The organism is Actimicrobium sp. GrIS 1.19 (genome assembly GCF_035984655.1).
In the GTDB taxonomy this organism is placed as follows: Bacteria; Pseudomonadota; Gammaproteobacteria; order Burkholderiales; family Burkholderiaceae_D; genus Actimicrobium.
Map to the genome: position 1 here is coordinate 1 of NZ_JAXCHT010000010.1, position 57,671 is coordinate 57,671.

Sequence of the window (57,671 nt, forward strand, 5' to 3'; positions counted from 1 at the left end):
GTGTCTGCAGCAACCGAAGTCACCGCAGTGCATTTCCATCAAGTGCCCACACTTATCGGCTGTTAATTGTTAAAGAACTTCTACCGCACTCCGTACCGGCTTCGATCAACTGCACCGACCGCCGCTACTTCATGCACCAGACAAAGCGTTTTGTTTGTCTGCAGCGGAGAGATGAGATTATGCTGCTTTGCTACCCAGTCGTCAACCCCTTTCGCTACCCAATTTCGCACCGTACCGCGTAACAAAACCAGACAACAAACCGACCAGCACCACAACCTCTTCTTGCCCGCCTTTCGACGGGAGCCGAACAATAGCAAGAGTATGGGGCGGATGGCAAGCAGTTTCGATCGATCGATCTCGGCACGCAAAATCTACATCTTCAGGAATATTTTGCACCTCGGTTTGACGAACATTCCCGCATCCAGGATTCCGGTTCAAGCCCGAAGAAATTCGTGTCCTTTTCCGCCAGCCAATTTCGCCCGTTCGAAGCCATGGATTGATGCGGTCGCCGCTCAATTGAGCGAGTTAGGTTGCTGCCAACCTGTTGGGAAAATGCACTCAGCGGCGCATCAACAATTGATGGCGTTTCGATCGCAATTTGAGCCATTGCTTCAGCCATGGAGCGGCAACTTCGTGGGTCGCTCGTACAGTTCTGGCGACGCCTTGAAAGCAATGCTTAGTCATGCGTCAAGAAACCGAGAAGCAAATTTTTCTGTCGCAGAAAGAAAGGACACATCACCTTTGAACTGCGCGTATTATTTAATCACGCTCAAGAAAGTCCTCCGACGCGCTCCTGAGAATTTTCTGCTTGTGGCCTAACCTCAAAGGAAATTTTGATGAAAATCTTTGACAACTACGCAGCTCGATACGAAAGAACACGGGAGGACGAGTTCTCCCTGCAACAGTACTTGGATTTATGCAAACGTGACCGCCTGACGTACGCCACTGCAGCGGAGCGCATGCTCGCGGCGATCGGCGACCCGGAGCTGGTTGACACACGAAACGACACCCGTCTGTCACGCATCTTCGCCAACAAGGTCATCAAAATCTATCCGGCATTTCGTGAGTTCTACGGCACTGAGGAAGTGATCGAACAGGTCGTGTCCTACTTTCGCCACGCAGCGCAAGGACTGGAAGAACGCAAACAAATCTTGTATCTGCTCGGTCCGGTTGGTGGCGGCAAATCGTCGATCGCGGAGAAGTTGAAATCGCTGATGGAGAAGGTGCCGTTCTATGCGATCAAGGGATCTCCCGTCAACGAATGCCCGCTTGGGCTGTTCAACGAAGACGAGGACGGGGCAATTCTCGAAGAAGAGTACGGCATACCCCGACGGTACCTTCGCACCATCCCAAGCCCATGGGCGGTCAAGCGCCTCGAAGAGATGAACGGAGACATCAATCAGTTCCGGGTCGTTCGCAGATATCCCTCCATTCTCAAGCAAATCGCGATTTCCAAGACTGAGCCCGGCGATGAGAATAATCAGGATATTTCATCACTTGTCGGGAAGGTGGACATCCGAAAACTGGAAGAATATGCGCAGGACGACCCGGACGCATATAGCTATTCGGGGGGATTGTGTCTGGCAAACCAGGGATTGATGGAATTCGTGGAGATGTTCAAGGCACCAATCAAGGTTCTTCATCCCCTCCTGACCGCAACCCAAGAAGGGAATTTCAAGGGCACCGAGGGCTTCGGTGCGATCCCCTTTGACGGCATAATCTTGGCGCATTCAAACGAGTCCGAATGGAAGACATTCAAGAACAACAAGAACAATGAAGCTTTTCTCGATCGAATTTATATCGTCAAGGTCCCGTACTGCCTTCGTGTAACAGACGAGACCAAGATCTACGAAAAATTGCTGCGAAACTCGTCGCTGGCGCAAGCCCCATGCGCTCCCGGAACGCTCAAAATGATGGCGCAGTTTGCGATCCTTTCGCGACTTGCGGAACCAGAAAATTCAAGTATTTTCAGCAAGATGTTGATTTACGATGGCGAGAACCTGAAGGACACCGATCCAAAGGCGAAATCCATGCACGAGTACACGGATTATGCTGGCGTCGATGAGGGCATGAACGGCCTGTCAACACGCTTTGCCTTCAAGATTCTTTCCAAGGTTTTCAATTTCGACACCACGGAAGTGGCTGCCAATCCAGTGCACCTATTGTATGTGCTTGAACAACAGGTTGAGCGCGAACAATTTCCGCCTGAAATTGAACAAAAATATTTTGCCTACATCAAAGAGCACCTGGCACAGCGTTATGTCGAGTTCATTGGCAAGGAAATACAAACGGCGTATCTCGAAAGCTACTCCGAGTACGGCCAGAATATTTTTGACCGGTATGTGACTTTTGCAGATTTCTGGATTCAGGATCAGGAATTCCGGGACCCGGACACGGGCGAAAGTTTTGACCGGAACTCGTTAAATCAGGAACTGGAAAAAATAGAGAAGCCGGCTGGGATATCAAACCCAAAAGATTTTCGGAACGAGATTGTTAATTTTGTACTGCGCGCCAGGGCGCAGAACAGCGGGAAAAATCCGGCATGGACCAGTTACGAGAAACTCCGTACGGTCATCGAAAAGAAAATGTTTTCGAATACGGAGGAACTGCTGCCTGTCATTTCCTTCAATGCGAAGGGCAGCGCTGATGACGCCAACAAGCATCAGGAGTTTGTCGCAAGAATGGTTGAAAAGGGATACACAGCGAAGCAGGTCCGGTTGCTGTGCGAGTGGTATTTGCGGGTACGAAAATCATCTTGACGTCTGCGCCTTGCATGTCGTCGGTGTCAGTAATAGCCGCCTTGAAATAAGATCATTTGCAGGAGTGCATTTTGGTTCATCTTATCGATAGACGTTTGCAGGGGAAGAATAAATCTGCGGTGAATCGCGAGCGCTTTCTTCGACGCTACAAAAGTCAGATCAAGGACGCGGTCACGCGGTCAATCAAGGGGCGCTCCATTACTGATATGGAGAGCGGTGAGAAAGTTTCGATTCCGGTCAAGGACGTAAATGAGCCAAATTTCGGCCACGCCCATGGGGGAGTATGGGAAACGGTACGCCCAGGAAATCGGGAATATTTAAAGGGTGATGAAGTCGAGCGTCCAGAAGGCGGCGCTGGCTCGGGGCAGGGAAAAGCCGGCAACAGCGATCAAACTGGCGAGGACGATTTCATGTTCGAGCTTACCAAAGAAGAATTCATGAATTACTTCTTTGAAGACCTTGAATTGCCTAACCTCGTAAAGACGCAACTCACCTCGACGAAGGACTTCAAATCTGCCCGTGCCGGATACAACATGTCGGGTACGCCTTCAAATATCCATGTCCTGCGTTCATTGCGTGGTGCATTGGGTCGGCGTATTGCAGTGGGTGGTGCGTCGCGCAAACTGTTGCGTGCCGCAGAGTCCGAGCTTGAGCAGCTGGAGGATGCGAGGCCTCGTAACGATTTACGCATCGCAGAGTTGAAACGGGAGATTCATCATTTGCGCACCCGGCTACTGGCGATTCCGTTTATTGATCCCTTCGACTTGCGCTATAGCAATCGAATAAAAGTTCCGAAACCCTCCAGCCAGGCTGTGATGTTCTGCATCATGGATGTATCTGGCTCGATGGATGAGCAGAAAAAGGACACCGCGAAGCGGTTCTTTATTCTCCTCTACCTATTCTTGACACGCGCTTATGAAAAAATCGACGTCGTATTCATTCGGCATCACATCACAGCAATGGAAGTGGACGAACACGATTTTTTTCATTCGCGGGAGTCAGGTGGAACGGTGGTGTCTTCGGCCCTGCATCTACTTACCAAGATCATGCGAGAGCGCTACGCCAGCACTGATTGGAACAGCTATGTCGCACAGGCTTCCGATGGCGACAATTGGGACAGCGACTCCATCAATTGCCGGCGACTCATGATCGAAACCGTCATGCCGGCGGTTCAGTACTATGCCTACGTTGAGATCACTGATGGCGCGCCTCAGAATCTTTGGCAGGAATATGCGCAAATTCCGGCCTACCATCGACACTTTGCGATGCAGAAAATAGCTTCTCCAACGGACATTTATCCAGTGTTTCGCGAGCTGTTTCGCAAACAGGTGAAGCGATGAACCGCAAAGCTGACGTTGCCCACGTGGCCCCCTACAAATTGCCCGAACAGTCAGAATGGACCTTCGAGTTAATTGATCGGATTCATGACGAAATTCGCAGGGTTGCGGGAAATTTCGGGCTTGACACCTATACCAACCAATTGGAGATCATCAGTGCAGAGCAGATGATGGACGCCTATGCGTCAGTTGGCATGCCCGTTTCATATCATCACTGGTCATTTGGAAAACATTTCCTCTCCACGGAAAAAGGCTATCGCCGAGGGCAGATGGGATTAGCCTACGAAATCGTCATCAATTCGGATCCATGCATTGCCTATTTGATGGAGGAAAACAGCTTGACCATGCAGGCTCTGGTCATCGCGCACGCCGCCTATGGCCACAATTCCTTCTTTAAGGGAAATTATCTGTTCCGTGCCTGGACAGACGCGGAGGCCATTGTTGATTACATGTTGTTTGCGCGAAATTACATTGCCGAATGTGAGCGTCGTCATGGCATCGAAGCTGTTGAATTGATTCTTGACTCATGTCATGCGCTGCAAAATTATGGCGTTGATCGCTATAAACGCCCGGCAAAACTGTCGCTTGAAAAAGAGTACGCGCGCCAAGAGGAGCGCGAGGCGTATTTGCAGTCGCAAGTAAACCACCTGTGGCGCACCCTTCCGCGACGCGAAGAGGAAGAGGCCGACAAATTGCCTGCCCGCTTCCCATCAGAACCGCAGGAGAATTTGCTCTATTTCATTGAAAAATACGCGCCTCTGCTGGAGCCTTGGGAGCGGGAAATCGTGCGAATCACAAGGAAGATCTCGCAGTATTTTCATCCGCAACGCCAGACGCAGGTAATGAACGAGGGTTGGGCGACCTTCTGGCACGACACGATACTGAACCAACTCTACGATGAGGGCGTGGTCGGGAATGGCTTCATGATGGAATTTCTTCAGAGCCATACGAATGTCATCTATCAACCATCAATTCACAGTCCCTACTTCAATGGCATAAACCCCTATGCCCTGGGTTTTGCAATGATGCGCGATATCCGGAGAATTTGTGAAAGCCCCACTGAGGAGGACCGACAATGGTTTCCCGACATCGCAGGCAGCGATTGGCGCATTGCGTTGGACTTCGCGATGCGCAACTTCAAGGATGAAAGCTTTATTGCCCAATACTTGTCACCAAAACTGATTCGTGACTTCCATTTCTTTGCGGTTCTGGACGATGACAAGGAAGACAAGTTGCAGATTTCAGCGATTCACGACGAAGCGGGATATCGCCATGTTCGGCAACGCCTTGCAAATCAATACAATCTCGGTGACAGGGAACCAAATATTCAGGTTTGGGCGGTTGACACCCATGGCGATCGCGCACTCACGCTTCGGCATGCGCAATTTCAGCGCCGCCCGCTCAATCAACAGGCTGATGAGGTGCTGAAACATGTGGCGCGGTTGTGGGGATTTGACGTACATCTGGAGACAGTCTCCCCGGATGGAAAGCTGATCAGCACATTGAATTGCAAGGCGGAAAAAAGGCACAGAAAAAACTAGAGAGCTTTCAACCCATTCGACCGGGGTGTTGAGACAGACTACTTTTTCAGCAAGCCGAGAATTTCAAAAAGCTCGGCCCGAATTTCAGAAAAACGCATGTCCACCAATCCGCTTTCGTCGATCCCTTCGGCGCCCGCATCGAGGCCAGTAATTCGGGAATCAAGCTTGTTGCGGGCGCCACTGATCGTAAAGCCTTGCTCATAAAGAAGCTCGCGAATACGCCGAATCAAAAGCACCTCGTGGTGCTGATAATACCGTCGGTTTCCCCGGCGCTTGACCGGCTTAAGCTGGGTAAATTCCTGCTCCCAATAACGCAGCACATGCGGTTTAACGCCACATAATTCGCTGACTTCGCCAATCGTGAAATAGCGCTTTGCGGGGATCAGTGGGAGTACGATCAGGTCGGACTTATTGGAGCGGTCGTTCATTGGATCGGATTAGGCAACGCTTACCAGTGATTCAGTGCTCGAATTTTCGACCATCCCTTTGAGCTTCTGACTGGCATGAAAGGTGACGACTCGTCGTGCGGTTATAGGGATCTCTTCGCCCGTCTTCGGGTTCCTGCCGGGGCGTTGCGGTTTGTCCCGCAATTGAAAATTTCCAAAACCAGAGAGCTTGACGGCTTCACCACGCTCGAGCGCATTCCGAATTTCATCAAAAAAGGTTTCGACCATATCCTTTGCTTCACGCTTGTTCAGACCGACCTGCTCGAACAACAGCTCAGCAAGTTCCGCCTTCGTCAGTGTAGGAAGCTCACCCTCGGCCTGTGTGCGAATCTGGGCCTCCAGCATTGCGCGGGTGAGATCAGCACTCAAGACAGACTGAAATTCTGCAGAGTTAACGTCGTTCATGATTTTGCTCCCGGCCTGCTCTATGTACGCAATCTTGCGCCATGCTTCTTATCGACGGCAGAGAGAAACGCAGACATGGCGGCGTCAACTCTTTCGTCCTGCAATGTACTTTGAGTATCTTGTAACGTGAATCGGAATGCAAGACTTTTCTGGCCGTATGGCAATCCTGCGCCGCGATATTCATCAAATAAAACAATGGCTTGCAACACATTGCATACTGGGTTAGCGCGTTTTTGCTCGTTGAATTCGTCAATCAAAGTCTGAGCGGAAATGGCCTGATCGACAACAACTGCCAGGTCGCGCGTCACTGCCGGAAACCTGGAAATCTCCACAAATTCCGGCAACGAACGCTCCTGCAGAATTGCCGTATCGATTTCAAAGACCACCGGAGGCAATGGCAATTCATAGCGTTGCTGCAAACGTGGATGCAGCTCGCCAATGAACCCAACGTTCACGCCTTTAACCACTATGGTCGCCGAGCGCCCGGGGTGCAATGCCGGGTGCTGAGCTGGAACAAATTGCAGTGCATTCGGGGCCATCAGTGCTTCAAGGTCTGCTTTGATATCGAAATAGTCGACAGGTCGAGCAGCCAAACCCCATTGCTCATCACACACCGGGCCATAGGCCAGTGCCGACAGGCGCTTCGGTTGCGCGTAGCCGGCCACGCTCAGGGGGCCATCCACCACGGCGGAATCGCGCAAATACACCGCACCAATCTCAAAGATTCGCACCCTGCTCACTTTACGATTGAGGTTATATTTAACATTGGCAACAAGACTGCCGATGAGCGTGGTCCGCATCACGCCAAGCTGGTTGGCAATCGGATTTCGCAGTTTAATTGGGGCGTCGTTGCCGGCAAAGTCGCGCTCCCAGGCTTCATCGACAAAACTGAAATTAATAACTTCCTGGTAATCCATGTCAGCAATTTGACGCCGCACGGTAAACAGCGACCGGCTGGCTTCCGGTGCGATTAGCATGGCACTGGCGGCAACGGGAGGCAACGCCGGAATGTTTTCGAAGCCAAACACGCGCGCCACTTCTTCGATCAAATCTTCTTCGATTTCCATGTCGAACCGGAAGGAAGGTGGGGTCACCGCAAACAGCCCTGGTGTGTGCGAATACTGGAAACCCAGCCGGGAAAATATATCGGCAATCTCGGCGTCAACGAAGGGAACCCCAATTACCTTGCTGGCGCGTTCGGTACGCAGTGTCACGGGGAGGCGCTTCGGCAAATCGAGTATTTGATCGGATACTGGTCCAACCTTCGTCTTGCCGGGTTGGCCACAAATTTCGATCAGTAACGCTGTGATACGTTCGATGCTCGACACCGTTGTGGCGAAGTCAACCCCGCGTTCAAACCGATGGCCCGCATCGGTTGAGAAATTGAATCGTCGCGAGCGACCCTGGATGGCACCTGGCCACCAGAAGGCAACCTCAAGATAAATGTCCTCGGTATCCAGCGATACCGACGTCGCATCCCCGCCCATGATGCCGGCGAGGGATTCCAGGGCATGGTCATCGGCGATTACGCCGACCCATTCGTCGACCGCGACAGTATTGCCATTCAGCAGTTTCAGAGACTCGCCGGGCCGCCCCCAGCGAACCTGCAATCCGCCGTGAATTTTGGCAAGATCAAACACATGACTTGGTTGGCCGAGCTCAAGCATGACGAAATTGGAAATGTCGACCAATGCCGAAATCGACCGTTGCCCACTGCGCTCAAGGCGTTGCTTCATCCAGTTGGGGGTTGGTGCGCGAGCATTCAGGCCGCGAATGACACGTCCGGAAAACCTGCCGCAGAGATCGGGAGCAGCAACCGTTACAGGCAATATCTCGTCGAGATCAACCGGCGCTTTTTCGTACGACGGCATGACCAGTGTCGTTCCGGTCAGCGCAGCGACTTCGCGCGCGACTCCCAGTACGGACAGACAATCCGCCTTGTTTGGCGTTAATTTGATTGTGAACTTCAGGTCATTGAGTTGAAGATAGTCACGAACATTCTGGCCGACCGGCGCATCCTGCGGCAAATCAAGCAGTCCGCCTTGCTCCTCGGAGAGTTTGAGCTCTTTCGCGGAACACAGCATGCCCTGCGACTCGACGCCCCGCAACTGTCCGACCTTTATTTCAAAGACCTTGCCATCGTCGCCCGGTGGCAGCACCGCGCCAACCATGGCGCAAGCGACTTTCATTCCTGCCCGCACATTGGGCGCGCCGCAAACGATATTCAGTGGTGTACCACTGCCGACATCCACCTTGCAGACATTGAGCCGATCGGCATTTGGATGGCGCGCAAGCTCGAGGACGGCGCCAACGACGACGTTGGAAAATGGAGGTGCAACCGGTTCGACACCCTCAACTTCAAGGCCCGACATGGTCAGCAAATGCGACAATTCATCCGAACTCATTGTCGGATCCACCATCGTACGAAGCCAGCTTTCAGAGAATTGCATGGAAATACCTTCAGGCGACACGCGTCGCATCAATCAGGCGGTATTTGGCAAATGACATGTCATTCGCTGTTCCCGCGGCAGGTTTATTAGTTGAATTGTTTGAGGAAACGTAAATCGCCCTCGTAAAACAGTCGGAGATCGCTAATGCCGTACCTCAGCATCGTGAGACGTTCAAGACCAGATCCGAACGCGAAACCAATAAACTGCTCTGGATCGAGGCCCATATTCCGTACCACATCCGGGTGAACTTGCCCTGCGCCCGACACTTCGAGCCAACGCCCTTTCAATGGACCGCTTCCAAAGGCAATATCAATCTCCGCTGAAGGCTCGGTAAAGGGGAAATAGGAGGGCCGAAAGCGCACCTGAAGGTTATCAGTCTCAAAAAAGGCTTTGACAAAATTGAGGTACACGCCTTTTAGGTCAGCAAAGCTGATGTCTTCGGCAATCCAGAGTCCTTCTACCTGATGAAACATCGGCGAATGGGTCGCATCGCTGTCGACGCGATAGGTACGCCCTGGCGCAATGACCTTGATCGGCGGTTTGTTCATGCGCGCGTACCGCACTTGCATTGGGCTCGTGTGCGTGCGCAGCAGCAACGGCTTGCCCTGGGTATCGTCACCATCGATATAAAACGTATCCTGCATTGAGCGCGCAGGATGGTTCTCCGGGCTGTTAAGCGCCGTAAAATTGGTCCAGTCGGTTTCGATTTCCGGACCGTCGGCAACATCAAAGCCAATCGACGAAAAAATTGCTTGGACGCGTTCCCATGTGCGCATGACCGGGTGAATGCCGCCCATGCCTCGCCCTCGTCCGGGCAAAGTAACATCGATCGACTCAGCGGCAAGCCTCGCCTGCAATTGCGCGTCGGAAAGGGCGTCGCGTCGCGAAGTCAGCGCGAATTCAATTTTTTCTTTTGCCGCATTGATGATTGCGCCCTGCACTTTGCGTTCATCTGGTGCGAGCTTGCCGAGGCTTTTCATTTGCTCGGTAATTTGGCCGGTTTTACCAAGATATTTTGCTTTCGCGTTTTCAAGTGCAGCCGCGTCGGGCGCTTCTTTGAAATCAGCTTCGGCTTGTACGACGAGTTGTTCGAGGGAGTTCATGCGCGGTTTCCCGTTGAGGAAAAAATGGACTGAAAATGACGGCAAAAATAAAACGGGGCACAGGTCTTAAACCTCTGCCCCGCCAGATGGGCCGCCGATAGGCGACCCGTACTCCAAATACGATTACGCGGCGAAGTTGGCTTTCACCTGATTGACAATGGCGGCAAATGCCGGCTTGTCCATCACTGCCATATCAGCCAGAACCTTGCGGTCCAGACCAATCGAAGCGCGCTTCAGACCGTTCATGAATACGCTATAGGTCATGCCATGCTCGCGGGACGCCGCGTTGATACGCGTAATCCACAGTGCACGGAAGACACGCTTTTTATTGCGGCGATCACGATATGCATACTGACCAGCACGCATAACTGCTTGCTTGGCGATCCGATAGACTTTACTGCGACGTCCGCGATAGCCTTTGGCTTGGTCGAGGACTTTCTTATGGCGGGCCCGTGCTGTGACCCCACGTTTTACTCTAGGCATAGTAACTCCTTAAATTTGAGTGTGAGGTTAAGCGAACGGCATCATCGCGCGCACCGAAACCATGTTTGTGGCATGGACTTCTTTGGCACCGCGCAATTGACGTTTGGTTTTCGTGGTTTTCTTGGTCAGAATGTGACGTTTAAACGCGGAACCGCGCTTAACAGTACCACCCGGACGGACGCGGAAGCGCTTTTTGGCGGCGCTTTTCGTTTTCATTTTAGGCATAGCAGCTCTGTCCTGTGGACAGCTCCATTTTTAACATGATTGCAGGTGGCAACATTTTCGTTACGCTTGGATGCCTGCTCTCACTTGTCATGCGTCGGAATCGAGTCCGACGCTATTGTGCAGATTTGCCATCGCAGGCAAATCGGTACGAATTCGATTACTTCTTCTTCTTTGGCGCCAGGATCATGATCATCTGACGCCCTTCCATCTTCGGCCACTGCTCAACCTGACCATATGGCTCAAGATCAAGCTTCAGGCGTTCGAGCATCCGTACACCGATATCCTGATGCGCCATCTCGCGGCCGCGGAAGCGCAGCGTGATCTTGGTTTTGTCACCATCATCAAGGAATTTGATCAGGTTACGAAGCTTGATGCCGTAGTCGCCATCATCGGTGCCAGGACGGAACTTCACTTCCTTGACCAGAATGATCTTTTGCTTCAACTTCGCTTCGTGGGCCTTCTTCTGCTCCTGGTACTTGAACTTGCCGTAGTCCATCAGGCGTGCGACCGGCGGTTGCGCAGTAGGCGCAATTTCAACCAGATCGACGTTTGCCTCTTCCGCCATGCGGAAGGCTTCGGCCAGAGTCACGATACCAAGTGCTTCGTTCTCTACCCCACTCAAACGCAACTCGGGCGCTGTAATTTCACCGTTGATGCGATGGGATTTGTCAGTAGCTATTGTAATTTCCTTTTAAAATCAAATGATTAAGCCGTGCTATCGCGACTCGGAATTCCGATCAGGCTTTGGTTTCCACCTCATTGACGAGGCGCTCAACCAGTGTGTCAACCGGCATTACACCGAGATCGACATTGCCCCGCGCACGCACGGCCACCGTACCTGCATCCCGCTCCTTGTCGCCAATGACGACGATGTATGGAACCTTCTGGACGGAATGCTCGCGTATTTTATAGGTTATTTTCTCGTTGCGCAAATCGAGCTGCACCCTAAACCCTTGTTTCTTCAGGTTTTGTGCGATTCCTTGCGCATAGTCGGCCTGACCTTCGGAGATGTTAAGAACCACCACCTGTACCGGTGCCAGCCATATTGGCAAGGCACCCGAATAGTTTTCGATCAACATGCCGATGAAGCGTTCGAACGAACCCAAAATAGCCCGATGCAACATTACCGGCACTTTCCTGCTGTTGTCCTCAGCGACGTATTCCGCGCCAAGGCGGATCGGCATCGAGAAATCAACCTGCATCGTGCCGCATTGCCACATCCGGCCGATCGCGTCGGTCAGCGTGTATTCAATTTTCGGACCATAGAATGCGCCCTCACCCGGTGAGATTTCGAAAGCGCAACCCGATCGCTTCAACGATTCGATCAGCGCAGTTTCCGCCTTGTCCCAAGCCTCGTCGGAACCGACGCGCTTGTCAGGGCGGGTCGCAACTTTGTAGGTGATGCTGGCGAATCCGAAGTCCGCATAGACCTTGTGAAGCAGAGCGGTGTAGGCGACGCACTCCTCGAGGATCTGATCTTCCGTGCAGAAGATGTGTCCGTCGTCCTGCGTAAATCCGCGTACCCGCATGATGCCGTGCAACGAGCCTGAGGGTTCGTTACGGTGACACTGCCCGAACTCGCCATAACGCAGCGGCAGGTCGCGGTAAGAGCGCATGTCGGAGCAGAAAATCTGGACATGCCCGGGGCAATTCATTGGCTTCAACGCATACGACCGGTTTTCCGAGTCGGTGGTGAACATGTTTTCCTTGTAGTTCTCCCAATGTCCCGATTTTTCCCACAGGCTGATGTCCAGAATTTGTGGCGCCTTGACTTCCTGGTAGCCATTATCCTGATAAACCCTGCGCATGTACTGCTCGACTTGCTGCCACACCGACCAGCCTTTCGGGTGCCAGAAAATCATGCCTGGCGCTTCTTCCTGAAAATGGAACAGGTCGAGCAAACGACCCAGCTTTCGGTGATCGCGCTTTTCTGCTTCCTCCAGCATGTGAAGATGCGCCTCCTGATCTTCCTTCCTCGCCCAGGCCGTTCCATAGATACGCTGCAGCATTTCATTTTTCGAATCACCGCGCCAATAGGCACCGGCCAGCTTCATCAGCTTGAACACTTTCAGCTTGCCGGTGGAAGGCACATGGGGACCGCGACAAAGGTCAGTGAATTTTCCTTCGGTGTACAACGACACCTCCTGATCAGCGGGAATCGAACCGATCAGCTCTGCCTTGTAAGCTTCGCCCAGCGACTGGAAATACGCGATTGCCTCATCGCGCCCCATCACCTGGCGGGTAACAGGCTCGTCCTTCTTCGCCAGCTCAACCATTTTCTTTTCAATGGCAACCAGATCTTCCGGTGTGAACGGGCGCTTGTAGGAGAAATCGTAATAGAAGCCGTTCTCGATGACCGGCCCGATCGTCACTTGCGCCTCCGGGAACAGTTCCTTGACGGCGTAGGCCAGAAGATGTGCTGTCGAATGGCGAATCACATCGAGACCTTCGGGATCTTTGTCGGTAATGATCGCCAGCTCTGCGTCGTGGTCAATTACGAAAGATGTGTCGACGACCTTGCCATCCACCTTTCCGGCCAGCGCTGCCTTGGCCAATCCGGCGCCTATACTGGCAGCGACCTGCGCAACCGTGACAGGTTGCTCGAATTGTCGCTGGGAACCATCAGGAAGGCGAATCGAAAGCATGTTTTACTCCATGACCTGCGCCGTGCCTGCCGCAGTCAGATTGAATGAAATTTTCAGGAAAATTCGGGCGAAAAAAAACGCGATCCAGTCGCGCTTTTTCGGTAGCTCATCAACGAAAAAGACCTGACTAGTTATGCGTCCAGTAGGTGGTCGTAGTTCGCGGTGTCATTTCCGAATTCCTTTTCTTGGTACTGGGGAAAGACGCCATCGCGTTATTAAGCGCCGCCGTCAGTTTGGCAAATCTTAGCACGAAAAATGCGCGCATCCGCATGCGTGCCCGCGCGAGGCGTGCAAAATCGGTTCACAACGTCGTCGCATGGCGACTGCCTTGCGACAGCGATTGCAGGCGATCATGTTCAAGCAGGATTTCCTGCCACGTGACCAGTCGCAACTGGCCGCTCGCGTCTTCCACCAGCGCCGACAGGCTTTCCACCCAGTCGCCATCGTTGCAATACAGCACGCCATCAATTTCCCGGATTTCGGGCTTGTGAATATGCCCGCAGATGACGCCGTCCAGCCCGCGCTTCTTGGCTTCTGCAGCCAAAGCGCCCTCGAACGACGAAATATAGCTGACCGCGTTCTTGACCTTCAGCTTGAGATACTGTGACAACGACCAATACGGGAGTCCGACGCGGGCGCGCCAGCTATTGAGCCATTGGTTGAACTTGAGAATCACCGTGTACATGCTGTCACCAAGGTACGCCAGCCACTTTGCGCAGGCAATGACGCCATCGAAACGGTCACCGTGCAGCACCAGCATGCGCTTGCCCAGTGCGGTGGTGTGGACCAGCTCGTCACGCACCTTGATGCCGCCAAAATCGACGTCGATGAACTGACGGATTGCCTCATCGTGATTGCCCGGGACGAAAATGACGTTGGTCCCCTTGCGCGCCTTCTTGAGAACGGTCTGGACGACATTGTTGTGAATTTGATCCCAGTACCAGCGACGCTTAAGCTGCCATCCGTCGATGATGTCTCCGACCAGGTACAGGGTGTCCGATTCCGTCGCACGCAGGAATTCAAGCAACCGTCCCGCCTGGCAGCCAGTCGTTCCAAGATGCACGTCCGAAATCCAGATCGTGCGGAAGCGAACGATATTGCGTTTGCCGCCGCCTTTGGGCTCGGAAAATTCACTATCAAGAAACTGGTCGCGCGGCTTCATGCCGGCCTCGATGCACCAAGGTAGTGTCGCGCGTAACGACTGTCGAGCTTCGCCAATGGCAACAGCATGAACAAATCGGCGCTATGAAAATCAGGATCCCAGGCCGGCTCACCGCACACCCAGGCGCCGCTGCGCAGATAGCCCTTCAGCAGCGGCGGGACCTGCGGTGTGTGGCCTTGTTCGCGATCATCGATCGGGAACGGCAGATGCGGCGTCACGCGATATTCTGTGGGCGCCAGGTTACTGGCCGAGAGGGAGTGAAACAGCGCGGCGGCATTGTGCCCGCCATCGGCAAGACTGATGCTGGCGCAACCGATCAGGTATTCGCACTGTTCTCTCTTCATGAATGCGGCCAGCCCGGTCCACAACAGCATGATCACGCCGCCACTGCGATAGTCGGGATGGATACAGGCGCGGCCGGCTTCGGCAATACGGGGGCGCAAATTATCGAGGCGGCTCAGGTCGAATTCCTGCTCCGAATAATATTGACCCATCTTGCGGGCAGCGTGGGGGCTCATCACCCGGTAAGTTCCGACCACATCCAGCGAGCGGGCGTCGCGAACAATCAGATGATCACAATAGGAATCGAATTCGTCGCGATCGAGCCCATCCGGATTTTCCAGCGCCGACAGTCCCATCGCTTCGATGAAGACCTTGTAGCGCAACCGTTGGACTTCTCGGACTTCTTCCGGCGTGGTGGCCAGACTCAGGGTCAATCTGGACATGCTGGGAGTGGCACCGGCTAACGTGTCGAGTAATCGCATTGCTCCTCCTCATTGTTAAGACGGGACGAGCGTAACTGCGGATTACTTCAAGAAAATGACAAAGCTGTGTCAATTCAATGACATTACAACACTTGATGCAGTTATCTATGCTCGCCATCAATAGGGCGTGCCATTTCCAAAAGGATAACACGCCCCCAAATCCGAAAACGAACCGGTCAGACTCCCGGCTTGTCGTTTCGTGGTCGGCCAGGTTTCAAGGGCGACAAGGCACCCACCGCGCTTTTCAATGCAACCAGATCCATTTTTTTGATCAGGGCCACACCGATACGCAACAATTCGCTTTTCTTGACCTCGAACCCGGCCTTCAGGCAGGCTTTCTTGACTTCGCCCAGCGCTGCATACTCAAGTTCCGGCATGGTGAAACTGTCCCGAACCAACTTGGCTTTCTTGGCTTTTTCCTTGACTTCGGTCGCCGGGCGCACTTTTGCAGCAACGCCGTTTGCGACAGCGGCCACTGCCGGCTTGGCTTTTGGCGCTGCTGCCTTGACGACCGTTTGCGGCTTGACGACGACCGGTGCCTTGCTCTTGACGGCGGGCGCGGTCTTGGCCGCAGCCCGGACCGGCGCCTTCGGTTTTGCAGTGACGCTCGCTGCGACCCGCTTGGCGGGTGCTTTTGCAACTGCCTTGGCGGGTGCTTTTGCAGCTGGCTTGGCAGGTGGTTTTTGTGTTGTTGTGGCAGCCATTCGGAGTTCCCTTTCAGTATTAGTATAAATAATATATATCTTTTAACGGATTTTCACAAGAATTCAGCCGGTCTGGCGGATCACCAGTTCGGTGCCGATCGCATCCCACCACTCACGCTCTTTTTCCAGCCAATAGGCCAAGGTCGGATGTTGTGTGATCAGGTCACGGCGCAGTTCAATGTCGATGCGGGCCTTTGTTTTCATGCGCAAGCGCAGTTGGCTTTGATCAACGCCAATCCGTCCATGCATCAACATTACCGCCAGCCGCAGCGCCAGCACGGCCTTGGCGAAGTCGGGGTCGACCAGCGCATCGTTGAGTTTGCGCAGATTCCCTTTTTGCGCAAGGATCAAGGTGCTCATGATCCGCTGCTCGCGTGTTGTAAACCCCGGCAGATCGGCATTCTCGATCATGTAGGCGGCATGTTTGTGATAGCCGCTGTGCGACACCGCCATGCCGACTTCATGCAGCAAGGCGCTCCAGTACAGCAGGCGGGTGTGGCCCTCGGCCGCCGGCTTGAGCTGAAGGTACAGTGCGCCGGCCGATTCAGCGACCTGGTTGGCGCGCCCCTGGTCGGCACGAAAGCGCTGCAGGAAGCCGCGCACGGATTGCTCGCGCCGATCCCGCTTGGTCGCACGCAGTTGCAGATCCCACAGCACGCCCATGCGCAATCCGGCCTCGATCGGTGTCAGCGCATCAACTCCCAGCTCCTGCATGACACCGATCAGAATCGCCAATCCGCCCACCATCACCGCCGCCCGCTCCGGCTTCATGCCGGTCAGGTCGATGCGATTGACCTGACCGGCAGCAATAAAGCGCTGCTTGAGCGCCTCCAGCCCGGAGACCGAAAGCAGGCCATCGCCCAGTGCATTGCGCGCAATGACTTCGGCGATAACCCGGATCGTGCCGGATGAACCGTACGCGACCTGCCAGAATTGCGGATGGTATGGCGGTGCGGCATCCTCGAACACGGAGCGTGCCGACAGGATCGCCGCTTCATAGGCGGGTGCATCAATACGCCCGTCCGGGAAAAAAGTCAGGCTTTGCTTGACCGTGCCGATGCCGAACGACTCGACCCGCTCGATTTCATGCCCCTGACCCAGAATCAGCTCGGTCGAACCGCCGCCGATGTCGATCACCAGGCGCCGCTCGTCGGGATTGGCCAGCACGCTGGCAACCCCCAGATAAATCAACCGGCCCTCTTCTTCGCCCGAGATGATTTCGATCGGGTAACGGATTGCCTTTTCGGCCAGCGGCAGAAATTGCGCCGCATTGTTCGCGATGCGCAGGGTGTTCGTTGCCACGACCCTGACCGCCGTCAGCGGGTAGGCGCTCAGTACCGCGGCAAACCGCATCAGGCAATCGAGTGCGGACTGCATCGCGGCATCTGTCAAATTGCCGTTCCGGTCGAGGCCGGCGCCGAGACGAATCGGCTCGCGCGCCGTTTTGACGATACGAAACTCACCCTCTTCATGTCGTCCGATATGCAGGCGAAAACTATTCGATCCCAGATCCACTGCAGCGAACATGCCAACCCTTCGTAAAATGTTTTGTTGAAAAGATCATGTACGTCCAGTCTACGGCATGTGAAAATCGATATAAACGATTTAGTCATTATTTTTTGGCAGGCGCGGATCATGGCGACAAGCACTTGCACGAAGGCCATGACGATAAAGTTCGTTTATTACGGGGTGATGACAGGCGGGCCGGCAAATGCCGGGCGGCAGCAATCAGGCGATCCGGATCTGTTCGAATTCGGCGGCCGGTACTGGTCGCGAGAAATAATATCCCTGCATTTCCTCGCAATTGGCGTGCTTCAGGAACGCCATCTGGCTCTGGTTTTCGACACCTTCGGCAGTCACATCCATTTCGAGCGATTTGGCCATCGCGATGATCGCCAGGGTCAGCGCCACGGAGTCGCGATCATGCGGGATGCCACGAATGAAGGAACGGTCAATCTTCAGCGTCGACAGCGGAAAGCGCTGCAGGTATGACAGCGAGGCGTAGCCGGTGCCAAAGTCGTCGAGCGAAAAACGCACGCCCATGCCGGTGAGCGCGGAAAAAATCGCGGTCAGTGCTTCGCTGTCGCCCAACAACAGGCTTTCGGTAATTTCCAGCTCCAGCGCCTCTGCCGGCAACCCGGTGCGACGCAAGGTCTCGCGCACTGCCTCGACCAGTTGGCGATCCTGGAATTGGCGTGGCGACAAATTGACCGCCATGCGCAGATTCGGGTGGAGTGACCGGCGCCAGATGACGGCCTGCAAGCAGGCCTGCTCCAGCACCCACTGCCCGATCGGCACGATCAGCCCGGTCTCTTCGGCAATCGGAATGAATTCGGTGGGACCGATCAGTCCGTCCTCCGGGCTGTTCCAGCGCAGCAGGGCTTCGGCGCCGACGATACGGCCGGATGCCAGCTCCACTTTGGGCTGATACACCAGCGAGAATTCTTCGCGTACCAGTGCATGGCGCAGATTCTTTTCAAGGTGATAGCGCCGCTGGGTGCGTATATTCAAGGCCGAGGTGAAGTACTGGACGTTGTGGCGACCCGCTTCCTTGGCCGAATACATGGCGGCGTCAGCTGCCCGCAGCAGCGTCTGGGCATCCGTGCCATCGTCGGGATAGACGCTCACGCCAATCGATACGCCCAGGTAGTATTCATAGCCCTGCAACCGAAAGGGTGCGGCGATCGCCTCCAGGATTCGTCCCGCCAGCACGCCCAGATAATCGAGCTCATCGATGACTTCCACCAGCACAACGAATTCATCGCCGCCCAGGCGCGCCAGCGTATCGGACTTGCGGGTGCAACCGACCAGGCGACCGGCCACGATCTGCAGCAAGGCATCACCGGCGTCATGCCCGATGGTGTCATTGACGTGTTTGAAGCGGTCCAGATCAAGGAACATCAAGGCAAGACGGTGGCCCCTGCTCTTGGCCTGATCAATCACCTGAAGCAGTCGCTCGCTCATGAAACGTCGATTGGGCAATCCGGTCAAGGGATCGTGGGTGGCCAGAAACAGCAAACGCTTTTGCGCCAGCTTCACCTCACTGATGTCGGCAAACGAGATCAGCACGGCGCTGGGCTCGAGCTCGCCGCCATAACGCATGGGCAGGACGTTCTCGCACACCCACACCAGCTCCCCATCCATCATTTCGATCGCGACCGTCAGATTCAGGATCGGCTCGCCGCTGCGAAACACTTTTTCGCTGGGTAGATCCGCACGTGGAATTTCGTTGCCGTCTTCGTCGAGGACGCGCTTGAAGTAGCGCCCGCGCTGCATGCCAACCGCACTGTTCGAGGCCAGTCGCAGTATCCGTTCCGCGCTGGCATTGCAGGTCACCACGTATCCGGTGCGCGATTGCACGATGATGCCTTCGTTCAGGCTATGTACGACGGCGCGGTAACGCTCCTCGCTCTCCTGCAGGCTGCGTTCGACCCGGTGATTCTGAATTGCCAGCCCAACCAGATGGACCATCTCGTTCATCAATGCGACATCGCCTGCAGGCGCCGAACGCGGTTCATCGTAATACACCCCGAAGGCGCCCAGCATCGCGCCGGTGGCGGCGGTAATTGGCGTCGACCAGCAGGCCCGCAAACCGTGTGGCACGGCCAGCTCACGATACCCTTCCCAGCGTGGATCGGTGGCGATGTCGGTCACCATGACCTGCTTGTTCCAGTAAATCGCCGTGCCGCACGAGCCCGCAGCCGGTCCGATCAACAAGCCATCGACCGCCCGCACGAACTCGCGCGGCAGCGTCGGCGCCGCCGCGCACTGAATCGACACGCCGTCGGCGCCAAGCAGCAACACGGAACAGCGCGCGCCGCCCTCGAAGGTGCGCTCGACGTTGCGGCACACCTCGTCAAGAATGACGCTCAGCGACTGGTTCAGCGCGATCATTTCGAGCACGCGCTTTTCATCCTGCAATGCAATCCTGGCCTTGAGCAGCTCCTGGGTTTGCAGCCGGTAGCGATGCTCGCTGCTGCGCAGCAGCGCGTCGACCGCTTTGCGCTCGGTAATGTCGCGTGCAATGACCTGAATCGCGATGCGTCCCTGGTATTGGCAGGGCGCCGAACACACCTCGACATCGATGATGGTGCCATCACAGCGCAGGTAGCGCTGCTCCACCGACGGCGACGATCCGCCCGTGGCCAGCATGACCAGAATCCGGCGGCGTGACTGCACCAGAAAATCCGGGTGCAGCATTTCCTCCAGTGAGCGCCCGATCAGCTGCTCGGCGTCGGTCGCGCGCAACTGCCGCACACCGGCAGGATTGACGAAGACCAGCCGGTCATCCTGCAGTACATAGATTGCATCGGGTGAAAGGCGCACCAGCGACTCGTACCGATCATCGCTGACCGGCGTCGCAAGTGCGTGTGGATCGTGAAAGGCCGTAGACATGCAAATGAGTCTATCGGCATTTTTGTTGGCGCGACATCGGAATATTCGGTAACAAGGAAACGCAACCAATAGTCTCATCCGGGTGCGTAAAAATCATCCCGCCGCCAGCCTCACGTACAATTCGACGGCACCATTCATTGGCGCCTGCCGGGCTTGCCGGACCATCGTGCAAGTCAACCATGCAACGGCGTTACCGAACTGACTTTTTTACCTTGGCAGATCTCAATGACCCAAACCAAAACCATTCTCGTTACCGGCGCCGCCGGATTCATCGGTTCCCATACGTGCGTCGAGCTGCTGGCGGCAGGCTACAACGTGGTCGGCATCGACAATTTTTGCAACAGTTCGCCGATCGCGCTGGAGCGCGTCGAGCAGATTGCGGGACGTGCCGTGACCTTGCGGCAAGGCGACATCCGCGACCGCTCCCTGCTGCGTTCCGTGTTCAGCCAGCATGCCATCGATGCCGTGATCCACTTTGCCGGCCTGAAAGCAGTCGGTGAATCGGTCGCGCAGCCATTGATGTATTTCGACAACAATGTGGGCGGCACCGTCGTCCTGCTCGAAGAAATGGCGACAGCCGGCGTGCATCACTTTGTCTTCAGCTCGTCGGCGACCGTGTATGGCGATCCGGAAACCGTGCCGATTCGCGAAGACGCCCGGCTCTGGACCACCAACCCGTACGGCGCCTCCAAATTGATGGTCGAACAGATTCTTGCCGACCTGGCCAAGGCCGAACCCAAATTTGCCATTGGCGTGCTGCGTTACTTCAATCCGGTCGGCGCTCACAGCAGCGGCTTGATCGGCGAGGATCCACGCGGGGTGCCCAACAATCTGATGCCATACGTGGCGCAGGTCGCCGTGGGCCGTCTCAAGCAGCTATCGGTATTCGGCAGCGACTACCCGACCGTCGACGGGACCGGCATGCGCGACTACATTCATGTGGTCGATCTGGCCATCGGGCATGTCGCGGCATTGCGCCGGCTGTTCGAGCAGCACCAGGGATTCACGGTGAACCTGGGCACCGGCCACGGTTACAGCGTGCTCGAAGTGGTGCGTGCGTTCGAACAAGCCAGTGGGCGCCCGGTACCGTATCAACTGGTCGCGCGGCGCCCGGGCGATATTGCGAAGTGCTTCGCTGACGCCAGCCTGGCGCAGCAGTTACTCGGCTGGACTGCACAACGCGACATGCAGCAGATGTGCGTCGATCACTGGCGCTGGCAGAGTAACAATCCGCAAGGATTCAACGACTGAGGCCGCCGCGTTGCGGGTAGCCCTGGGCCGTGATCCGCAACCAGACCTCTTCCTTCTCGGTGGCGCTGAGAATGGCCCACTGGGCGACTTCGGCGACGGTGCGGCCACAACCACGACAGACTGCGTCAAAGGTGGTGGAACAGACCGCGACACAGGGCGTATCGGGGCGAACTGGCAATTGCGGCATGGCGTTGCATCCGTTGGGAACAGCGCTCCATTATCCCCCAGCACGCGTAGTCGGCCCGGCGCCTGTGATCAATAGTGCGAGCGTGTATCGGAAAACTGGGTCAGCTTGTTGAAGTCAAGTTGCATTTCCAGCAACTGCTCGGCGCGCACCAGGCGCACCAGGCTATGCAGCGCCTCCCGATATTTGCTGCGATACCCTTCGCTGCTGCTCGCGTCCTGTACAACATCAACCATGATGTCGATGACTTCCGATGAGGTGAGTACTTTGGTGGTCATGAGATGCTCCGGATGAATCGGACCGGCTGGCGCCATCGCCTGCACGGTCCGGGTACACATTGGTCGCACCAGCACCGGCGATCGTTCCATGTCGAAATTGCAAAAATTCTGCAGGCATCGGACGGACTTCAGGGCGGCAGGAAAATGTTAATTTGCAACTATTACGATCTTGCCTTTTTGAAACTAAGGCCGTGCCATAATATTGTCCGATTGCCGGCCAGAGCGCGGCAGCGTGCGATTAAAAACCGACCCGACGACGCTGAGGACATGGATGAACATTGAGGATTTGAATTTTCTGGTGGTACAGGGCGACCTGTTTCAGCGCCACTGGTTGAGCATCCTGTTGAGCAATCTGGGGGCAAAGAACATCATTGACGCCCCCGACGGGCAGGCCGCGCTGGCCATGTTCCAGGACCGTTCGCAGAAAATCGACATCGGCTTCATCGACATGCACATGTCGAACATGGACGGCATGGAGCTGATCCGGCACATGGCCAAGGTCGACTGCGACACCGCCATCATCATTTCCGGCGCGGTCGATCCTGCGCTGATTTTCTCGGTTGAGACGCTATCCAAGGCCTACGGCATCGATTTGCTCGGTTTCGTGCAAAAACCGATTGCCGCAGAATCACTCGCAACGCTGATCGAGCGCTACGTACCGCGTTCGGTACGGCACGCCAGCGCCAATTCGATCCTGCCGAAATTCACCATCGACGACATTCTGGCCGCCATCGACAGCGATCAGATCGCGCCCTGGTTTCAGCCCAAGGTTGATCTCGTCAGCGGCCAGGTGCGCGGCGCCGAGGCATTCGCGCGCTGGAGCCATCCTGCCTATGGCCTGATCTTGCCGAACCATTTCATTCCGGTCCTGGAACAGCATGGCCAGCTCGACCGCCTGACCACCCGCATGATCGATAAGTCGGCCGCTGCCTGCCGGCGCTGGCACGACGCCGGGTTCCTGATTTCGGTGTCGATCAACCTCGGCTCGACGCTGCTCAGCGACCCGCGCATGGCAGACCAGATCGCCGAACAGGTTGCCGCGCACCGACTCGACGCTCCGTTCGTGATCTTCGAAATTACCGAGACCGCCGCCTGCGTGAGCACGCCGGTGTTTCTCGAAAATATGGTGCGCCTGCGCATGAAAGGCTTTGAACTGTCGGTCGACGACTACGGCACCGGCAATTCGAGCATGCAGCAACTGCTGCGCATTCCCTCTTCCGAACTCAAGATTGATCGCTCATTCGTCGCTGGCGCGGCCGAAAACACCGCGTTGAGCTTGGTGCTCAGTTCGTCACTGGCGCTGGCAGGCAAGCTTGACCGGGTCTCGGTCGCCGTCGGCATTGAAACCCGGCAGGACTGGGATTTGCTGAAAAAGATGGGTTGCACCTGCGGGCAAGGCTTCTATATCGCAAAACCGATGGAACCCGCCGCCCTGCCGGCGTGGATGCATGAATGGGCGCAGTTCTTCTAATCCCCAGGCAAGACCAAAACCAAAGCCCACAGCGGCGGATCATGGTATGTTCGTCGCATGAAAAAGCCAACCCTCCTCCCCTCCAAAAAGCCGCGTGAACAGCGCATTGCCCTGGTGCTACAAGGCGGTGGTGCGTTGGGTGCGTATCAGGCCGGCATCTATCAGGCGCTCGACGAACATGATCTGACGCCGGACTGGGTGGTCGGCACCTCGATCGGGGCGATCAACGCCGCACTCATCGCAGGCAACCATCGGCACAATCGCTTGACGCGCCTGCGTGAATTCTGGGATCGCGTGGCACATCAGGATGCCTTTGATCTGGCCCGCGTCCCGGACGAGGCACGCCGCCTCAACACCATGCTCGCGACCATGGATTCAATGACGCGCGGCGTGCCCGGATTTTTCAGTCCGCGCCCGTTCAGCCTGTTCCCGATGGGGCTGGCGGTGGAACCGGAATTTGCCAGCTTTTACGACACCAGTCCGCTGGCCGCCAGCCTGGCGGAGCTGATCGATTTCGACTACCTCAATTTGCACGAGCGCATGCGCCTGACCGTCAACGCCCTCAAGGTCACCAGCGGAGAACTGGTCAGCTTCGACAGCGCCCGGCAACGCATTGGCGTCGAGCACATCATGGCCAGCGGCGCACTGCCGCCCGGGTTCCCGCCGGTGCGCATCGATGGCGAGCTGTACTGGGATGGTGGCTTGTACTCCAACACGCCGCTCGACACCGTGCTGGACGATGAGCCGCGTACCGACACACTGTGCTTCATGGTGGATCTGTGGAGCGCCGACGGGCCGGAGCCGACCACGCTGGATCAGGTCCAGACGCGCCAGAAGGATGTGATGTTCGCATCGCGCTCGCAACAACACATCAACGAATACCTGAAGCTGCACAATCTGCGCCTGGCGCTGCATGCAATGCATGCGAAGATCCCCGCCGAATTGCAAACCAAGGCTGACATCAAGCACCTCGCGACACTCGGATGCGACAGCATCATGCACATCGTGCGTCTGCCCTATGCCGGACGGGACTGGCACATGGCGTCGAAGGACATCAATTTTTCCAAAGGCTCGATTGCATGGCGTTGGGAGCAGGGCTATAACGATGCGATGCGTGCCATCGGCTCGCGCGGCTGGCTCAACCAGGTGCCCGAGGGGGTCGGTGTGGTGGTCCATGAAGTGCCACCGCATGGCGGCGCACCGATGCGCAAGGTGGTAGCAAGCTGACTGCCGGCGCGATCAATCAAACAGGATGTTATAGAACAGCGACAAGGCGCTGCGCGCGCCGGCTTCTGCCTCCAGCGTCAGCTTGGGCGTCAGCGTGTAGCGCAGATGCAGCACGCTGTTGGCGCTCTCCAGGCCCTGTTCGTAGCTGACATACAGTCGCGCCGAAATCTGCTTGCCGACCGTGACGATGCGCTGCTGCAGGCTGTCGGTGCTTTTCCCGACACTGAAATTTTCCAGTCCGAAGGTCGACGACAGGCGCGACTGCACTCCCGCCGCAGCGCTTTGCGACAACAGCGTCGCCGCAGCCGCCTGCAACACGCCGGCCTCGCCCGTGCCGGCCGCGTCGAGTCCCTTGCCCAGCACCAGCCAGGATAATTTTTCCGCATCGCTGACCGTCGGTTCCGACACCAGCGTGATACGCGGCAGCAGCACGCTGCCACGCACGGCGACGCCGGCCTCGACTTCGCCGCCGCGCCGCATCGCCAGAATATCCAGCGACGGATTGGTCAGCGGTCCATTGAAGCGCATCACGCCCTGCTCGATCGCCAGCTTGCGTCCATAGGCGTTATACGTGCCCTGCTCGAACGCCAGCGTGCCCTGGGCGCGCAGTGCTTCGCGTCCGCTGCTGGTGATGTGCAGCTTGCCGGCCAGCCGGGCCTCGATGCCGCGTCCGGTGAGTGCCACGCCAGCCCCCAGATCAAGCGTCAGATCGAGCGCCGCGACCGTACGCCCGCCACCCTGTTGGGCGCGACCGACGATCACGACGTCGTCCGACAGCTGCGGTGCGTCGGCGCGTCCCAGATCGAAACTGCCTGAATCCGCGCGCACCGTGCCGGAGATGCTGGCGCGCTGCTCGCGCCAGGCGATGTCGCTCTGGCCACTGATGACCAGCTTGCGATCGCTGCGATCGAGCAGCGCGAAATGATCGGCCTTGATCGCAATCAGCGCCTCCGGCTGGCCGGCAGTCAGATTGATCGGCCCGCTGGCCTGCAAGCTGCCGCCGGCCTGTTCGAAACGCAGTTGTCGCACCATCAGGCGTTCGCCATCGAAGCTGCTGTCGAGCACACCGTTACGCAGATCGATGCCTTCATCGGCGAGGAAAACGCGCAGGCCGCTGCCGCCGAGTTTGCCGTTGAAACGCGGCGCCGCCACCGTCCCGCTCACCACAATCTCGCTTTGCAACTGGCCTGCCGTCACCAGCGCCGGCGCGATGATCGGCCCGACCCAATTCAGCGACGGAATGGCGATGCTGGCGTTGGCCGACAGGGCGGCATCCGGCGCCAGCGTCAAGCGCGCCTCGCCGCGTCCGGTGTTGCTGGCGGCGGTCATCGCAATGCGGCCAAGCTGTGCGCCATCGGCCTGCAGGCGCGCACGCAAACGGCCATCGACGGCGTCCACATCGACCTGCAATTGGGTCAGTCCGAGCGCCACGGGCGCGCTGCCGCGCACGCTCAAATCACCCTGTTCCCGCGCGACGTGCACGCTGCCGCTGAGTGCGTCGGCCAGCTTGAGATCCCAGGTCCCGCCCAGTTGCAGATCACCGCCGATGGCGGGCGCCGGCTTGACCAGCTTCAGCAGCGTGGCAGCGGCGACATGGGTCACCCGGCCGCGCGTGACGATGCCGTTGTCATCGCGCAGGAAGCGATCGATCGCCAGTGTCATGCCGTCGACCTGCAAGGCAAAATCATCCAGCGTCACGCGCTGTTGCGCCACCGACAGGGCGGCCGGTGCCTGCAGCTTGACGGCGTACTGGCCGACGCCGTCGACACTGTCGATGCGACCATCCCAGCGCAGCGCCGGACGCAACGCCACCAGTCCGCCGCTGGCGCCGATGCTCCAGCGCTGCGCCGCATCGTTGGAGCGCGCCGACAGCGTATGGCGTGCGGTGGTGCCGCTGGCGTTGAGGGTCAATGCGTTACTGCGAAATCCTGCCGCGTCCAGACCGGTGGCGGCAATTGCCACCTCCAGCGGCGCCTGCGCACGCGGCGATAACGCGACATGCGCGGTCACGCCGGCCAGCGCCGCGTTGGCACTCTTCATGCCGCTGGCAGTCATGTCGAGCAGCGCGCTGTCGATCGAAAATGGCTGGCGCGGATCAATCTGCACCCGCGCGCTACCCTGCATCGCGGCGATCCCGAGCGCGCCAGGCAAGCGTACCTGGTTGCCGCTCCAGGTCAGGTTCAGTTCGGGCGCTGCGAACTTGCCGCGCAGCGTGCCGCTAGCGGTCAGCGCACCGCCGAATCCGGGACCGAGTTGCGCCAGCGCCGGCGCATCCAGCGCGAACTGCAGCGTCGATTGGCCCTGCGCCAGAGCGCCCTGCATGGTCAGCCGATTGTCTGCGGCAATCAGCAGCAGTTTCGGGATCGTGATCGCGTCGGCGCGCAACAGCACATTGCCTTCACCGCCCAGGGGCCGACCCGCCAGCAAGCTGTCGTGCAAGTGAAATGCCATGGCGGCGGTCAGCTGTGGCACGCGCGCGCCGGCAAGGGTGAAATCGCCGCTCAACGCCAGCGCCGGCAGCTGCGCAAAATTGCCGAGATCCTGCAAGCGCAACTGCTGCATCGTTCCAGCAAGCGCAAACGCCTGCGTGCCGTCCAGCGCGATTTTCCCGGCGGCGTTGACCCGTCCGGCCGCCACGCGCAGTTCTGCGCGTTCAACGGCCACCGCGTTATCGGCCAGACTGGCATCGGCGCGCAATGACAGATTGTTGCGCCCGCCTGCATCGCGCAGCGCAACACTGAACTGCTGCTTGCCGTCGGCCTGGCCAATCCCGACCTGGCCCATCAGGCGCGTCGGAATGGCGCGCCGGTCGAGGCGCTGCAGATTCACCGCATTGACATTCAGGGCCAGCGTCAACGCGCCGTTGTCGAATTGGCCGTTGCCTTCGATGCCACCGGCAGATTGGCTGTTCGACCCGAGCGCGACGGCAATATGCGGGAACACAAAGCGTCCGCCGGTTTGCGCAAAATCGAGCGCCAGATCGGTGAACGGGACACGTTGCTGATCAATGGTATCGGCCACAGCGTTGTGCGCCGTCAGCTGCCCCTTGCCATGTTCATCGGCACGCAAGGCGATGTTCAGCGTAGTCGTTGGCAAACCCTCCTGAAGCAGTGCCAGGTCCAGTCCGCGTGCCGACAGATTGGCGTTGCCCAATGGTTCGGGCGAAAACGGCCGCAGTTGCAGCGCACCGGTGACGCGCGCAGCATTGACGGTCAGATCAATATTGGCCAGCAGTTCCGCCAGCGATCCGCTCAGCGCCACGCGGGCGTTGGCGCCCAGCGCCTGCTGTGCCACCTGCGCCTTGGCGATGCTGATGATTTCTGCCTGGACGGCATAGGGCTTGATCGCCGACAGCGTGGCCTGACCGCTGAAATCGCCGCTGGCCGAGGCGCCGTGGGCGTTCAGGCGATCGAGTTGCAGCAAATAGCGGGCACCGTCGAATTCCAGCCGGAAGCCGAAGGCACCCAGCGTCACCAGGCTGAGCGGTCCCTTGCGAATGTCACCGCCCTGCACCAGCACCTGATCGATCTGCAAGTCCAGCGGCAAGGCAATGCGCTCGGGTAGCAACAACGGCTCGGGCTGCTGCTTGATTTTGCTGGTGACCTGCAAGTCGCCCAGGCGCAGCGAAGTCACATGCAAGCGTCCACCGAGCAGCGCCTGCGGTCGCCAGTCGATGCGCAGGTCGCGCAACACCACGGTCTGGTTGGTGCTGTCGGCCGTCAGCCGGGCGATCCGCAGCGGTCCGACCAGCGCTCCCGCCACGCCCTCGATCTTCAGTCCCGGCACCTGCACGATGCGCGTGAGCAGAAGGCGGGCACCGGCTTCGGTGCCGAGCAGTGCCGCGCCCAGCGCGACCAGCAATACCAGCAGCGCCGCCAGTATCCAGAGTCCGATCAGGCTGCGTGGCGTGTGTGATTCAGAAACCATAGCCGACCGAAAAGTGCAGGCGCGGTTTGCGCGTCTCATGGGCGAATGCCAGATCCAGATTGACGGCGCCGATCGGACTGCGCCAGCGCGCTCCGACGCCGGTACCCATCACGGCCTTGAATGCGCGCCACGAGTCGGCCGCATTGCCGGCATCGTTGAACACTGCCGCACCCCACTGCGGCGCGAATTGATAAACCAGCTCGGCGCTGGCCACCGCCAGCACGCGTCCGCCCACCACGGCGCCGCTGTCGGCCACGCCGAGGCTGTTGTAGCCGTAGCCGCGCACGCTCTGATCCCCACCGGTGCGAAACAGCAGGTCGCCCGGCACGCTGGTGCGGCTGGCGCCGAACACCTGCCCGACCTGGGCGCGCAGCAGCGCGTGCCAGTTCGGGCCGAGCGGTTGCAACCAGGTGATGCGACTCACCAGCCGCAGCAGTGATTGCTCGGTCAGCAGGCCGCGCACACCGACACCAACTTCGACCGCGGCAACGTAGCCACGATGGGGATCAAGCAGATTGTCAACGCGCCGCCGTGTCAACGTGGTGTTGGCGATCAGCGCGTGACGACCGTTGACGTCGGCGTCGGCAATGCGCTGGCGCTCGATCAGGTACGACAGCGCGAAACTCAGCTCATTGTTGCGGTCCGGGCCCGTCAGGCGCGCGTCAGTACGGAATTTGTCACTGGTTTCACTGGCGATGTCGGTGCGCTCGAAACGGCCACCGAAGCTGGGCACCCAGCCGTTGGCCAGCGCCGCCGTGGTGACCTCGCCGTCGATCAGACGGGTTTCGCGATCGATGCGCAATTCGGACTCCAGCCGCCAGTCGCGACCAAGAAAATTCCGGTCGAGGAACTTGGTTTGCAGGCGCGCCCCGGTATCGGTCGAGAATCCGCCACCGAGCGACAGGCGACGGCGTTCGTACTCGGTCACATCGACCCGCACCGGCACCGCATCCGGTTTCGACGGGTCCACGTCGATGGTGGCAAACACCGACCTGAAGTAGCCGCTGCCCTGCAACTGCGCCTGCAATTCATTGAGGCGATCCTGTGAAAACGGCTCGCCTTCGCGGATGGGATTGAGGACGTCGATACGACTGCGCGGATAGCGCTTGAGGCCTTCCAGCTGCAGTTTGCCAAAGGTGAAGGCGGGGCCGGAATCGACATCGATGACCAGGGTCGCACTGCGACGCTCCGGATCAATCCGCGCTTCGCTTTGTGGCAAGGTGGCGGCCGGGTAATCGCGGCTGAGCAGGTTCTTGAGCAGCGCATCCTTGATGTCGGTCCAATCGGCTTGACGAAAGACTTTGCCGGTGGCCCGTTCCGCTTGCTGGCGCAGGTCGGCCATGCGCCCGGCTTCGTCGCGCCGTGTAATCGCGCCGCGAAAACGCAGGTCGACCGAGCTGACCAGCGTCGGCGGTCCCGGATCGACCTCAAAACGCGCCACGCGCCGCGCGCCGCCCGGCACCAGCTCAGACTTGATCACCGGTGAAAAGTACCCTTCGGTGGCCAGCAACTCGGTAATTTGTCGGGGTGTGCTGCCAATCAGCCGCTGCAACTCGTCATCGCTCACAGATGCGTCGTTGGCATGGCGCCGGATATCGATGAAATCGTCGATCAGTGCCGACAGCTTGCCAGCGCCGTTGACCTCCACGGCGAAGTTGTTCGCCCCCGGCGCCTGCGCCGCTGCCATCTGCATGCCCGATAGCAGCAGCACCAATGCGACGCATTGCATTCGAAGACAGGACAAGGAAAGGGGCGGAAAAATCATTGCCGCCATTGTAGTGGGTAACGGCGCCAAAATTGTTGATGAACTCCCACCCGGTTCCGGTGCCCAACCATCGCTTCCATCACCAAAGAGGAATCGCATGAGCAAATCAAGCCGGACTGAACGCAACATTGATCGTCTTCCGCCCATCGTCACGCCCGAGGTGGAAATCGACCACGATGCCGTCGCCCGCGCCGAGCATCACCTTGACCAGGCCCTTGGCAACAGTTTTCCCGCCAGCGACCCGGTGGCAGACTTGCCCAAGGAGGAGCCCGCCGACACTGAAACCGCCACGCAGGATGCGCTGGAACATCGACTCGACGAGGCGGTCGCGATGACCTTTCCCGCCAGCGATCCCATCGCCATCTCCGTCGACCCGGCGCCTGTCACACCGCCATGACGCCAGCGCTCGGGGGTTATGTACGCTACAGAACCGAGCCACGCCGGCAGATCGATTAAGTTAAGACCGCTCGTCGCGCACTAGCCGGCCAGTGCGCCCCGGATGCCTGATCCGACCATGGCCCGCGCCTTTTTCAATCCATCCAATCATGCTCAAGAGTTTTAAAAAACTGTGGCTGCGTGGCGTGAAGCAACTGGGAAACGTCCAGAAGACCACCACGCGCAAGCTGATCAAGAATTTGCTGGCCCCGCCCAAACCGGCCAGAGTCGCACGCAAGCCGGTCGCGGCAAAAGCCGCCGCCTTGCCGGCCTGGAGCCGGGCAACGTTAAGCACGCCCGGCAAGCGCATGGAGTACTGGCTGTACCGGCCGTCCGTGCTGATCGAACAGGGCACCCCGCTGGTGGTCATGCTGCATGGCTGCGATCAGACTGCCCTTGAGTTTGCCCACGGCACGCGCATGAATCAATTGGCCGAACAAAAAGGCTTCGGGGTGCTCTACCCGCAACAATCAGCGCGGGCGCAGCGCAATCGCTGCTGGCCCTGGTATCGCAAGGAAATCCAGCAGGGCGAAGGGGAAGTCAAGTCGATCGCGGCCATCATTGCACAGGTATTGGCACAACATCCGTTCGACCCGAGCCGGGTCTACCTCGGTGGCATGTCGGCGGGCGCCGCGATGGCGCAGATCGTCGCGTTGCGTCACCCGCAAATGATTGCAGCCGTCGGGCTGCACTCCGGACCGGTGTTTGGCGCCGCAACCAGCAGCGTCGGCGGCTACGGCGTAATGCAGCTGGGCAGTCTGGCGATGGCAGCCACTGCAATGCGCCAGTTCACCGAGGCGAGCGGCGAGCGCTTTCCGCCGATGCCGGCGATTCTGATCCAGGGGCAGCACGATGCCGTGGTGCGACCCGTCAATTTGCATCAGCTTGAACAACAATTCTGCGAACTCAACGGCTTGACCAGCGCGAACCGCCAGCCTGCCACCTTCCGTCCGGCCGGTCGCAGCGCGCATGCCGCGCATGCATTCGATACGCGCGATTACCGGGTTGGCCGAAAAGTGATGCTGCGGGTGTGCGAAATTTCGCGCCTGAGCCATGCCTGGAGCGGTGGCGATCCGGGCTACCGCTTCAATGAACGCAAGGGCCCGGACGCCAGCCGCATGATGTGTGCGTTCTTTCAGCACCATCGACGTCTGCCGATTGCGCCCACGCCATGAATGCGCAGTGCCGCGACCGATGCAAACCGATCACGCCGCCGTCAGGCGCAGCAAGGTAATTTCCGACGGCGCGCCGAAGCGTTTTGGCGGCCCCCAGTACCCGGTGCCACGGCTGGTGTACACCCATAGCTGCTGCAAGCGGTGCAGGCCAGCGACGAATGGTTGCTGCAGCCGCACGAAAAAATTCCACGGCAAGAACTGGCCGCCATGGGTATGACCCGACAATTGCAGATCGAAGCCGGCCGCGGCGGCGGCCGTTGCGCTGCGTGGCTGATGCGCCAGCAGGATGCGCACCCCGGCCTCTGCCGGTGCGCCGGCGATCGCGCGCTGCGGGTCGCTGGACTGCAGCGGATCGAAATGCCCGGCGCTGAAATCGGTCACGCCACCCACCAGCGCTTGTGCCGCACCGTGTGCCAGCATCACGTGCTCGTTCATCAACACGGTTACACCCAAGCGCCGCAGCTCGCTGACCCAGGCCGCGGCGCCGGAATAGTATTCATGATTGCCGGTGACGAAAAAACTGCCATGGCGCGAACGCAGTTGCGCCAGCGAGGCAACCTGGCCGGCCAGCTCCGCCACGCTGCCATCGACCAGATCGCCGGTGATGGCCACCATATCGGCAGCCTGTGCATTGACGGCCGCAACGATACGTTCCAGATACGCACCGCGGATCGTCGGGCCGACGTGGATATCGCTGATCTGCGCGATCAGAAAACCCTGCAGCGCCGGCGGCAACCCGGCAATCGGAACATCGACGCGGACCACCGTGGCGGTCCGGCGCGCACCGACAAAACCCAGCACCGTCATCGCCAGACTCGTCATCCAGACTGCCAGCGCGCTGTAATCGCGCAGTGCAGCGCTGTCGGTGAGCCCGGTTCGCACTGCATTGACGGCAACGACAGCCAACAGCAACACATCGCGCGCAAGCGTCAGTACCAGCAGCGATGAAAACAATCCCATCGCCAGCCAGCCCAGCAGGATCAGCGGGTGGGCGGCGCCGCGCGGCCGGGCCGGACGAAAACGCGTGGCCAGCCCGATTCCCATCGGCATCAGCCAGGCCGACGCCAGCAGCGCCGCCAGCAGCGTCACCATGGCCACCGGCCAGCCCGCCAGGGACGGCAACAAACGTGCGCCGACATACAGATGCAGCAACAGGGAAATGACAGACAACATGGCGATCCGATACTGGCTCAATGGCGCGCAGACTGCGCAAGCATCGCAGATGAGGCAGTACGGCAACGATTCAAGGAGCGTCGCGCGACTTTCCACCAAAACCAGCGCAAGTCGAATCCAGCCTTGACTCTGCGCCTGAAGCCCTTATACTTCCATCCATGCAGATGGTTTGCAGATGGTACAGAGATGGCAAATTGCTATCCAGCGAGACTAAACCAAAAGGACAACCCCATGCGCGCAGTAACCCCGCCACCCCGATCCACATCCCGCATTGCCGAGAGCGAAAAGATCACGATCAATCTGGGAATGATCGATCTGGGCCAGATTGATTTGCTGGTTCAGGAGGGGTTTTATTCCAATCGCACCGACCTGATCCGCACCGCCATTCGCAACCAGTTGGCCACCCATGCGGACGTAATGCGCCAGACCGTGGCGCGCAAAAGCCTGGTGCTCGGACTGCATCACTATTCCCGCAGTGACCTGGAGGCGGCCCAGGCGGCCGGGCAAAAACTGCAAATTCAGATACTGGGACTGGCAAGCATTGCCAGCGATGTCAGCGCCGAGCTGGCGTTGGCGTCGATCGAATCCATCGTCGTGCTGGGTGCCTTGCATGCCAGCGACGACGTCAAGCGGGCCTTGGCCGACCGCATCCAATAACGCAGCACCCTGGAAAGGACTACCCCATGAAATTCAACGACGACATGCTTGATGTGATGCGAAAGGCGACCAGCCTTTTGCAGTCCGGCAAACAACGTGACGCCAACAATGCGATCACCCGTCTGTTGCAACGTGTTTTACCCGGCGGCTTGCCGCAAGCGCCGGAAAACCCGGCGATGAAAGACATCAATCCACCGCCTGCCGATCGCCCACAGCATCGCGACGCGGCACCCGCCGCGACAGCGTCGCCCGCCGCAGTGGTTCCTGATTTCGTGGCCGACATGCTCGAGACCTTTGGCATCCGCAATCCGCTCGAAGAAGCCGTCCGGCGCGACGACGTCTCGCCGATCGTGCCCGGGCAATTCCTGTCCGATTCACTGACCAACGCGGCCGGCACGCGCAAATACAAGCTCAATGTCCCTGCCGCCTGGACGGGCAAGGCGTTGCCACTGGTGGTGATGCTGCATGGCTGCACCCAGGATCCGGATGATTTTGCCGCCGGCACCGAAATGAATGCACAGGCCGAGCTGACGCCCTGCCTGGTGCTGTACCCGGCGCAGTCCCAGGCGGCCAACAGCTCACGCTGCTGGAACTGGTTCAATTCGATCGACCAGCAACGCGAACAGGGCGAGCCGTCGATCATTGCCGACATGACCCGCACGGTGATCGCCAAATACAACATCGATCCGCAACGGGTGTATGTCGCCGGACTTTCCGCGGGTGGTGCGATGGCGGCGATCATGGGCAATTCCTACCCTGATCTGTATGCCGCCGTCGGCATTCACTCCGGCCTGCCGGCTGGCGCCGCCACGGACCTGGCGAGCGCATTGCAGGCCATGCGCGCCGGCATGAAGGAACGCCGTTCGGCCACCGGCTCGGGCACGATGCCGATCATTGTCTTTCATGGCGACAGCGACAAGACGGTCCACCCGCGCAATGGCGAGCAACTGATCGCGCAGCATGTCGGCGCCGACAGCGTTGCCCTGATCGAAAGCGGGAATGTGCCAGGCGGCCACCACTACACGCGCACGCTGCATCACAATCGGCACGGTGACCCGGTGGCGGAACAATGGCTGATCCACGGCGCCGGACACGCGTGGTCGGGCGGCAGCAACAAGGGTTCCTACACCGATGATCGCGGTCCGCAGGCGACCCGCGAGATGATGCGGTTCTTTGCGACCCGAAAAAGCTAAGCTCAGTGCAGCTTGATGCGCGGCACCGTCTTGCCGCGCAGCCACTGCGCCATCGTATCTAGCACCGTGCGCAGGAACCCGTGCAGGGTCACCAGATGCGCGCGATACAGGCTGACATACAGCAAACGTGCCAGCAATCCTTCGATCAGCAGGGTACGACCAGTCAGCCGGCCCATCAGATTGCCAATGGTATTGAAGCGTCCCAGCGACACCAGCGAGCCCTGATCCCGGAACCGGAACGCGGGCAAGGCCTTGCCATCGATCCTGCGGCCGATTGCATCGAACAGGAAATTGGCTTGCTGGTGCGCCGCCTGGGCGCGCGGCGGCACGGTCGCGTTATGTTCGGGCCACGGGCAACTGGCGCAATCGCCAAGCGCAAAAATGTTGTCGTCGATTTCGGTTTGCAGCGTTTGCCGCACCGGCACCTGGCCGATCTTATTGACGGGCAGTCCGATCTCGCCGAGCACCGGCGCGACCTTGATGCCGGCGGCCCAGACAATCAGATCGGCACGCAGATTCTTGCCGCTGGCCGTCAGGACGGCGTGCGGTTCGATGCGGGTGACACGCTCATCGGTGAGCACCAGGATATTGAGTTCGTCGAGCAATTTGGCGGTGCCGAGCGCAACCCGTTCCGGCAACGGCGCCAGAATGCGCGGTCCGGCTTCGACGATCGTCAGCCTGACATCATTCTGGCCATCCAGCCGATGCAAACCGTAGGCGCCGAACACCTTGGCCGTATTGCGCAGTTCGGCCGACAGCTCAACCCCGGTGGCGCCGGCGCCGATGATGACGACGTCCACCCGCGCACGTTCGCCGGGGGCCTTGTCAAGGCGGGTCTGGGCGCGCATGCAGGCGGAAATGAGACGCCGGCGGAAGCGTTCCGCCTGGCTGACGGCGTCCAGCGACATGGCATGCTGTTCGGCGCCCGGCACGCCAAAAAAATTGGTCATGCTGCCGATTGCCAGCACCAGTGTGTCGTAGGCCAGGGCGCGTGGCGGCAACACCTCTTCGCCGTCTTCGTCGACCACGGCCTTGATGCTGACCTGCCGGGCGCTGCGGTCCAGCCCGCACAGTTCGCCTTGCTGGAACTCGAAATGATGCCAGCGCGCCTGCGCCACATAGTCGGTCGAATGGGTATTGGCATCCATGCTGCCGGCAGCGACTTCATGCAGCAGCGGCGTCCATAAATGCGACGGAGCGCGATCAACCAGCACGATGCTGGCGCGACCGCGGCGACCGAACCGGTCGCCCAGCCGGGTGGCCAGCTCAAGCCCGCCGGCGCCGCCGCCAACGATGACGATGCGTGGGCAGGCCGACTGGCCGGCGCGCGCCGCGCCATTGAAAAAAGCAGGATCGGGGAGTGGTTCGGGCGGCGCGGCGGCCGCTTCACGCAAATGCGGTGCAACAGTCATGACTCAACCTGACTCGATGGCATAGGGACCACCCATGATGCCACAGCCTCCATGACTGTATCGAATGGCGTTGCGCGGTCGCGTCGCTTGCTGGATTAAATTGGCGCCTGCGGCACGCCATGCGTCTGTTCGGCCAGGACTTCCGGCTCGTCCAGCGCGATCGCGTCGGGATGATCCAGGGTCTGGGTCAGGCGGGCCATGTCGACGTCGCCGGTCCATTTGGCGACCACCACGGTGGCCACGCCGTTGCCGATCAGATTGGTCAGCGCCCGCGCTTCGGACATGAACCGGTCAATCCCCAGAATCAGCGCCAGCCCGGCCACCGGGATGCCACCGACGGCCGAGAGCGTCGCCGCCAGCACGATGAAACCGCTGCCGGTAATTCCGGCTGCGCCCTTCGACGTCAGCAACAGCACCGCCAGCAACGTAATCTGCTGCGTCAGTGACATCGGCGTGTTGGTCGCCTGCGCAATGAACACCGCGGCCATCGTGAGATAGATGGCAGTCCCGTCCAGATTGAACGAGTACCCGGTAGGAATCACCAGCCCGACCACCGATTTCTTGACGCCCAGATTTTCCATCTTGACCATGATGCGCGGCAGGACCGATTCGGACGACGAGGTGCCGAGCACGATGAACAGTTCTTCCTTGATGTACTTGACGAATTTCCAGATGCTGAAACCGTGCGCCCGCGCAATCGTACCAAGAACAACGAAGATGAAGATCAGGCAGGTGCCGTAAAACGTACCCATCAGCTTGCCCAGCGACAGCAGTGACCCGACCCCATATTTTCCGATGGTGAATGACATCGCGCCAAACGCACCGATCGGCGCCAGCTTCATAATGATGCCAACGATGCCAAACAGCACGTGCGAGATTTTTTCGATGCCGTCAAACACCAGCGTGCCACGTCCACCAAAGCGGTGCAGTGCAAAGCCAAACAGCATCGAGAACAGCAGCACCTGCAGGATCTCGCCCTTGGCAAACGCATCGACCACGCTGACCGGGATGATGTTCATCAGAAATTCAACGGTGGTCTGCATTTTGCCGGGCCCGGTGTAGGCGGCAATGCTCTTGGCATCGAGGGTGCTCGGATCGATGTTCATGCCGGCGCCCGGCTGCAGCACGTTGACCAGAACCAGGCCGACAAACAAAGCCAGCGTACTGACAATTTCAAAATACAGTAGCGCCAGCCCGCCCGTCTTGCCGACCTTTTTCATGTCTTCCATGCCGGCGATGCCAATGACCACCGTACAGAAAATGATCGGCGCGATGATCATCTTGATGAGCCTGATGAAGCCATCTCCAAGGGGCTTCATGGCTGCGCCGGCCTCGGGATAGAAGTGCCCAAGCAACACCCCCAGCACAATGGCGCACAGCACTTGCAGATACAGCGATTTGTAGAACGGTGGGCGCGTCATGGGGGCTCCAGTTGACATTGTCGTAACTGGCCACAGTCTGTGCCGTCCGGGCACGCTGCGCAATTGCGGTTTACCACATGCCCACGACCAATCACGGAAGCGGCGGATGCACCCTGCGCAACGTCAGCGTGCGCGTGGCAATGAAGATCTCGCGCATGAAGAAGAACAGGCTGCCTATCAATGACAGCATCGCCAGCACGAACAGGCTGCCGATGAAACCACCCAGATTGAGATCAAAGGCATCGCCAATGAACAGCGCAGCAATCACCAGGCAGACCAGCAGTGCGCACAGGGTACTGAGTGTGATGGCGCGATTGATCAAATGGCCGCGCCGATACAGTACGTTGATTTCTTCGCTGTCAAACGGATCGGCCCGGCCGGCTTTGTGAATCCGGTCTTCCAGCACCCGTGCGCGATCGATGATGCGCGCCAGCCGGTTGGTCAGCACCATCAGATTGGTGCCGACACCGGTGAGCAGAAATACCGGAGCGATCGCGAGCTGGATGATATGGCTGATGTCGCCGAGCTGAATTTGCATGGGGGTGTTCAATCAGTGAATTGAATGGTTTCAACGAAAATCCGGCGCCGTCGAAAAACGTCTGCAAAGTCTAACAGTACCGCTCCGGGGCGCCAAACGCGACGTCTGCCGAGTACGGTATAGTTCTCCCTCCAGCCGGCCTGCCCGGCACGGCCCAGTCAATCTCTTGCAACCCCTTACCGTCAGGGTTGCCACATCCACGCAAATAAAGGAACGCCCATGTTACTCAAAGACAAAGTTGCGGTAATCACCGGTTCGGCCAGTGGCATCGGCAAGGAAATCGCCTTCGAATACGCCAAGGAAGGCGCCCGCGTAGTGATCGCCGATCTGCAACTGGAAGCAGCACAGGCAACCGCTGCCGAGATCGTCAAGGCCGGCGGGCAAGCCATGGGCGTGGCCATGGATGTCACCAGCGAAGAGCAGGTCGACAAGGGTGTCGCAGACGTGGTCGCGGCCTGGGGTGGCGTCGATATCCTCATCAGCAACGCCGGCATCCAGATCATCAGCCCGATTGTCGACCTGTCGCTCGACAAGTGGAAAAAAATGCTGGCGATCCATCTCGATGGCGCGTTTCTGACCACCCGCGCCTGCATGCGCGCGATGATCGGCGGTGGCAAGGGCGGCTCGGTAATCTTCATGGGCTCGGTGCATTCGCACGAAGCGTCGCCGCTGAAAGCGCCGTATGTCGCTGCCAAGCATGGCCTGATCGGTCTGGCCAAGGTGGTCGCCAAGGAAGGCGTGAAGCACAATATCCGCTCCAATGTCATTTGCCCGGGCTTCGTACGCACGCCGCTGGTCGACAAGCAGATTCCCGAGCAGGCCAAGGAACTGGGTATCAGCGAGGCCGATGTCATCAAGACCGTCATGCTCAAGGACACCGTCGATGGCGAATTCACGACGACTGAAGATGTCGCGCGAACGGCAGTGTTCCTTGCCTCGTTCCCGACCAACGCACTGACCGGTCAATCGGTCGTGGTCAGTCATGGCTGGTTCATGCAGTAAGCGTAATGTGCGCCGCGCCGGTTGCACGCCGGCGTGGCATTACCCGATTATCGCAAGATGCTGCACGTATATCTTCCGATATTTTGCGTCCGCTCAATACATGGGCATGCACCTGCATCAAAGGGCGCAGCAACGCATCCTGCAAATCAACACCTTTGATACTATCTTCGCGATCTTTCCGAACGCCAGTCTGATTGCCTGATATGGCGAACTGGCAGTCATGCGTTGCCCGCCGACATGCTGTGCATCGGCCCGGCGCACACCACTCCGACCACTCATTTCTGACAAATGCGACCGGTATCCGCTTCTCGACATCAGCGTGAAAACGTTGCCAGCCCGACGCTTGTTCATCGGCTTGCGACCGGCGCGGCCTGGTTGCTGATGGCATCGGGCATCGCCGTCACCGTGCATTTTCTGCTGCGCGTACCCTCCATTGAACTCAATCCGCTCGCTCTCCTGCGGGGCAGCACTGCGGCGCGGCCAGCGGCAATTGACTTGCTGCTGGTCCTCGGCTGCCCCATTGCCAGTCTCCTGTTGTACCTGTGCAGTTGGCATGCCAAACGCCACCGCAATGCCGCCGGACGCGCGGCGCAGAACAATGGGCGCGCGCTCAAGTACAGCGAGGCACGCTTCGCGGCGCTGGTGCATCTCGCCACCGATGCCATTGTCGTGGTCGATCGCAGGCAGCGCATCCTCGACTTCAACCCTGGCGCAGAACGCCTGTTTCGCACCAGCGCCGCAACGGCGATCGGCATGCGGCTATCGCATTTCCTGCCGCAACGCCTGCATCGCGCCCGCCGCACGCTACTCAAAGCCCGTTGCCACACCCCCATCGACCTGTTCCGCATTGATCGCCACCAGGGTGGTTTTGCCGTACGCAGCAACGGTGAACGCTTCCCGTTTTCCGCAACCGCATTCAGGAGCGGCAACCGCGACACCGTGACCTACACCATCCTGTTTACCGAGCTCAACGGTGATGACGAACCCTCCGCGTTGGCGACAACACCGGACGGCGCAAGCAGCGCCGGTAGAAGCCGTTGCGGCCAACCACCAGGGCAACGCTGGCAACCGGTTCACTCCGTGCTGGGCGAGGCGAGGCGCCAACTGCACAGCCGCATCATGCGCCTGGACCGGGCCCGCGAAGAGCAACAAAAACGTCTGGCGCGTGAAATGCATGACGACTTCGGGCAACTCCTCACCGCCATGAAAATGGATGTGATCTCGCTGCAAACCCGGCTCGAGCAAGTCGATGCAAATCTGGCCCGCCAGCTCGACGGCATCGATGGCCTGATCAATGCAATGGTCGTCTCGGTGCGGCGCATCATGACCGATCTGCCTCCCCAGATCATCGCGCAGCACGGCTTGTTCAAGGCCCTGGAGCTGCTCGCCGACGGTCATTCCCGGCGCCATCAGGTTGCGGTCAACCTGCATCTGCCCGCCACACCGACCGAGCTGCCCGATGAAATCGCCACGCCGGTGTACCGGATGGCGCAGGAGGCACTCAACAATATCGCCAAGCACGCTGTAGCCGCCACGGTTGAGCTGCAACTGCGCTTGCAGGACGATGCGTTGCATTTGTCGATTGCCGACGATGGTCAGGGCATCGCCGTCGACGCCGCTGACAATCCGGGCTGTTCCGGTCTGGTTGGCATGCGCGAACGGGTTAGTGCCCTGCAGGGTGCGATGCAGATCCGCAGCGCACCCGGCAACGGCACGACGATTCAAATCTCGATCCCGATCCGGGCAACGCCGGCTGACCACCCAACGACAGCGCCCAGCGACTCCGTTTGACTCATGGAGGAAAAAGTCGCGCCAACACAACGCCCGCATCGCATCACCAGCGGGCCTTGTGGAATATCAACAAACGCAAAACCCTCTCGGTTATGTTTCGTGACCGGACCATCAATTTCATCGATCCCGCGTGCGCATTTGTGCCCGACGAACGGCCCGTGCCTGCAGCTTGCTGAACGGGTACGGCAACGCCTTCACCTCACATTCGAAAGCCAACGGCAATGCGCTACTACCCGCAAGACCAGCCCACCAGCGTCCCGGAATTCGTCTGCGCGGCAAGTCGTTTTCCGGCGGAACGGGTGGGGCCCTGGCTATCGGCGATCCTGCAGTCGTCGATGGACGGCGTCATCGTCATGGACGCGTCGCAGCGCGCCGTACTGGTCAATGCCGAGGCCGCGCGCCTGTTCGGTCACAGCGCGGCTGACCTGCTTGGGCAGCCGGTGGAACGCCTGCTGCCGGCGCGCCTGCGCGCCGAGCATCAGGCCGCGCTCGGGCGCCTGATGGTCCCGCGCCTGGCAGGCCGCCGCTTGCAGATCCGCTTTGACTCGACACGAATGCGTCAAAGCGGAGAGGAATTCCCGTTCGAAGCGTCGATATCCCGTGTCACGGTGCGCGGCGAAAAATTTTTTGCCATCATCCTGCGCGAGCTGTTCCTGCAACCCGCAAGCCACCACAAACTGCACACCGCCCATTCCGAATTCCGTCGTCGCGCCGCCTGTTCGCAGCGCGCCCATGAGGACGAGAAGCGGCGCTTCGCGCGGGTACTGTACGACGACCTGGGCCAGAGTCTGAGCGTGCTCAAGCTTGACATGGACTGGCTGCGCAACCAGCTGCAACCGGAACAAAACACAGCCGTGCGTTGCATCGCCCAGATGCAGGATGCACTCGACCGCATCATCGCCAGAACCAGGAGCATTGCCTCCACCCTCCGGCCACCCCTGCTGGATGATTTCGGCCTGGTCGCTGCAGTGCAATGGGTGGCCGATGAGTTTCAAAAAAAAACCGGTATTCGCTGCTGCTTCAAGAACCAGACACGCGGGGTCAATTTTGGCGACCTGACCGAGTCGGCGATTTTTCGCCTGGTCCAGGAGAGTCTCCTGAATGTCGAGCGTCATGCCGGCGCGTCTTGCGTCAGGATATTCCTGTGGCAACATGAAAAATCACTCGATGTCCTGATTCAGGACGACGGCGTTGGCATTGCCCACGGCAGCATCAGCAAGCCCGGATGTTATGGCCTGATCGCGATGCAGGAGCGTGTCTATGCGCTCGGCGGCTCGATCGGCATGACCAACATCGACGCACAAGGCATGGCAATCCATGCCTCGCTTCCGATCGACAGCCCGTAGCCCCTTACCCTTGCGACCCATGATCAGACTGGTAATTGCCGATGACCACACCATCATGCGTGAAGGACTCAAACGCATACTCGAAGGTAGTGACGATATTGAAGTGGTGGGAGAGGCCGTCGACGGTTTCGAAGTCCTCGCGCTGGTCCGCAAGGGTGGGTTCGACATGCTGATGCTCGACCTGTCGATGCCGGGGCGCAGCGGCGTCGAACTGATTCGGCAGATCAAGCACGAGTCGCCCCGGCTGCCGATTCTGATTCTGACCATGCACGAAGAGGAACAATATGCCATCCGTGCCATTCGCGCCGGCGCGCGCGGTTACCTGACCAAGGAAAGCGCCGGCACGCAGCTTTTGAGCGCGATTCGCAAGGTTGCCTCCGGCCGGCCCTACATCAGTACCAGTGTCGCCGAACAACTGGCGATGGATGCGATGCCCAACAATGAAGACTCGCCGCATAAAAAACTGTCGGACCGCGAATTCGAGGTGTTCGGCCTGCTGGTCAACGGAAAGACAATCACCGAAATCGCCGATCTGCTGCACCTGAGTGCGAAAACTGTCAGCACCCACAAGACCCGAATTCTGTTCAAGATGCACATGAATTCGCTGGCCGAACTGGTCCAGTACGCCGTCGCCCACAAACTGGTGGCGCCGTTCAGGATCTAGCACGGTCGGGCGCAAAACACCCCTTTGCAGGCGCGCGCCAGACGGCCACGACGCGTAGGAATTTTCCTAGTCAGCGACACCAACACCTACGTTTCTATTCAGCGCACACCGATAGCATTCGGCTTCGCCGCTTGCCATAATTTCAACTTGTAACAGACATTTACCAAATGTAGACCTTCCGGTTCACGCGGTAAAAGCGCCTTGGATATTTCGTTGCGACGCTCTTGAAGCAGTTGCAACCCAGTTGACACCCGTTTATTGGAAACAGAAAGAAACCGTGCCACGCCCACAGGGCATACAAGCCCTGGCGACAACGCGAAATACGTCAATGATGCCGTGCCCCTGTGTCAGCCCGGCCGTCGGTAAGTTTGGCGATATCAGGCTGACCCAGCGTCTCTCGCCGCCGCGCCGGAAAAAACCTCAGACAGGCATTCGCCCGTCTGCACACCGTGGCTTGTGATTTCCAGGAAATCACCAGGTTGCTTCGCGGACCTGTGTCACACCACGCCGACAGCACCACCTGTCGCACGAATGAAGTTCGCCTTAATTTGGAATAGGAGCTGGTTATGTTGTCCACGCAAATATCGACAGTCCGACCCGAACGACCCTCTTTTTCAGTACCGTCTTCACCAATTGAAACAGGATGGCAGCGACAGGGAAAACTTTGGTCCAACGTCAAGGAACTCTGCGAAGTCCTGCGCATGTCGCCAGCCTCGGCCTCGCTGATTGCTGATGAAGAGCTTCTGTTTCAACACGTACAATTCAAGACGGGGCAGCGGATACACACCATTGGGCAACCTTTCGACGCGCTGTATATCGTCCATTCCGGGTTCCTGAAAACCGTGCTGATCGACGAATTCGGCAACGAACAGGTACTCAGTTTCCCAATGAAAGGCGATCTCTTCGGCGTCGACGGTATTCATTCTCGCCGCTACGCTTCCGAGGCAGTGGCATTGTCGAATTGCGACCTGATCCTGCTGCCGTTCAAGAAACTGTCCGCCCTCGGCCGTATCCACATTGATTTCGAGCACGCAATCTACAGTGTGATGAGCCGCGAACTGGTACGTGAACAGTCAATGATCAGCATGCTTGGCGCACTCAGTGCCGAGGCGCGTGTCGCGCGCTTTCTCGTGTCACTGTCGGACCGGTATGCCGAAATGGGCTATTCCAGCAAACTGTTCAACCTGCGCATGACCCGACACGAAATTGGCAGCTACCTCGGATTAACACTTGAAACTGTCAGTCGCACACTATCGGCATTCAATGAGATCGGTTTGATCACCGTCGACCAACGTTCGATTGGCATCAAGGATCCGGAGGCGCTGAAAACACTCCGCAGGCTTCCTCCTTCAAGCGCCCGTGCCAAGCAGGTTGCCTCGCGCAAGGCAAAACAGTCAAACGACGTGAGGGCCGACGAACCAATGGCAGCGTCCCTCGCTTAAGGCACACGCTCCATCACCAGACGTCGCGTCGCCTGCCCGATGGATTGGGCCGGCGCCGTGAATTGCGGGCAATACGCTTTCACGTGGCTGCGCAGAACCCTGCGCAGGCGCGCATGCAGACCAGATCGCGACGTTTGCAGGCCAAGCGCCGCGCCATCTTCCGGACATAAACAGGCCGACAAGCGTCGGCGCCAATCCCCGTTCAACCTGCATTTTTGGACATCCATTCCTGTCGATGTGCGGCCTGTCGCACAGGCATGGCGAGTCAATGCCGTGATGTCTACAGTGTGATCATCGCAACGCACCTTTCAAAGGACGCCAAATGAACACGCTCACCACCCTGATTTTCGCCACGTTCGGCCTGTTGGCCGCCAACGCTGCTCTGGCAGCAGACCCTGCGCCAATAGCGCCGGTAGCGACGGAGCGGGTCATTGTGCTGCAACCCGTCATCGTCGTCGGCAAACGCCTCAGTCCGGTCGAAAAAACGCTGCTCGCCCGCAACGAGCGCATGGAGCACAAACCCGTTGCCGCTGGAAAAACCGGTGGTAAAGGTTAGGAACGGCCAGGCCTGCCTGACCGGGCGGCGGGTACGGAGCAGTACGCCATCAAACGCGTTTGCTCCGATGGCCGAAGCCGTTTCCTCGATATCGCTGGTGGTTGCCCCGCAACAGCGATTTTCAACGCCGCTTACACGTTAAACTATCCCCGATTCATCGAAGCATTACCCATACAAGCGAACCCATGACTTCCAATTTTCGTCCGACGGCCATCCAGTTCCTGACCACGCTGCCCGAGTCACTCAAGCGCGCGTTTGACGCAACCGCAACCTGGGTCACGCAACTTTCGTGGTGGAAGTTCTTCCTGTTCGCGATACTGATGCTGGCAGCCGGCGGCATCACGCAATCGATGCTGTTCTCGTCGTCGCACACCCGGGTTGTCTCCGACGACAGTGGCAGCCGGCACGCGCGCAACAAGTCGCGAGCGCTCGGCGACAACGATACCGAAGTCCAGATTGACCAGAGCGGCATTCACATACGGAAAAACAAATCCGGCAGCGTGCCCGCTCCGGACGAGGCAGATCCCGCGACGCCGACGCCGCCAACGCCGCCGGTGCCGGCGCCACCGCACCCGGTTACTCAGGGACCGACCGCGACGTTGAAAAATGACGAGGTGCACATCACCCTGCCACCGGGCGTGGGAAAGGAAGTGCAGGATGCGATCAGCGAAGCCGTCGACGACGCCGCCGCACAGAAGGTGGAAACCTACCGCGAAAAATCATCGGAATGGTTCATGAATTTCGTCCTGCTGCTGGTGCTCGGCTTGTTTGGCACCAAGGCGCTGGTGGGTGGCAAGAAGCGCGCCGAGGCCGAAGCCGCGGCGGCCAACACGATTGCCGAACGGGAGGCAATGCAGCGCCAGGTCACCGAGGCAAAAATGCAGATGATGCAGGCGCAGGTCGAGCCGCACTTTCTGTTCAACACGCTGGCCTCGGTGGAATACCTGATCGAAACCGATCCGCCACGCGCGTCGAGGATGCAGCGCAGCCTGATCCAGTATTTGCGCGCTGTGCTGCCGCAAATGCGCGAAAACGCACCAATCACCAACCTGGGTCGCGAAGTCGACATGGTGCGGGCCTATCTCGACCTGCTCAAGATGCGCATGGAAGAACGCCTGATCGTCGATTGCCGGATTCCCGATGGCCTGCGCAGCGCCGCCTTTCCGCCGATGATGTTGCAATCGCTGGTCGAGAATGCCATCAAGCACGGCCTTGAGTGCAAGCCGGAAGGCGGCAGCCTGACCTTGTCTGCCGAAATCGCCGACAACAAGCTGCGCGTCACCGTCGCCGACACCGGCATGGGCTTTGGTGCGGTGCCCAGCGACGGCACCGGACTCGGCTTGCAAAATATTCGCGAACGGCTCAAGCTGCTGCACGGTGGCGCTGGTGAGCTGATCATCGCCCCCAACAAGCCCAGCGGCGTGCTGGCAACCATTGAAGTCCCTTATCAACTTGCCCGCTAACCTGAAAAGACCCGCTGATGCCCACTGCGATCCTGGCCGACGATGAACGACTGATGCGTGACCAGCTGCGCCTGCGGCTGCAAGAGGCCTGGCCCGAACTGGACATCATCGGCGAGGCAAAAAATGGCGAGGAAGCCATTGCCCTGGTGCAGGCGCACCGGCCCGACTTCACGTTTCTCGATATTCGCATGCCGGGCAAGAATGGTCTTGATGCCGCACAAGCCATTGGCAACAGCAGCCATATTGTCTTTATTACCGCCTACGACCAGTACGCGGTCGAGGCCTTCGAGCGCGGCGCAGTCGATTACCTGCTCAAGCCGGCCGAGACGGAACGCCTGCGCTTGACGGTCGAACGCCTGAAAGCCCGCATCAGCACCCCGCCGCCGGAACTCGGCGGTATGCTGGCGCAACTTGCCAAGCAGATGGGACTGGCCGTAAAGCCAGCCTGGCTGCAATGGATCCAGGCCTCGATCGGCCAGGAGCTGCGTCTGATTCCGGTCGAAGAAATCCTGTTCTTTCAGTCCGATGAAAAGTACACCCGGGTGCAAACCGCGCGCTATGAAGCACTGATTCGCAAGCCGGTACGCGATCTTGCCGTCGAACTCGATCCGGAACTGTTCTGGCAAATCCATCGTTCGACGCTGGTCAATGTGCATGCGATCGACGGGGTTGCGCGCGACCTGCGTGGTCGCCATCTGGTACTGATCAAAGGGCAACCGGATAAACTGGAAGTCAGCCGCAGTTTTGTGCATCTGTTCAAGCAAATGTGATGGTAAGGTGCCAATGACTGCGCGGCTCAACGACGCAGAAACGTTCCGACCACACGCACGAGACCAACAGGCATGCGCTTTCCGTTTATTTCCAACCTCAAGACCCGCGTCGCGCTGACCGTCAGCATTCTCATCCTGCTCACCACGGTGCTGGCAGCGACGATGACGCTGGTGCTGGTCGGACCGCACATCACTGCATTGCCGACCGGCGAACTTTCCGGTCTCGCGCTGGCGACGCTGGTCGCGGCGCTGCTCCTGGCGGGCCTGTTCGGCACGCTGGCCTGGCGAACGATTCACCATCAGATCGCCCCGCTCCAGCTGCTGCTGCAACGCATGCAACGCGACAGTACGGGTGCCGCCGCGCAGTCCCAGGGTGGCGACGAAATCGGCAACCTGTCGCGCGCCTTCGACGTGTTGCTGCAGGAGCGCATGTCGGCCGACCATCGTTATCAATCCAGCCAGGCGCGGCTGCGACTGATTGCCGACAACATCCCGGCGCTGGTTGCGTATGTCGATGCAGGAGAGCAAGTCGTCTTTGCCAATCGCCGCTATGAACAAGCCTACGGGGTCGCCCCCGAACATCTTGGCAAGCTCAATGTGAAGGCGCTGCTGGGCGACGATGTCTACGCCCAAAGTGCGCCCTATATCGCAGAAGCGCTGGGGGGCCAGGCCACCAATTTCGAACGGCTCGTCACGCACGGCGGCCAGGTGCGCTGGGAACGCGTGAGTTACGTGCCGGAGCGGGCTGACGACGGCAGCGTCGCCGGATTTATTTCCCTGGCCGAAGACATCACTGAACTCAAGCGCGCCCAGCACACGTTCGCCCGCAGCGAAATGCGGCTGCGCATGATCACCGACAACATGCCGGCGCTGATCGCGTATATCGACACCGAGCAGCGCTACCGTTTCTGCAACGACTATTACGAGACCATCCTCCACCTGCCGTCCGACCAGGTGCTCGGCCAGACAGTGCGACACGTCATGGGCGAAGCCGCGTATGCGGAGGCGGCCGGTTACATCGAACTGGTGCTGCGTGGCGAACGGGTCAGTTTTGAGCAACAGACCAGCGGACCGGCCGGACGGTATTTTCTGCACGATTATTTGCCCGATCTGGATGCCGGCGGCGCCGTCACCGGATTTTATTCAATGGTGCAGGACATCACCAAACTCAAGCAGGTGGAAAACCAGCTGCGCATCCTGGCCCGCTTCGACAATCTGACCGGCCTGCCCAACCGCAACCAGTTCGATGAAAAACTCGCCGCCGCGATGGCGCGCAGCCGCCGCAGCAAGCAGGTGATGGCGCTGATGTTCCTCGACATCGATCACTTCAAGAGCATCAACGACACCCTGGGTCATCAGGGCGGTGATGAAGTGCTGCGCGAATTTGGCCGCCGTCTGCTGGCATCGGTGCGCAAGACCGACACGGTGTCGCGGCTGGCCGGTGACGAATTCGTGATCATTCTTGAGGGGCTGCACCTGCCCGAGGAGAGCGCCACCGTCGCCGCCAAGATCATCGACGCGATGGCGACGGACTTCGACATCCTCGGCATCCGGCGCAAGGTCAGCACCAGCATCGGCATCGCGCTGGGTCACGACAACGAAAACGACGGTGCCGCGCTGCTGCGGCGCGCCGATGAAGCGCTGTACGAAGCCAAGGCGGCGGGTCGCAACATGTTCCGCACTGCGCCCGGCTCGCACACCGTCAGCTGATGCGAGCGCCACGATGACAGCACCAACATTGTGGGACATCAGTCCGGCCCTGTCGGCCGATACGCCGGTCTGGCCGGGTGACACCGACTTCCAGGCTGCGACGACGTGGGAGATTGCCGACGGCTGCCCGGTCAAGGTCAGCCGCATTACGCTGTCGACCCACACCGGCGCCCACCGCGACGCCCCGTCGCATTACGATGCCGCTGGCGCTGCGATCGACGCGGTGGCGCTGGATGTATATCTCGGACCATGCCGGGTGATCAGCTGCCTCGGCGTAACCGTGGTGCAGCCGCAGCATGTGCGGCATGCGCTCGACGGCGTGCCGGCAAGGGTACTGCTGCACACCTATGCAACGGCGCCGCAGCAGCACTGGGATGCCGCGTTTCCGAGCGTCGCCAGCGACACCATCAATCTGCTTGCTGCCCATGGCGTGCAACTGATCGGCATCGATTCACCGTCGCTCGATCCGCAGGAATCCAAGACCCTCGACGCGCACCACGCGGTGCGCACACACCGGATGGCCATCCTCGAAGGCATCGTCCTCGACGATGTGCCCGATGGCGACTATGAACTGATTGCGCTGCCGCTGAAACTGACCGGCCTCGATGCCAGCCCGGTGCGCGCGATCCTCCGAAAATGACCGAAACCATGATGCCAAGAAGTGCCGCCGCAGCACTCGACCAGAGCGACCCGCTGGCCGCGTTGCGCGATGAATTTGCCTTGCCTGACGGCGTGATCTACCTCGATGGCAACTCGCTCGGCGCACGCCCGCAGGCCGCTGCCGCGCGCGCGGCGCAGGTCATTGCGCAGGAATGGGGCGACGGTCTGGTGCGCAGCTGGAACAAGGCCGGCTGGTTCGAGATGCCCACCCGCCTCGGCGACCTGCTGGCGCCGCTGATTGGGGCGGGCGCCGACGAGGTGGTGGTGACCGATACCACCTCGATGAATTTGTTCAAGGCGCTGGCAGGTGCATTGCACATCCAGGCACAGCGTCCGGCCAGCGCTGCGCGCCGCATCATTGTCAGCGAGCGCAGCAATTTTCCAACCGACCTGTATATCGCCGAAGGGCTGGCCAGCTGGCTGGATCGCGGCTATCAATTGCGCCTGATCGACAGCCCCGACCAGCTCGACGCCGCCATCGATTCCGATACCGCCGTCGTCATGCTTACCCATGTCAACTACCGCAGCGGCAGTCTGCATGACATGGCGACCATCAATCGGATCGCACACCAGCGCGGCGCCCTGACCGTGTGGGATCTGGCGCATTCGGTGGGCGCCTTGCCGATCCACCTGCAACGTGACGACTGCGACTTTGCCGTCGGCTGCACCTACAAATATCTTAATGGCGGGCCCGGCGCGCCAGCCTTCATCTGGCTCGCGCCGCGCCATCAGGCCGACTTCGCGCAGCCGCTGACAGGCTGGTGGGGACATGCGGCGCCGTTTGCAATGGCGCCCGGCTTTGTTCCCGTCGACGGCATCCGGCGCGCCTTGTGCGGCACCCAGCCGATGGTCTCGCTGGCGCTGGTGGAGTGCGGTCTGAACGTGTTCGCCAAAACCTCCATGGGTGCGATCCGCACCAAATCGCTGGCGCTGACCGACCTGTTCATCGCGCTGGTCGAAGCACGCTGCGCCGCCCATCCGCTACGCCTTGTCACACCGCGCGAACATGCGCGCCGCGGCAGTCATGTCAGCTTCGAACATCCGCACGGCTACCCGGTCATGCAAGCACTGATTGCCCGTGGCGTAATCGGTGACTATCGCGAACCGCACATCATGCGCTTTGGCTTCACGCCGCTGTACACCCGCTTTGTCGATGTCTGGGATGCCGTTGCCATCCTGGCCGACCTGCTGGATCGACAAGCCTATGACCTCACCGGCGCGCGCGACGCCGTCACCTGATAGCGATGCCATGACAACTGAAAACGATGCACCCAAATCCTGGCACGGTGCGCAACTCGACTTTGCCGAATCGATGAGCTACGGCGACTATCTGGCGCTCGACCAGATCCTGTCGGCGCAGCATCCGCGCTCGCCCAATCACAATGAAATGCTGTTCATCATCCAGCATCAGACCAGCGAACTGTGGATGAAGCTGATGCTGCACGAACTGCATGGCGTGCGCGACCACCTGCACCGGGGCGAGCTGCCACCGGCCTTCAAGATGCTGGCGCGGGTGGCGCGCATCATGGATCAACTGGTCCATGCATGGGATGTGCTGGCGACGATGACGCCGCCGGAATACACCGCGATCCGGCCGTTCCTGGGCAACTCGTCGGGCTTTCAGTCGCATCAGTATCGCGAAGTCGAATTCATCCTGGGGAACAAGAACGCCACGCTGCTGAAGGTGCACGAAAGCCTTCCGGTGGCCCACGCCGCCCTCGATGCCGCGTTGCGCACCCCCTCGATTTACGACGAAGCGATCCTGTTGATGGCGCGCAGCGGACTGGCCATCGATACCGCACGACTAACGCGCGACTGGACCCTGCCGACGCAAGCCGACGATTCCGTCAAGCGCGCCTGGCTGGGCGTCTATCGCGATCCGGCTGCGCATTGGGCACTGTATGAACTGGCCGAAAAGCTGGTCGATCTGGAAACCGCGTTTCGTTTCTGGCGCTTCCGCCATGTCACGACGGTCGAGCGGATCATCGGTTTCAAGACCGGCACTGGCGGCACCGCCGGGGTGAGTTATCTGCGCAAGATGCTGGATGTGGTGCTGTTTCCGGAACTGTTTGCGTTGCGCACGGATTTGTAGCCCGCGTCGGCGCAACGATGCATTCTTGAAATTGTGTGGAACCGGAGGGCTACAAAAAGTTACCTAGTAGTCTCTCAATTACCCTCGGTTCTTACATGATCCCCTCGCTTGCCCAACGATGTTCACCGTTTAGTCTTTTGAGACCTTGTGGACGTAATGCGAACGTCATCGACACATCAAACCCACCTGCCGAGGCCCCGACCCCATACCAGGCAGAGTTGACGCCCCCAGTCCGAAGCGCGCGCGATCGCGCCAAGCGGGAGCAATTCGACAGCAAGAAGTCCGACGCCGACAATGGAAAATCAGAGAGTCCCGTGCCATCCGCCGCCCCCGACGAACTCGGAATCGTTCGGGATTCGTCGCAAGACCTGCGCTTGGGATTCCTGAACGATAACCATGAGAACTACGGCCTGCGGTCATTTCGCTACGCGCTTGCCGCTCGCCTCGATGAGATCTACGCGGCGCATCAGGTGCGGACGAATCCCGATGTTCCACGCGCCGACACCCCACAGCTTGCGCGGATAAAAACAGGCGCCAGCCTGATTCCGTTGCCCTTCGCAGGGGCCGCTGTCGGCGCGGTGGCCGGCATGGTCGGCGCGACGGTTGACCAATCGAACACCAATAAAGCGATACGGTTTCTCGAAAACTTTCCGTCAAAAGAAGGATTCATGACGCTTGTCGATAGCGCCGTCGTCGCTGCGCTGAACGATCCGGCATTCCGGTTTTCGTTGATGGCGGATGCGCCGGCGATATCACCACTCGCTCGACCGACCGACCCGCTCTGGTCACAAAAAAGCACTCAGTTTTCCGCAAATTAAGGAAAGGGGGGTGCGTGCCGGACTGCTTCCGGCGCAGGTCACTTATTCGCGGCAGGAAGAGCAAGCGAGACTGGCAGCCGAACATATTTTGTCCGCGCTGACCAGGCGTGACATCGAGCCGTCGTTGCTGACGGCGGTCAATCAGTGTCGTTACCACAATGACAATTCAGCATTGGTGACATGGATGTCGCACGTATTGATTGCGCCAGCACAACTACCTTCGAGCAAAGCCGGGTCAGATATATCCGCGATGAGCCCGGCAGGGGTGCAGGCCAATGAGCCGCTCTCCCCGCGGACAGCGATATTGGCATCGGCGCTGAGCAAGGGGACGAACCCGGAGACGGTGGCGCTGATATCAAAGATGCTTGAGGCCACTACAAATTTGAATGCGATTGCGGTACGGACACGCGAACTGGAAATCGAGAATGCCAATCTGAGGGCAAGGTTGTCCGTGTACGAAGAAAGGGATTTGATGGCAAAGCAGCCCGGATAGCTTGCGCAACAGCTGAATTCTGCAGCGAAAAAAAACGCCACGTGAATCACGTGGCGTTTTTAAATTGGCGTCCCCAAGGGGATTCGCCCACGTTCCGCGGGCCGCGGTTCGCCTTGCAAGGCCAACCCTTCGCATCCCCTGCGCGCGCAGTGCGCGCGACCCCTTGATGCACAGGCGAAAAAAAACGCCACGTGATTCACGTGGCGTTTTTAAATTGGCGTCCCCAAGGGGATTCGAACCCCTGTACTCACCGTGAAAGGGTGATGTCCTAGGCCTCTAGACGATGGGGACAGAAACTGTCCATACTGACCTGACTTACTTCTGCGCGTCCTGCGTTTTAATGGTGGAGGTAAACGGGATCGAACCGATGACCTCTTGCATGCCATGCAAGCGCTCTCCCAGCTGAGCTATACCCCCAGCGCAGAACCGAAATTATAGCCGAATGTTTCCGCCTGTGTAAATCCTATTCTGGAAATTAATCAAGGAAGCGGGCCAATCGCTGCTGTACCGTTGTTGCGCCGAACAGGGTGATCACTGCATCAATGGCTGGCGTCTGCAATTGGCCGGTCAGCAACAACCGCAACGGCATCGCCAGTTGCGGCATTTTCAGCTGATGCTGGACCAGAACTTCCTTGATCATCGCGCTGATGGCGGCTTTGTCCCAGCTGACATCGGTGCAGCGCGCGGCAAAGTCGGCCAGCGCCGGCCTGACTGCCTCGGTCAGATGCTGGATCAGCAAGGCAGCATCCAGCTCCGGCTGACGATAAAACAGCAGCGTCGCGGCAGCCAGTTCATTGATCGTGTGGGCGCGTTCCTTCATCAGTGCAATCGCGTCGGGCAACGGCGGTGCGCCTTCGAACTGCGCGCCGCCTTCCAGCATCAGTGGCTTCGCGAGTTCGGCCAGGGCAACGTTGTCGGCCAGCTTGATGTAGTGGTTGTTGATCCACGCCAGCTTCTCGGGATTGAACTGCGCCGGCGACTTCGACAGGTGATCGAGGTCGAACCAGGCGATGAACTGCGCCATCGAAAAGATCTCTTCGTCACCATGGCTCCAGCCCAGGCGCGCCAGGTAGTTCAGCATCGCGTCGCGCAGATAGCCCTGGGCCGGATATTCCATGACGCTGACGGCGCCATGTCGTTTCGACAGCTTTTCGCCGTCAGGACCCAGGATCATCGGCAGATGGCCGTATTCCGGCAGTGTCGCGCCGAGTGCATTGAGGATGTTGATCTGGCGCGGCGTGTTGTTGACATGATCATCACCACGAATCACGTGCGTGATCTGCATGTCCCAGTCGTCCACGGCGACGCAGAAATTATAGGTCGGCGTGCCATCCGGACGCGCAATGACCAAATCGTCCATCTCGCGGTTGCCAATGGTGATCGCGCCCTTGACCAGATCGACCCAGCTGACTTCGCCATCGAGCGGATTGCGAAAGCGCACCACGGGTTGACGATCCGCCGGTACGGGCGGCAGCGTCTTGCCGGGCTCCGGCCGCCACGTACCGTCATAGCGCGGTTTGTCGCCCACGGCGCGTTGCCGCTCGCGCATGGCCTCGACTTCGTCCGGTGACGCATAACAGTGATAGGCGGTGCCGGCAGCCAGCATTTGCGCGATCACTTCACGATAGCGATCCATCCGCTGCATCTGGTAGAACGGACCTTCGTCATGCGCCAGTCCGAGCCACGCCATGCCATCAAGGATCGCCTGCACCGCTTCGGGCGTGGAACGCTCCAGGTCAGTGTCTTCGATGCGCAGAATGAAGGTGCCGCCAAAATGACGGGCATAGGCCCAGGCAAACAGCGCGGTACGGGCGCCGCCGAGGTGGAGATAACCGGTTGGACTGGGGGCAAAACGGGTGCGAACAATCATGGCGAGCTGGACCGGCGCCGGATGGCGACGCCGCATTGAAGTAAAGGCCCATTTTACCGCGTCACCCGGTCGCGGCAACTCAGGGACGGGAAATGGCGCGGCACTGCTAGAATCACGTCTTTACTCAAAACCCATTGCATCATTCATGAGCACCCTCTCGCCTCGCCAGTTATTCGTCACCACCGCACTGCCCTACGCCAATGCCGCCTTCCATATCGGCCACATCATGGAGTACATCCAGGCCGATATCTGGGTGCGCTTTCAACGCATGCAGGGCAATGAAGTGCATTTTGTGTGCGCCGACGATGCGCATGGCGCGCCGATCATGATCGCGGCCGAAAACGCCAAAGTCACGCCGCAGGAATTCGTCGCCCGCATTGCGGCCGGACGCAAGCAGCACCTGGATGGCTTTCATATTGGTTTTGACAACTGGCATTCGACCGATGGCGCGGAAAACCATGCGCTCTCCAAAGAGATCTACCGCAAGCTGCGCGACGATGCACAACTGATCACCACCAAGACCATCGAGCAGTTTTTCGACCCGGTCAAGCAAATGTTCCTGGCCGACCGCTACATCAAGGGCGAATGTCCGAAGTGCGGCGCCAAGGACCAGTATGGCGATTCCTGCGAAGTCTGCGGCGCCGTGTATGCACCCACCGACCTGATCAATCCGTATTCCGCGTTGTCCGGCGCGGTGCCGGTGATGAAGTCGTCGGAACACTTTTTCTTCAAGCTGTCGGATCACAAATGCGTTGAATTCCTGCGCGAGTGGGCCTTCACCGCAGGACGGCTGCAACCCGAAGTCGCCAACAAGGCGCGCGAATGGCTCGAAGGCAAAGATGGCAAGGAAAGCGGCATGGGCGACTGGGACATCAGCCGCGACGCACCGTACTTCGGCATCGAGATCCCCGATGCGCCAGGCAAATATTTCTATGTCTGGCTGGACGCGCCAATCGGTTACCTGGCCTCGCTGAAAAATTATTTCGACAAGACCGGACGCGACTTCGACGCCTTCATGGCCGATCCGACCACCGAGCAATACCATTTCATCGGCAAGGACATCACCTATTTCCACACGCTGTTCTGGCCTGCGATGCTGCACTTCGCCGGACGCAAGGTGCCCAACAATGTGTTTGTGCACGGCTTCATCACGGTCAGCGGCGAGAAAATGTCCAAGTCGCGCGGCACCGGCATTTCGCCATTGCGCTATCTGGATATCGGCATGAATCCGGAATGGCTGCGCTATTACATCGCCGCCAAGCTCAGCGCCAAGGTCGAGGATCTGGACTTCAATCCGGATGACTTCATCGCCCGCGTCAACAGTGATTTGATTGGTAAGTTCGTCAACATCGCCAGCCGCTCGGCCGGATTCATCGCCAAGCGCTTCGATGGCCGCGTCGTGACCGACTGGGCGACCAGCTCCGATACCTTCCTGTTCAACCTGCGCGACGCCGGCACCGAAATTCATGCGCTGTACGAAGGTCGCGAATTCGGCAAGGCGCTGCGCCTGATCATGGAACAGGCCGATCGGGTCAATGCCTACGTCGATGCCAACAAGCCTTGGGAACTGGCGAAAAACCCCGACAACGACGCGCGCCTGCAGGAAGTCTGCAGCCGCCTGCTGGAAGCCTTCCGGATTCTGACGCTGTACCTGAAACCGGTCTTGCCAGCGCTGGCCGGGCAGGTTGAAGCGATGCTGGCGATTGCACCGTTGCAGTGGTCGGACATCGACATCGCCCTGCCGCATCAGCATCAGGTCAAGCCGTTCGCGCACCTGATGCAGCGGGTTGAGCCAAAAATGCTGGATGCGCTATTCGACGCACCCGCACCGGCCGCGGCCGCAACCGAGGCGCCCGTCCTGGTGGCGCCAGCGGCGCAGCACATCGCGCCACTGGCCGACGAAATCAAGATCGACGACTTCGCCAGGGTTGATTTGCGCATTGCGCGCATCGTCAATTGCGAGCATGTCGACGGCTCCGACAAGCTGCTGCGGCTGACGCTGGATGTCGGCGAAGGTCGCTTGCGCAATGTGTTCTCGGGCATCAAATCGATGTACCAACCCGACGACCTGATTGGCAAGCTGACGCTGATGGTCGCCAATCTGGCGCCACGCAAAATGAAGTTCGGCATTTCGGAGGGCATGGTGCTGGCCGCATCGGCCACCGACGAGAAGGCCACGCCGGGGATCTACATTCTCACCCCATGGCCCGGCGCCGAGCCGGGCATGCGGGTCGGTTGATCGGTCCGATCAATCCCGCTCCGGCACCGGCACATTGAAGCCGTTGAGGGTGGTCGAGACCATCGCGTACAGGCCAACCAGATAGATCAGCTCGTTGGTGCCGTGCTGGCCGAAGGTCGCCACCGCCAGGCGATACACCGGTTCCGGCAGGGTGCCGCCGCGGCTTAATGCGTAGGCCAGGTCGAAGGCAATGCTTTCTTCCTTCGACAAGTCGTTCGGCTTGAGGTCT

50 protein-coding genes and 2 tRNA genes (1 of these 52 running past the window's edge) are annotated in these 57,671 nt (G+C 59.2%); 26 read left to right on the forward strand and 26 right to left on the reverse strand.

Annotation, left to right across the window (positions count from 1 at the left end; translation table 11 throughout):
* The coding region (locus RCH09_RS08985) for a hypothetical protein (protein WP_326940738.1) at positions 1-242 on the forward strand (242 nt) is incomplete at its 5' end.
* A gap of 137 nt (positions 243-379) precedes the next feature.
* Here the strand turns inward: RCH09_RS08985 and RCH09_RS08990 are convergent.
* Complete coding sequence (locus tag RCH09_RS08990) at positions 380-619, reverse strand: hypothetical protein (RefSeq protein ID WP_326940739.1); 240 nt, start codon at positions 617-619, stop codon at positions 380-382.
* A 217-nt stretch (positions 620-836) separates the two neighbouring features.
* On the opposite strand from RCH09_RS08990, the gene RCH09_RS08995 reads away from it, so the two are divergent.
* The 3 genes from RCH09_RS08995 (at position 837) to RCH09_RS09005 (ending at position 5,637) form a co-directional block, all read left to right on the forward strand.
* Positions 837-2,759 carry a PrkA family serine protein kinase gene (locus RCH09_RS08995; RefSeq protein WP_326940740.1) on the forward strand — a complete coding sequence of 641 codons (1,923 nt, stop codon included), beginning with the start codon at positions 837-839 and terminating at the stop codon, positions 2,757-2,759.
* A 71-nt stretch (positions 2,760-2,830) separates the two neighbouring features.
* Entirely contained in the window at positions 2,831-4,099 is a 1,269-nt protein-coding gene (locus RCH09_RS09000; RefSeq protein ID WP_326940741.1) for a YeaH/YhbH family protein, read from the forward strand.
* Entirely contained in the window at positions 4,096-5,637 is a 1,542-nt protein-coding gene (locus tag RCH09_RS09005) for a SpoVR family protein (RefSeq protein ID WP_326940742.1), read from the forward strand. The genes RCH09_RS09000 and RCH09_RS09005 overlap by 4 nt, the downstream gene beginning before the upstream one ends.
* Positions 5,638-5,675: 38 nt before the next feature.
* Here RCH09_RS09005 and RCH09_RS09010 read toward each other — a convergent pair whose 3' ends face one another.
* The 13 genes from RCH09_RS09010 to RCH09_RS09070 form a co-directional block, all read right to left on the reverse strand.
* Entirely contained in the window at positions 5,676-6,065 is a 390-nt protein-coding gene (locus RCH09_RS09010) for a MerR family transcriptional regulator (protein ID WP_326940743.1), read from the reverse strand.
* Positions 6,066-6,074: 9 nt separating this feature from the next.
* A complete protein-coding gene (locus RCH09_RS09015; protein ID WP_326940744.1) occupies positions 6,075-6,488 on the reverse strand; it encodes an integration host factor subunit alpha in 414 nt (137 codons plus the stop codon).
* A gap of 20 nt (positions 6,489-6,508) precedes the next feature.
* On the reverse strand, positions 6,509-8,938 hold the full coding sequence (pheT, locus tag RCH09_RS09020; RefSeq protein WP_326940745.1) for a phenylalanine--tRNA ligase subunit beta: 2,430 nt from the start codon (positions 8,936-8,938) through the stop codon (positions 6,509-6,511).
* Between the two features lie 86 nt (positions 8,939-9,024).
* On the reverse strand, positions 9,025-10,041 hold the full coding sequence (pheS, locus tag RCH09_RS09025) for a phenylalanine--tRNA ligase subunit alpha (RefSeq protein ID WP_326940746.1): 1,017 nt from the start codon (positions 10,039-10,041) through the stop codon (positions 9,025-9,027).
* Between the two features lie 123 nt (positions 10,042-10,164).
* Entirely contained in the window at positions 10,165-10,524 is a 360-nt protein-coding gene (gene rplT, locus RCH09_RS09030; protein WP_322124708.1) for a 50S ribosomal protein L20, read from the reverse strand.
* A gap of 27 nt (positions 10,525-10,551) precedes the next feature.
* On the reverse strand, positions 10,552-10,749 hold the full coding sequence (gene rpmI / locus RCH09_RS09035; protein WP_326940747.1) for a 50S ribosomal protein L35: 198 nt from the start codon (positions 10,747-10,749) through the stop codon (positions 10,552-10,554).
* A gap of 157 nt (positions 10,750-10,906) precedes the next feature.
* A complete protein-coding gene (gene infC / locus RCH09_RS09040; RefSeq protein ID WP_326940841.1) occupies positions 10,907-11,428 on the reverse strand; it encodes a translation initiation factor IF-3 in 522 nt (173 codons plus the stop codon).
* Between the two features lie 58 nt (positions 11,429-11,486).
* Complete coding sequence (thrS, locus tag RCH09_RS09045; RefSeq protein ID WP_326940748.1) at positions 11,487-13,394, reverse strand: threonine--tRNA ligase; 1,908 nt, start codon at positions 13,392-13,394, stop codon at positions 11,487-11,489.
* Between the two features lie 301 nt (positions 13,395-13,695).
* On the reverse strand, positions 13,696-14,556 hold the full coding sequence (locus RCH09_RS09050; RefSeq protein ID WP_326940749.1) for a UDP-2,3-diacylglucosamine diphosphatase: 861 nt from the start codon (positions 14,554-14,556) through the stop codon (positions 13,696-13,698).
* Complete coding sequence (locus tag RCH09_RS09055) at positions 14,553-15,320, reverse strand: GNAT family N-acetyltransferase (protein WP_326940750.1); 768 nt, start codon at positions 15,318-15,320, stop codon at positions 14,553-14,555. Before RCH09_RS09055 ends, RCH09_RS09050 begins: the two co-directional genes overlap by 4 nt.
* 176 nt (positions 15,321-15,496) lie before the next feature.
* Complete coding sequence (locus RCH09_RS09060) at positions 15,497-16,024, reverse strand: hypothetical protein (protein ID WP_326940751.1); 528 nt, start codon at positions 16,022-16,024, stop codon at positions 15,497-15,499.
* 63 nt (positions 16,025-16,087) lie between these two features.
* Positions 16,088-17,551, reverse strand: coding sequence for a Ppx/GppA phosphatase family protein (locus RCH09_RS09065; protein WP_326940752.1), 1,464 nt, complete (start codon positions 17,549-17,551; stop codon positions 16,088-16,090).
* A gap of 201 nt (positions 17,552-17,752) precedes the next feature.
* Positions 17,753-20,419, reverse strand: a complete 2,667-nt coding sequence (locus RCH09_RS09070) for a sensor domain-containing protein (protein ID WP_326940753.1) — start codon at positions 20,417-20,419, stop codon at positions 17,753-17,755.
* Between the two features lie 225 nt (positions 20,420-20,644).
* Between RCH09_RS09070 and galE the strand changes: the two genes are divergently transcribed.
* A complete protein-coding gene (galE, locus tag RCH09_RS09075; protein WP_326940754.1) occupies positions 20,645-21,670 on the forward strand; it encodes a UDP-glucose 4-epimerase GalE in 1,026 nt (341 codons plus the stop codon).
* Here the strand turns inward: galE and RCH09_RS09080 are convergent.
* Both RCH09_RS09080 and RCH09_RS09085 read right to left on the reverse strand, forming a co-directional pair.
* Complete coding sequence (locus RCH09_RS09080; protein WP_326940755.1) at positions 21,660-21,857, reverse strand: DUF1289 domain-containing protein; 198 nt, start codon at positions 21,855-21,857, stop codon at positions 21,660-21,662. The genes galE and RCH09_RS09080 overlap by 11 nt on opposite strands.
* Before the next feature lie 68 nt (positions 21,858-21,925).
* Positions 21,926-22,132: a hypothetical protein gene (locus tag RCH09_RS09085; RefSeq protein ID WP_326940756.1), complete on the reverse strand. Its 207-nt coding sequence runs from the start codon at positions 22,130-22,132 to the stop codon at positions 21,926-21,928.
* 271 nt (positions 22,133-22,403) lie between these two features.
* On the opposite strand from RCH09_RS09085, the gene RCH09_RS09090 reads away from it, so the two are divergent.
* On the forward strand, positions 22,404-23,603 hold the full coding sequence (locus RCH09_RS09090; protein WP_326940757.1) for an EAL domain-containing response regulator: 1,200 nt from the start codon (positions 22,404-22,406) through the stop codon (positions 23,601-23,603).
* A gap of 57 nt (positions 23,604-23,660) precedes the next feature.
* On the forward strand, positions 23,661-24,830 hold the full coding sequence (locus RCH09_RS09095; protein ID WP_326940758.1) for a patatin-like phospholipase family protein: 1,170 nt from the start codon (positions 23,661-23,663) through the stop codon (positions 24,828-24,830).
* Between the two features lie 12 nt (positions 24,831-24,842).
* Here RCH09_RS09095 and RCH09_RS09100 read toward each other — a convergent pair whose 3' ends face one another.
* Both RCH09_RS09100 and RCH09_RS09105 read right to left on the reverse strand, forming a co-directional pair.
* Entirely contained in the window at positions 24,843-28,757 is a 3,915-nt protein-coding gene (locus RCH09_RS09100) for a translocation/assembly module TamB domain-containing protein (protein ID WP_326940759.1), read from the reverse strand.
* Positions 28,747-30,501, reverse strand: coding sequence for an autotransporter assembly complex protein TamA (locus RCH09_RS09105; protein ID WP_326940760.1), 1,755 nt, complete (start codon positions 30,499-30,501; stop codon positions 28,747-28,749). The genes RCH09_RS09100 and RCH09_RS09105 overlap by 11 nt, the downstream gene beginning before the upstream one ends.
* Before the next feature lie 118 nt (positions 30,502-30,619).
* On the opposite strand from RCH09_RS09105, the gene RCH09_RS09110 reads away from it, so the two are divergent.
* Both RCH09_RS09110 and RCH09_RS09115 read left to right on the forward strand, forming a co-directional pair.
* A complete protein-coding gene (locus tag RCH09_RS09110; RefSeq protein WP_326940761.1) occupies positions 30,620-30,919 on the forward strand; it encodes a hypothetical protein in 300 nt (99 codons plus the stop codon).
* 148 nt (positions 30,920-31,067) lie between these two features.
* Positions 31,068-32,132 carry an extracellular catalytic domain type 1 short-chain-length polyhydroxyalkanoate depolymerase gene (locus RCH09_RS09115; protein ID WP_326940762.1) on the forward strand — a complete coding sequence of 355 codons (1,065 nt, stop codon included), beginning with the start codon at positions 31,068-31,070 and terminating at the stop codon, positions 32,130-32,132.
* Positions 32,133-32,162: 30 nt separating this feature from the next.
* On the opposite strand, the gene RCH09_RS09120 is transcribed toward RCH09_RS09115, so the two are convergent.
* Complete coding sequence (locus tag RCH09_RS09120; protein WP_326940763.1) at positions 32,163-33,305, reverse strand: metallophosphoesterase; 1,143 nt, start codon at positions 33,303-33,305, stop codon at positions 32,163-32,165.
* Positions 33,306-33,536: 231 nt separating this feature from the next.
* On the opposite strand from RCH09_RS09120, the gene RCH09_RS09125 reads away from it, so the two are divergent.
* The gene (locus tag RCH09_RS09125; RefSeq protein ID WP_326940764.1) at positions 33,537-33,962 is read left to right on the forward strand and encodes a CopG family transcriptional regulator; all 426 of its coding nucleotides are present in this window, start codon (positions 33,537-33,539) and stop codon (positions 33,960-33,962) included.
* A 26-nt stretch (positions 33,963-33,988) separates the two neighbouring features.
* Complete coding sequence (locus RCH09_RS09130) at positions 33,989-35,155, forward strand: extracellular catalytic domain type 1 short-chain-length polyhydroxyalkanoate depolymerase (protein WP_326940765.1); 1,167 nt, start codon at positions 33,989-33,991, stop codon at positions 35,153-35,155.
* Positions 35,156-35,157: 2 nt separating this feature from the next.
* Here the strand turns inward: RCH09_RS09130 and RCH09_RS09135 are convergent, their stop codons facing one another.
* From RCH09_RS09135 to RCH09_RS09145, 3 genes are all read right to left on the reverse strand, one after another.
* A complete protein-coding gene (locus RCH09_RS09135) occupies positions 35,158-36,567 on the reverse strand; it encodes an NAD(P)/FAD-dependent oxidoreductase (protein ID WP_326940766.1) in 1,410 nt (469 codons plus the stop codon).
* Between the two features lie 95 nt (positions 36,568-36,662).
* Positions 36,663-37,988: a dicarboxylate/amino acid:cation symporter gene (locus RCH09_RS09140; protein ID WP_326940767.1), complete on the reverse strand. Its 1,326-nt coding sequence runs from the start codon at positions 37,986-37,988 to the stop codon at positions 36,663-36,665.
* Between the two features lie 91 nt (positions 37,989-38,079).
* Positions 38,080-38,526 (reverse strand): DUF2721 domain-containing protein, encoded by a 447-nt coding sequence (locus RCH09_RS09145; protein ID WP_326940768.1) that lies wholly within the window; start codon positions 38,524-38,526, stop codon positions 38,080-38,082.
* 219 nt (positions 38,527-38,745) lie between these two features.
* Here RCH09_RS09145 and RCH09_RS09150 point away from each other — a divergent pair, with 219 nt between their 5' ends.
* The 14 genes from RCH09_RS09150 (at position 38,746) to RCH09_RS09215 (ending at position 53,333) form a co-directional block, all read left to right on the forward strand.
* Complete coding sequence (locus RCH09_RS09150) at positions 38,746-39,528, forward strand: 3-hydroxybutyrate dehydrogenase (RefSeq protein ID WP_326940769.1); 783 nt, start codon at positions 38,746-38,748, stop codon at positions 39,526-39,528.
* A 288-nt stretch (positions 39,529-39,816) separates the two neighbouring features.
* Entirely contained in the window at positions 39,817-41,319 is a 1,503-nt protein-coding gene (locus RCH09_RS09155) for a PAS domain-containing sensor histidine kinase (protein ID WP_326940770.1), read from the forward strand.
* Positions 41,320-41,540: 221 nt separating this feature from the next.
* Positions 41,541-42,665 carry a PAS domain-containing sensor histidine kinase gene (locus RCH09_RS09160; protein WP_326940771.1) on the forward strand — a complete coding sequence of 375 codons (1,125 nt, stop codon included), beginning with the start codon at positions 41,541-41,543 and terminating at the stop codon, positions 42,663-42,665.
* Between the two features lie 19 nt (positions 42,666-42,684).
* Positions 42,685-43,329, forward strand: a complete 645-nt coding sequence (locus tag RCH09_RS09165) for a response regulator transcription factor (protein ID WP_326940772.1) — start codon at positions 42,685-42,687, stop codon at positions 43,327-43,329.
* A 632-nt stretch (positions 43,330-43,961) separates the two neighbouring features.
* Positions 43,962-44,771, forward strand: a complete 810-nt coding sequence (locus RCH09_RS09170) for a Crp/Fnr family transcriptional regulator (protein WP_326940842.1) — start codon at positions 43,962-43,964, stop codon at positions 44,769-44,771.
* Positions 44,772-45,093: 322 nt separating this feature from the next.
* The gene (locus tag RCH09_RS09175) at positions 45,094-45,327 is read left to right on the forward strand and encodes a hypothetical protein (protein WP_326940773.1); all 234 of its coding nucleotides are present in this window, start codon (positions 45,094-45,096) and stop codon (positions 45,325-45,327) included.
* Positions 45,328-45,512: 185 nt separating this feature from the next.
* Positions 45,513-46,790, forward strand: a complete 1,278-nt coding sequence (locus tag RCH09_RS09180) for a sensor histidine kinase (RefSeq protein ID WP_326940774.1) — start codon at positions 45,513-45,515, stop codon at positions 46,788-46,790.
* 17 nt (positions 46,791-46,807) lie between these two features.
* Positions 46,808-47,560: a LytR/AlgR family response regulator transcription factor gene (locus RCH09_RS09185; protein WP_326940775.1), complete on the forward strand. Its 753-nt coding sequence runs from the start codon at positions 46,808-46,810 to the stop codon at positions 47,558-47,560.
* A 72-nt stretch (positions 47,561-47,632) separates the two neighbouring features.
* Positions 47,633-49,270 (forward strand): diguanylate cyclase domain-containing protein, encoded by a 1,638-nt coding sequence (locus RCH09_RS09190; RefSeq protein ID WP_326940776.1) that lies wholly within the window; start codon positions 47,633-47,635, stop codon positions 49,268-49,270.
* Positions 49,271-49,283: 13 nt separating this feature from the next.
* Positions 49,284-49,910 (forward strand): arylformamidase, encoded by a 627-nt coding sequence (kynB, locus tag RCH09_RS09195; RefSeq protein ID WP_326940777.1) that lies wholly within the window; start codon positions 49,284-49,286, stop codon positions 49,908-49,910.
* Entirely contained in the window at positions 49,907-51,169 is a 1,263-nt protein-coding gene (gene kynU / locus RCH09_RS09200) for a kynureninase (protein ID WP_326940778.1), read from the forward strand. The genes kynB and kynU overlap by 4 nt, the downstream gene beginning before the upstream one ends.
* Before the next feature lie 10 nt (positions 51,170-51,179).
* Entirely contained in the window at positions 51,180-52,022 is an 843-nt protein-coding gene (gene kynA, locus RCH09_RS09205; RefSeq protein WP_326940779.1) for a tryptophan 2,3-dioxygenase, read from the forward strand.
* A gap of 218 nt (positions 52,023-52,240) precedes the next feature.
* A complete protein-coding gene (locus RCH09_RS09210) occupies positions 52,241-52,840 on the forward strand; it encodes a hypothetical protein (RefSeq protein ID WP_326940780.1) in 600 nt (199 codons plus the stop codon).
* Between the two features lie 10 nt (positions 52,841-52,850).
* A complete protein-coding gene (locus RCH09_RS09215; protein WP_326940781.1) occupies positions 52,851-53,333 on the forward strand; it encodes a hypothetical protein in 483 nt (160 codons plus the stop codon).
* A gap of 215 nt (positions 53,334-53,548) precedes the next feature.
* Here the strand turns inward: RCH09_RS09215 and RCH09_RS09220 are convergent.
* The 3 genes from RCH09_RS09220 to gltX all read right to left on the reverse strand — a co-directional run bounded on the left by RCH09_RS09220 (position 53,549) and on the right by gltX (position 55,239).
* Positions 53,549-53,624: transfer RNA gene (locus RCH09_RS09220), tRNA-Glu, on the reverse strand.
* Between the two features lie 50 nt (positions 53,625-53,674).
* A tRNA-Ala gene (locus tag RCH09_RS09225) sits at positions 53,675-53,750 on the reverse strand.
* Positions 53,751-53,808: 58 nt separating this feature from the next.
* The gene (gltX, locus tag RCH09_RS09230; RefSeq protein ID WP_442785021.1) at positions 53,809-55,239 is read right to left on the reverse strand and encodes a glutamate--tRNA ligase; all 1,431 of its coding nucleotides are present in this window, start codon (positions 55,237-55,239) and stop codon (positions 53,809-53,811) included.
* A 109-nt stretch (positions 55,240-55,348) separates the two neighbouring features.
* Here gltX and metG point away from each other — a divergent pair, with 109 nt between their 5' ends.
* A complete protein-coding gene (gene metG, locus RCH09_RS09235; protein WP_326940783.1) occupies positions 55,349-57,442 on the forward strand; it encodes a methionine--tRNA ligase in 2,094 nt (697 codons plus the stop codon).
* A 9-nt stretch (positions 57,443-57,451) separates the two neighbouring features.
* Here metG and RCH09_RS09240 read toward each other — a convergent pair whose 3' ends face one another.
* Positions 57,452-57,671: the 3' portion of a carboxymuconolactone decarboxylase family protein gene (locus RCH09_RS09240; protein WP_326940784.1), read on the reverse strand. The gene runs 347 nt beyond the window's last position; only the last 220 of its 567 coding nucleotides appear in the window; the start codon falls outside the window, past its right edge — the gene reads right to left on this strand; its stop codon occupies positions 57,452-57,454.

Coding starts and splice junctions, on each gene's coding strand:
- RCH09_RS09160 (WP_326940771.1), top strand. CDS start 41,541: ATGCGCTACTACCCGCAAGACCAGCCCACCAGCGTCCCGGAATTCGTC.
- RCH09_RS09050 (WP_326940749.1), bottom strand. CDS start 14,556: ATGAAGCCGCGCGACCAGTTTCTTGATAGTGAATTTTCCGAGCCCAAA.
- RCH09_RS08995 (WP_326940740.1), top strand. CDS start 837: ATGAAAATCTTTGACAACTACGCAGCTCGATACGAAAGAACACGGGAG.
- RCH09_RS09185 (WP_326940775.1), top strand. CDS start 46,808: ATGCCCACTGCGATCCTGGCCGACGATGAACGACTGATGCGTGACCAG.
- RCH09_RS09085 (WP_326940756.1), bottom strand. CDS start 22,132: ATGACCACCAAAGTACTCACCTCATCGGAAGTCATCGACATCATGGTT.
- metG (WP_326940783.1), top strand. CDS start 55,349: ATGAGCACCCTCTCGCCTCGCCAGTTATTCGTCACCACCGCACTGCCC.
- pheT (WP_326940745.1), bottom strand. CDS start 8,938: ATGCAATTCTCTGAAAGCTGGCTTCGTACGATGGTGGATCCGACAATG.
- RCH09_RS09070 (WP_326940753.1), bottom strand. CDS start 20,419: ATGTCTACGGCCTTTCACGATCCACACGCACTTGCGACGCCGGTCAGC.
- RCH09_RS09090 (WP_326940757.1), top strand. CDS start 22,404: ATGAACATTGAGGATTTGAATTTTCTGGTGGTACAGGGCGACCTGTTT.
- RCH09_RS09095 (WP_326940758.1), top strand. CDS start 23,661: ATGAAAAAGCCAACCCTCCTCCCCTCCAAAAAGCCGCGTGAACAGCGC.
- RCH09_RS09145 (WP_326940768.1), bottom strand. CDS start 38,526: ATGCAAATTCAGCTCGGCGACATCAGCCATATCATCCAGCTCGCGATC.
- RCH09_RS09115 (WP_326940762.1), top strand. CDS start 31,068: ATGCTCAAGAGTTTTAAAAAACTGTGGCTGCGTGGCGTGAAGCAACTG.
- rpmI (WP_326940747.1), bottom strand. CDS start 10,749: ATGCCTAAAATGAAAACGAAAAGCGCCGCCAAAAAGCGCTTCCGCGTC.
- RCH09_RS09110 (WP_326940761.1), top strand. CDS start 30,620: ATGAGCAAATCAAGCCGGACTGAACGCAACATTGATCGTCTTCCGCCC.
- RCH09_RS09140 (WP_326940767.1), bottom strand. CDS start 37,988: ATGACGCGCCCACCGTTCTACAAATCGCTGTATCTGCAAGTGCTGTGC.
- RCH09_RS09015 (WP_326940744.1), bottom strand. CDS start 6,488: ATGAACGACGTTAACTCTGCAGAATTTCAGTCTGTCTTGAGTGCTGAT.
- thrS (WP_326940748.1), bottom strand. CDS start 13,394: ATGCTTTCGATTCGCCTTCCTGATGGTTCCCAGCGACAATTCGAGCAA.
- RCH09_RS09060 (WP_326940751.1), bottom strand. CDS start 16,024: ATGGCTGCCACAACAACACAAAAACCACCTGCCAAGCCAGCTGCAAAA.
- kynB (WP_326940777.1), top strand. CDS start 49,284: ATGACAGCACCAACATTGTGGGACATCAGTCCGGCCCTGTCGGCCGAT.
- RCH09_RS09010 (WP_326940743.1), bottom strand. CDS start 6,065: ATGAACGACCGCTCCAATAAGTCCGACCTGATCGTACTCCCACTGATC.
- RCH09_RS09080 (WP_326940755.1), bottom strand. CDS start 21,857: ATGCCGCAATTGCCAGTTCGCCCCGATACGCCCTGTGTCGCGGTCTGT.
- kynU (WP_326940778.1), top strand. CDS start 49,907: ATGACCGAAACCATGATGCCAAGAAGTGCCGCCGCAGCACTCGACCAG.
- rplT (WP_322124708.1), bottom strand. CDS start 10,524: ATGCCTAGAGTAAAACGTGGGGTCACAGCACGGGCCCGCCATAAGAAA.
- RCH09_RS09065 (WP_326940752.1), bottom strand. CDS start 17,551: ATGTTCGCTGCAGTGGATCTGGGATCGAATAGTTTTCGCCTGCATATC.
- RCH09_RS09155 (WP_326940770.1), top strand. CDS start 39,817: ATGCGACCGGTATCCGCTTCTCGACATCAGCGTGAAAACGTTGCCAGC.
- RCH09_RS09125 (WP_326940764.1), top strand. CDS start 33,537: ATGCGCGCAGTAACCCCGCCACCCCGATCCACATCCCGCATTGCCGAG.
- kynA (WP_326940779.1), top strand. CDS start 51,180: ATGACAACTGAAAACGATGCACCCAAATCCTGGCACGGTGCGCAACTC.
- RCH09_RS09165 (WP_326940772.1), top strand. CDS start 42,685: ATGATCAGACTGGTAATTGCCGATGACCACACCATCATGCGTGAAGGA.
- RCH09_RS09180 (WP_326940774.1), top strand. CDS start 45,513: ATGACTTCCAATTTTCGTCCGACGGCCATCCAGTTCCTGACCACGCTG.
- RCH09_RS09190 (WP_326940776.1), top strand. CDS start 47,633: ATGCGCTTTCCGTTTATTTCCAACCTCAAGACCCGCGTCGCGCTGACC.
- pheS (WP_326940746.1), bottom strand. CDS start 10,041: ATGAACTCCCTCGAACAACTCGTCGTACAAGCCGAAGCTGATTTCAAA.
- gltX (WP_442785021.1), bottom strand. CDS start 55,239: ATGCGGCGTCGCCATCCGGCGCCGGTCCAGCTCGCCATGATTGTTCGC.
- RCH09_RS09120 (WP_326940763.1), bottom strand. CDS start 33,305: ATGTTGTCTGTCATTTCCCTGTTGCTGCATCTGTATGTCGGCGCACGT.
- RCH09_RS09055 (WP_326940750.1), bottom strand. CDS start 15,320: ATGCGATTACTCGACACGTTAGCCGGTGCCACTCCCAGCATGTCCAGA.
- RCH09_RS09005 (WP_326940742.1), top strand. CDS start 4,096: ATGAACCGCAAAGCTGACGTTGCCCACGTGGCCCCCTACAAATTGCCC.
- RCH09_RS09130 (WP_326940765.1), top strand. CDS start 33,989: ATGAAATTCAACGACGACATGCTTGATGTGATGCGAAAGGCGACCAGC.
- RCH09_RS09175 (WP_326940773.1), top strand. CDS start 45,094: ATGAACACGCTCACCACCCTGATTTTCGCCACGTTCGGCCTGTTGGCC.
- galE (WP_326940754.1), top strand. CDS start 20,645: ATGACCCAAACCAAAACCATTCTCGTTACCGGCGCCGCCGGATTCATC.
- RCH09_RS09150 (WP_326940769.1), top strand. CDS start 38,746: ATGTTACTCAAAGACAAAGTTGCGGTAATCACCGGTTCGGCCAGTGGC.
- RCH09_RS09135 (WP_326940766.1), bottom strand. CDS start 36,567: ATGACTGTTGCACCGCATTTGCGTGAAGCGGCCGCCGCGCCGCCCGAA.
- RCH09_RS08990 (WP_326940739.1), bottom strand. CDS start 619: ATGGCTGAAGCAATGGCTCAAATTGCGATCGAAACGCCATCAATTGTT.
- RCH09_RS09100 (WP_326940759.1), bottom strand. CDS start 28,757: ATGGTTTCTGAATCACACACGCCACGCAGCCTGATCGGACTCTGGATA.